The 56,825-nt window shown below is 69.6% G+C and carries 46 protein-coding genes (1 of these 46 running past the window's edge); 22 read left to right on the top strand and 24 right to left on the bottom strand.

What is annotated here, in order from left to right; translation table 11 throughout:
• Positions 1-1,239, bottom strand: partial view of a DUF5682 family protein gene (locus HNP48_RS03160; RefSeq protein WP_311773797.1) — the 5' portion only. It extends 1,356 nt beyond the left edge of the window; 1,239 of the gene's 2,595 nt are visible here — the first part of the coding sequence; it begins with the start codon at positions 1,237-1,239; its stop codon lies beyond the left edge, outside the window.
• Positions 1,230-2,336, bottom strand: coding sequence for an AAA family ATPase (locus tag HNP48_RS03165; protein ID WP_184855380.1), 1,107 nt, complete (start codon positions 2,334-2,336; stop codon positions 1,230-1,232). The genes HNP48_RS03160 and HNP48_RS03165 overlap by 10 nt, the downstream gene beginning before the upstream one ends.
• A 201-nt stretch (positions 2,337-2,537) precedes the next feature.
• On the opposite strand from HNP48_RS03165, the gene HNP48_RS03170 reads away from it, so the two are divergent.
• The 3 genes from HNP48_RS03170 to HNP48_RS03180 are packed head-to-tail and all read left to right on the top strand — an operon-like array spanning position 2,538 to position 6,059.
• Positions 2,538-4,961 (top strand): TonB-dependent hemoglobin/transferrin/lactoferrin family receptor, encoded by a 2,424-nt coding sequence (locus HNP48_RS03170; RefSeq protein WP_184855381.1) that lies wholly within the window; start codon positions 2,538-2,540, stop codon positions 4,959-4,961.
• Positions 4,962-5,008: 47 nt separating this feature from the next.
• A complete protein-coding gene (locus tag HNP48_RS03175; RefSeq protein WP_260420061.1) occupies positions 5,009-5,533 on the top strand; it encodes an EF-hand domain-containing protein in 525 nt (174 codons plus the stop codon).
• Positions 5,523-6,059 (top strand): DUF2271 domain-containing protein, encoded by a 537-nt coding sequence (locus HNP48_RS03180; protein ID WP_184855383.1) that lies wholly within the window; start codon positions 5,523-5,525, stop codon positions 6,057-6,059. Before HNP48_RS03175 ends, HNP48_RS03180 begins: the two co-directional genes overlap by 11 nt.
• A gap of 106 nt (positions 6,060-6,165) precedes the next feature.
• Here the strand turns inward: HNP48_RS03180 and HNP48_RS03185 are convergent, their stop codons facing one another.
• From HNP48_RS03185 to HNP48_RS03220, 8 genes are all read right to left on the bottom strand, one after another.
• Positions 6,166-6,879, bottom strand: a complete 714-nt coding sequence (locus HNP48_RS03185; protein WP_184855384.1) for a Bax inhibitor-1 family protein — start codon at positions 6,877-6,879, stop codon at positions 6,166-6,168.
• A gap of 86 nt (positions 6,880-6,965) precedes the next feature.
• A complete protein-coding gene (locus HNP48_RS03190; RefSeq protein ID WP_184855385.1) occupies positions 6,966-7,529 on the bottom strand; it encodes a hypothetical protein in 564 nt (187 codons plus the stop codon).
• A 232-nt stretch (positions 7,530-7,761) separates the two neighbouring features.
• Entirely contained in the window at positions 7,762-11,577 is a 3,816-nt protein-coding gene (locus HNP48_RS03195; RefSeq protein ID WP_184855386.1) for a DUF4132 domain-containing protein, read from the bottom strand.
• A 134-nt stretch (positions 11,578-11,711) separates the two neighbouring features.
• A complete protein-coding gene (locus HNP48_RS03200) occupies positions 11,712-13,802 on the bottom strand; it encodes an SWIM zinc finger family protein (protein WP_184855387.1) in 2,091 nt (696 codons plus the stop codon).
• A 194-nt stretch (positions 13,803-13,996) separates the two neighbouring features.
• Positions 13,997-15,151, bottom strand: a complete 1,155-nt coding sequence (locus tag HNP48_RS03205; protein WP_184855388.1) for a VWA domain-containing protein — start codon at positions 15,149-15,151, stop codon at positions 13,997-13,999.
• 225 nt (positions 15,152-15,376) lie between these two features.
• The gene (gene ssb / locus HNP48_RS03210) at positions 15,377-15,934 is read right to left on the bottom strand and encodes a single-stranded DNA-binding protein (protein ID WP_184855389.1); all 558 of its coding nucleotides are present in this window, start codon (positions 15,932-15,934) and stop codon (positions 15,377-15,379) included.
• A gap of 113 nt (positions 15,935-16,047) precedes the next feature.
• Positions 16,048-17,229, bottom strand: coding sequence for an MFS transporter (locus tag HNP48_RS03215; RefSeq protein ID WP_184855670.1), 1,182 nt, complete (start codon positions 17,227-17,229; stop codon positions 16,048-16,050).
• A gap of 179 nt (positions 17,230-17,408) precedes the next feature.
• Positions 17,409-20,105, bottom strand: a complete 2,697-nt coding sequence (locus HNP48_RS03220) for a sulfite reductase flavoprotein subunit alpha (RefSeq protein ID WP_184855390.1) — start codon at positions 20,103-20,105, stop codon at positions 17,409-17,411.
• A 237-nt stretch (positions 20,106-20,342) separates the two neighbouring features.
• Between HNP48_RS03220 and uvrA the strand changes: the two genes are divergently transcribed.
• The 4 genes from uvrA (at position 20,343) to HNP48_RS03240 (ending at position 27,770) form a co-directional block, all read left to right on the top strand.
• Positions 20,343-23,396, top strand: a complete 3,054-nt coding sequence (gene uvrA, locus HNP48_RS03225; RefSeq protein ID WP_311773798.1) for an excinuclease ABC subunit UvrA — start codon at positions 20,343-20,345, stop codon at positions 23,394-23,396.
• A 113-nt stretch (positions 23,397-23,509) separates the two neighbouring features.
• On the top strand, positions 23,510-24,055 hold the full coding sequence (locus tag HNP48_RS03230; RefSeq protein WP_184855391.1) for a sigma-70 family RNA polymerase sigma factor: 546 nt from the start codon (positions 23,510-23,512) through the stop codon (positions 24,053-24,055).
• On the top strand, positions 24,052-25,047 hold the full coding sequence (locus HNP48_RS03235; RefSeq protein WP_311773799.1) for a FecR domain-containing protein: 996 nt from the start codon (positions 24,052-24,054) through the stop codon (positions 25,045-25,047). The genes HNP48_RS03230 and HNP48_RS03235 overlap by 4 nt, the downstream gene beginning before the upstream one ends.
• A 194-nt stretch (positions 25,048-25,241) precedes the next feature.
• Positions 25,242-27,770 carry a TonB-dependent receptor gene (locus HNP48_RS03240; RefSeq protein ID WP_184855392.1) on the top strand — a complete coding sequence of 843 codons (2,529 nt, stop codon included), beginning with the start codon at positions 25,242-25,244 and terminating at the stop codon, positions 27,768-27,770.
• 249 nt (positions 27,771-28,019) lie between these two features.
• Here HNP48_RS03240 and HNP48_RS03245 read toward each other — a convergent pair whose 3' ends face one another.
• Both HNP48_RS03245 and HNP48_RS03250 read right to left on the bottom strand, forming a co-directional pair.
• The gene (locus HNP48_RS03245; protein WP_260420062.1) at positions 28,020-28,988 is read right to left on the bottom strand and encodes an alpha/beta hydrolase; all 969 of its coding nucleotides are present in this window, start codon (positions 28,986-28,988) and stop codon (positions 28,020-28,022) included.
• Positions 28,989-29,020: 32 nt separating this feature from the next.
• Positions 29,021-29,353, bottom strand: a complete 333-nt coding sequence (locus HNP48_RS03250) for a hypothetical protein (protein ID WP_221480052.1) — start codon at positions 29,351-29,353, stop codon at positions 29,021-29,023.
• A 163-nt stretch (positions 29,354-29,516) separates the two neighbouring features.
• On the opposite strand from HNP48_RS03250, the gene ompR reads away from it, so the two are divergent.
• Positions 29,517-30,266, top strand: coding sequence for a two-component system response regulator OmpR (ompR, locus tag HNP48_RS03255; protein WP_184855393.1), 750 nt, complete (start codon positions 29,517-29,519; stop codon positions 30,264-30,266).
• Entirely contained in the window at positions 30,263-31,594 is a 1,332-nt protein-coding gene (locus HNP48_RS03260) for an ATP-binding protein (protein WP_184855394.1), read from the top strand. The genes ompR and HNP48_RS03260 overlap by 4 nt, the downstream gene beginning before the upstream one ends.
• A gap of 8 nt (positions 31,595-31,602) precedes the next feature.
• Here HNP48_RS03260 and HNP48_RS03265 read toward each other — a convergent pair whose 3' ends face one another.
• The gene (locus HNP48_RS03265; RefSeq protein WP_184855395.1) at positions 31,603-33,567 is read right to left on the bottom strand and encodes a methyl-accepting chemotaxis protein; all 1,965 of its coding nucleotides are present in this window, start codon (positions 33,565-33,567) and stop codon (positions 31,603-31,605) included.
• Between the two features lie 222 nt (positions 33,568-33,789).
• On the opposite strand from HNP48_RS03265, the gene HNP48_RS03270 reads away from it, so the two are divergent.
• A complete protein-coding gene (locus HNP48_RS03270) occupies positions 33,790-34,245 on the top strand; it encodes an acyl-CoA thioesterase (RefSeq protein ID WP_184855396.1) in 456 nt (151 codons plus the stop codon).
• A gap of 4 nt (positions 34,246-34,249) precedes the next feature.
• On the opposite strand, the gene HNP48_RS03275 is transcribed toward HNP48_RS03270, so the two are convergent.
• A complete protein-coding gene (locus HNP48_RS03275) occupies positions 34,250-36,325 on the bottom strand; it encodes a TPR end-of-group domain-containing protein (RefSeq protein ID WP_184855397.1) in 2,076 nt (691 codons plus the stop codon).
• Between the two features lie 141 nt (positions 36,326-36,466).
• Here HNP48_RS03275 and HNP48_RS03280 point away from each other — a divergent pair, with 141 nt between their 5' ends.
• Positions 36,467-37,297: an AraC family transcriptional regulator gene (locus HNP48_RS03280; protein ID WP_221480053.1), complete on the top strand. Its 831-nt coding sequence runs from the start codon at positions 36,467-36,469 to the stop codon at positions 37,295-37,297.
• Here HNP48_RS03280 and HNP48_RS03285 read toward each other — a convergent pair.
• The 3 genes from HNP48_RS03285 to HNP48_RS03295 all read right to left on the bottom strand — a co-directional run bounded on the left by HNP48_RS03285 (position 37,267) and on the right by HNP48_RS03295 (position 40,989).
• Positions 37,267-37,593, bottom strand: coding sequence for a DUF2834 domain-containing protein (locus tag HNP48_RS03285; RefSeq protein WP_184855398.1), 327 nt, complete (start codon positions 37,591-37,593; stop codon positions 37,267-37,269). The genes HNP48_RS03280 and HNP48_RS03285 overlap by 31 nt on opposite strands.
• 126 nt (positions 37,594-37,719) lie before the next feature.
• Positions 37,720-38,058 (bottom strand): DUF4124 domain-containing protein, encoded by a 339-nt coding sequence (locus HNP48_RS03290; protein WP_184855399.1) that lies wholly within the window; start codon positions 38,056-38,058, stop codon positions 37,720-37,722.
• Positions 38,059-38,064: 6 nt separating this feature from the next.
• On the bottom strand, positions 38,065-40,989 hold the full coding sequence (locus HNP48_RS03295; RefSeq protein WP_184855400.1) for a DNA topoisomerase III: 2,925 nt from the start codon (positions 40,987-40,989) through the stop codon (positions 38,065-38,067).
• Positions 40,990-41,108: 119 nt separating this feature from the next.
• On the opposite strand from HNP48_RS03295, the gene HNP48_RS03300 reads away from it, so the two are divergent.
• From HNP48_RS03300 to HNP48_RS03315, 4 genes are all read left to right on the top strand, one after another.
• A complete protein-coding gene (locus HNP48_RS03300; RefSeq protein WP_184855401.1) occupies positions 41,109-41,705 on the top strand; it encodes an SET domain-containing protein in 597 nt (198 codons plus the stop codon).
• The gene (locus HNP48_RS03305; RefSeq protein WP_184855402.1) at positions 41,702-42,541 is read left to right on the top strand and encodes a biotin--[acetyl-CoA-carboxylase] ligase; all 840 of its coding nucleotides are present in this window, start codon (positions 41,702-41,704) and stop codon (positions 42,539-42,541) included. The genes HNP48_RS03300 and HNP48_RS03305 overlap by 4 nt, the downstream gene beginning before the upstream one ends.
• Before the next feature lie 13 nt (positions 42,542-42,554).
• Complete coding sequence (locus HNP48_RS03310) at positions 42,555-43,244, top strand: SPOR domain-containing protein (protein ID WP_184855403.1); 690 nt, start codon at positions 42,555-42,557, stop codon at positions 43,242-43,244.
• Positions 43,245-43,316: 72 nt separating this feature from the next.
• The gene (locus tag HNP48_RS03315; RefSeq protein WP_184855404.1) at positions 43,317-44,060 is read left to right on the top strand and encodes a DUF6882 domain-containing protein; all 744 of its coding nucleotides are present in this window, start codon (positions 43,317-43,319) and stop codon (positions 44,058-44,060) included.
• A 24-nt stretch (positions 44,061-44,084) separates the two neighbouring features.
• Here HNP48_RS03315 and HNP48_RS03320 read toward each other — a convergent pair whose 3' ends face one another.
• From HNP48_RS03320 to HNP48_RS03340, 5 genes are all read right to left on the bottom strand, one after another.
• Entirely contained in the window at positions 44,085-45,098 is a 1,014-nt protein-coding gene (locus HNP48_RS03320; RefSeq protein WP_184855405.1) for an MBL fold metallo-hydrolase, read from the bottom strand.
• A 78-nt stretch (positions 45,099-45,176) separates the two neighbouring features.
• On the bottom strand, positions 45,177-46,625 hold the full coding sequence (locus HNP48_RS03325) for a sensor histidine kinase (protein ID WP_184855406.1): 1,449 nt from the start codon (positions 46,623-46,625) through the stop codon (positions 45,177-45,179).
• Between the two features lie 3 nt (positions 46,626-46,628).
• On the bottom strand, positions 46,629-47,303 hold the full coding sequence (locus tag HNP48_RS03330; protein WP_184855407.1) for a response regulator transcription factor: 675 nt from the start codon (positions 47,301-47,303) through the stop codon (positions 46,629-46,631).
• A gap of 118 nt (positions 47,304-47,421) precedes the next feature.
• A complete protein-coding gene (locus HNP48_RS03335; protein ID WP_184855408.1) occupies positions 47,422-48,381 on the bottom strand; it encodes an N-formylglutamate amidohydrolase in 960 nt (319 codons plus the stop codon).
• Between the two features lie 116 nt (positions 48,382-48,497).
• On the bottom strand, positions 48,498-49,463 hold the full coding sequence (locus HNP48_RS03340; protein ID WP_184855409.1) for a tripartite tricarboxylate transporter substrate binding protein BugE: 966 nt from the start codon (positions 49,461-49,463) through the stop codon (positions 48,498-48,500).
• A 108-nt stretch (positions 49,464-49,571) separates the two neighbouring features.
• Between HNP48_RS03340 and HNP48_RS03345 the strand changes: the two genes are divergently transcribed.
• The 3 genes from HNP48_RS03345 to HNP48_RS03355 are packed head-to-tail and all read left to right on the top strand — an operon-like array spanning position 49,572 to position 51,295.
• Positions 49,572-50,495, top strand: a complete 924-nt coding sequence (locus tag HNP48_RS03345) for a LysR substrate-binding domain-containing protein (protein ID WP_184855410.1) — start codon at positions 49,572-49,574, stop codon at positions 50,493-50,495.
• 57 nt (positions 50,496-50,552) lie between these two features.
• Positions 50,553-50,765 carry a helix-turn-helix domain-containing protein gene (locus HNP48_RS03350; RefSeq protein WP_184855411.1) on the top strand — a complete coding sequence of 71 codons (213 nt, stop codon included), beginning with the start codon at positions 50,553-50,555 and terminating at the stop codon, positions 50,763-50,765.
• A 20-nt stretch (positions 50,766-50,785) separates the two neighbouring features.
• Positions 50,786-51,295, top strand: coding sequence for a Clp protease N-terminal domain-containing protein (locus HNP48_RS03355; protein WP_184855412.1), 510 nt, complete (start codon positions 50,786-50,788; stop codon positions 51,293-51,295).
• Between the two features lie 7 nt (positions 51,296-51,302).
• Here the strand turns inward: HNP48_RS03355 and HNP48_RS03360 are convergent, their stop codons facing one another.
• The gene (locus HNP48_RS03360) at positions 51,303-51,824 is read right to left on the bottom strand and encodes a MarR family winged helix-turn-helix transcriptional regulator (RefSeq protein WP_184855413.1); all 522 of its coding nucleotides are present in this window, start codon (positions 51,822-51,824) and stop codon (positions 51,303-51,305) included.
• Positions 51,825-51,965: 141 nt separating this feature from the next.
• On the opposite strand from HNP48_RS03360, the gene recA reads away from it, so the two are divergent.
• Entirely contained in the window at positions 51,966-53,039 is a 1,074-nt protein-coding gene (gene recA / locus HNP48_RS03365) for a recombinase RecA (RefSeq protein ID WP_184855414.1), read from the top strand.
• Between the two features lie 116 nt (positions 53,040-53,155).
• Entirely contained in the window at positions 53,156-53,614 is a 459-nt protein-coding gene (gene recX / locus HNP48_RS03370; protein WP_184855415.1) for a recombination regulator RecX, read from the top strand.
• On the opposite strand, the gene argC is transcribed toward recX, so the two are convergent.
• Positions 53,611-54,543, bottom strand: coding sequence for an N-acetyl-gamma-glutamyl-phosphate reductase (gene argC, locus HNP48_RS03375; RefSeq protein WP_184855416.1), 933 nt, complete (start codon positions 54,541-54,543; stop codon positions 53,611-53,613). The genes recX and argC overlap by 4 nt on opposite strands.
• A gap of 192 nt (positions 54,544-54,735) precedes the next feature.
• On the opposite strand from argC, the gene sucC reads away from it, so the two are divergent.
• Positions 54,736-55,896: an ADP-forming succinate--CoA ligase subunit beta gene (sucC, locus tag HNP48_RS03380; protein WP_184855417.1), complete on the top strand. Its 1,161-nt coding sequence runs from the start codon at positions 54,736-54,738 to the stop codon at positions 55,894-55,896.
• A gap of 15 nt (positions 55,897-55,911) precedes the next feature.
• On the top strand, positions 55,912-56,808 hold the full coding sequence (gene sucD / locus HNP48_RS03385) for a succinate--CoA ligase subunit alpha (RefSeq protein WP_184855418.1): 897 nt from the start codon (positions 55,912-55,914) through the stop codon (positions 56,806-56,808).
• The last annotated feature ends 17 nt before the right edge of the window (positions 56,809-56,825 follow it).

Below are 56,825 nucleotides of genomic sequence, written 5' to 3' on the forward strand. Positions count from 1 at the left end.
CAGCAGGTCCTGGCGGCCCGGCCCGGCATTGCCGCGCAGTTCGGCCAGGCGCACGGCCTGCAGCGCGGCGGCCTGCACCAGCGCGGTGGAAACGGCGTCGGTCTGGTCCTGCGCCCGGGTCTGCTGGGCAAAGCGGGCCAGGGTGTCCAGGGCCACGGCGGTGAGGGGGTGAACCCCTGGGGCCGTGGCCTGCGCGGCGCCGGCCTCCAGCGCCTCCCAGGCCTGCTGGTAGTAGCCCGGTGAGGGCATGCCCGCGCCGTAGCCGTTGAGCGCGTCGAGCTGCTCGAAGCTGTAGCGGATCAGCCAGGCCTCGGGCTCCGTGGCCTGGGGGTTCTTCTTCGCGGGGGCCTTGGGGGCCAGGGGCTTGGCGCCCTTCCAGCTGCGCAGCAGCTCGGGCGTGTGGAAGCCCCCGGTCACGACCACGATGGGGCCTTGCACCGCATTGCGCCAGCGGCGGATGTGCGCCGCCATGTGGCGCTCGCGCGGCAGGCTGAGTTCGGCCTCCAGCACCTCGGGCTCGTAGTCCTGCCGGGCCATGGCGCACCAGCTGAACACATCGGCGAACAGGCTGCGCCAGTCGGCCAGGGCCGCGGGCGTGCGCAGCTCGAACAGGCGGTCCCACAGGTCATGGTGGTCCACACAGCCCAGTTGGCGCGCCATGGCATTCAGGTAGCGGCTGTGGGCGAAATGGCGCTCTTCCATCTGGCTGCGGGCGGCGTCGGGGGCTGTTTCCCCATCGTCGTCCCCGCTGCCGTAGCGGCGCTCCCAGGCCTTGTGGCGCCAGGGCAGGTCGATCAATGCCACCTGGGCGCCCAGGGCTGCGCCCTCGCGCGCGGCGATCCATTCGGGGCTGTAGTCGCACAGCGGGTAGAAGGAGCTGCTGGTCACGGTGCGCGGGCTTGCGGACTCCGGCGCGGCACCCTCTTCTTCGCCGGGTTCGGGCGCTTCGGCCTTGGCTTCGCGCGTGGCTTGGCACAGCCAGGCCACGGGGGCGCGGGTCTTGGGGTCGCTCAGCAGGGGCAGCAGGCTGTCCAGGTCGTCCGGTCCCTCGATCAGCACGGCGGCCGGGCGCACCTCGCGCAGCAGGTGGCGCAGCGCCCAGGCGCAAGCCGGGCTGTGGTGGCGCACGGGCACGAAGTAGATGCCGTCCCCGCCGCCATCCATCAGCTGCGGCAGCAGGGCCGCGACCTCCGGCGGCAGGCCCGCAGGCGACGGTAGCGCGCCCACGGCTACTGCCACAGCGCGCGGGCGGCGTCGTGAAAACTCTTCCACTGCGCGTCGCGCCGTGCGCGCTCGCGCACCACGGTGTCGAAGTAGTGGCGCACGCGCTTGGCGTCGTCGGCACTGTCCTTGAGCACCACGCCCTGCAACTGGCCCGCGATCTCGCGCGGGGTCAGCTCGCCGCCGTTGAAATGGCGCGCCTGCAGCGCTGCGGCGTAGGCCACGTTCACGGCCTCGGCCGTGGACATCACGGCATCGAGCCCCTTGATGGCCGTGCCCTCTTGCGTCTGGCCGGCGCGCAGCTCCTGGAAGGTGGTGACCAGCAGCGACACCACGTCGCGCGGCACGTTCACCGGGGCCTCGCTGCCCGCGAGCTCGCGCGCGAGCTGGGCCATCACCAGGTCCACCTCGAACTGGTGGTCGCGGATGGGGCGCACGGTCTCGAAGTTGAAGCGGCGCTTCAAGGCCGAAGACATCTCGTGCACGCCGCGGTCGCGCAGGTTGGCCGTGGCGATGATGTTGAAGCCGCGCTGTGCGAACAGGCGCGCGTCGTCGCCGAGTTCGGGGACCATGAGCTGCTTGTCGCTCATGAGCGAGATCAGCACGTCCTGGATCTCGGGCGGGCAGCGTGTGATTTCCTCGAAGCGCACGAGCTTGCCCGCGCGCATGGCCTGGTACAGCGGCGAGGGCACCAGCGCGCGCTGGCTCGGCCCTTCGGCCAGCAGCAGGGCGTAGTTCCAGCTGTACTTGATGTGGTCCTCGGTGGTACCAGCCGTGCCCTGCACCGTGAGGCCCGAGTCGCCGCTGATCGCGGCTGCCAGCAGCTCGGACAGCAGCGACTTGGCCGTGCCCGGCTCGCCCACCAGCATCAGGCCCTGGTGGCCCATGAGCGTGACGATGGCGCGGTCCACCAGCGGGTCGTCGCCAAAGAACTTCTGCGTGACCTGCAGCTTGGCATCGCCCAGGATGAACTGGCGCACCGCGCGCGGCGAGAGCTTCCAGCCCGGCGGCCGGGCGTGCGTGTCGGCGGCGGCCAGGCGGTCCAGTTCGTCGGCCCAGCGCTGCTCGGGGGCCAGGCGCACGGATTGGTTCGCGGAAGGAGGGGTGGTGCTCATGAATGGCTGGGGGAGTGGATGGCGGGGCGGGACCCGCCTTTCGCAGCTATTTTGGACCAGCTTTACACAGCACCCGTAGCAGGCGTGCAACTGATTTATAAATGCGTATCAATCGCATTGATACAATTGCCGCCTCACAGCCAGATGTTTCTTTGAGTTCAAAGGGGTCCAGCAAGCAACCCCTTGAATCCGAGGAAACCCATGACCCCATTTGGCCACCAGGCCCCGGCCAGGCAGGTGCCTGGCGATACCGCCCATGCGCTCGCATCCTCCCCTGCCGCTGCCTTCTTCGCTGCACCGCCATGGCGCGCCAGTTTGATCGCGCTGGCCGTCCAGGCCCTGCTGTGGCCCGCAGCCGCCATGGCGCAAGCCCCTGCCGATGCGACCTTGCTGGCCCAGGCGCGCGAGCGCGAGTCCCTGCCCGAGGTCAAGGTGAGCGCCGAGGCCCTGCGCCGCGAGGCCGGTGCCAAGGTGGTGGTCACGCAGGAGGAGGTCGAGAAGACCGGCGCCACGGGCATCGCCGATGTGATCCGCTACCAGCCGCTGGTGGAGGCCCCCGGCACGGTGAGCGGCGCCACGCGCGGCGCCAGCCGCTATGACCGCAGCGGCACCACGGGCTACAACATCCGCGGCATCGAAGGCAACCGCGTGGGCCTGGACGTGGACGGCATCGAGATGCCCGACGCCGTGAGCCGCGCCCCGCTGACCAACCGCGCGCAGGACGGTACCTTCGGCATGGGCCGCGACTTCATCGACCCCGACATCTATTCGGCAGTGGAGATCCAGTCGGGCACCACCAATGCGCAGCGCACGGCCGGCGGCATCGGCGGCGCGGTGAGTTTTCGCAGCAAGTCGCCCGAGGACTATGTGAGCCCGAGCAAGCCCCTGTACCTGGGCGCCAAGCTCGGCTACAGCGGGGCCAACAGCGCCTGGACCAAGGGCATGACGGCGGCGGGCCTGTCGGGCGACTTTGGCGCGCTGGTGAGCTACGTGCGCCGCGATGGCAAGGAGACCCAGAACAACAGCCTGGGCGTGCCGAGCTACCCGGACGACTGGCATTCCGACGCCTTGCTGCTCAAGGGCAGCCTGCGCCTGAACCCCGAGCACAAGCTGGAGCTGGGGGCCGATCTGTACCGCCGAGAAAGCGACTCCCGTTTCGAGGCCTGGAACACGGCGGCCACGGCCGTCACCGGCAACTCGCACCAGATCGCCAAGACCGAGCGCAGCACGCTGCATGCCGCACACACCTGGGCGCCCCTGGGCGGCGGCCTGGTGGACCAGCTGAACACGCGCATCTACTGGCAGGACACGGAGATGAACGACGTCACCGACACGGTGACCCTGGCCACGCGCGCCAGCGAGCGCGACATCTCGAAGAACACCACGCGGCAGTTGGGCTTCTCCAGCGTGGCCGACAAGCGCGTGGGCAAGCATGCGCTCAAGTTTGGCGTGAACTACTCCACGGCGGACAACGCGCACCCCTTCAGCTCCACCGACCCGCTCGCGGGGCGCCAGCCCTTCCCCGACACCAACACGGTGCGCATGGGCCTGTTCGCCGAAGACACCATCGAGTGGGAGGTGGGCGGCAGGCGCCTGGCCCTGGTGCCCGGCCTGCGCGTGGACCGGGTGCGGCCGCGCATCGAGAACGCCGCCAGCTTTGCCAACGAGCGCATCACGGCAGCCGAGCTCGAACGCATGTACGGCAGCACGGCGGCCACCACCATCGTGAGCCCGAGCCTGGCCGTGCTCTACGACGTGGCGCCCGCGCTGACGGCCTACGCCCAGTGGAAGCGCAGCGGCCGCGCGCCCACCAACAGCGAGGTCTTCGGCTACTGGAACGGTGGCGGCGGCACCTATGCGTTGGTGGGCAACAAAGACCTGGGCAAGGAGACCAGCAACGCCTTTGACATCGGCCTCAAGGGCTCGCCCACGGACGGCGTGGTGTTCAACGGCTCGGTGTTCCACACCCGCTACAAAGACTTCATCTCCTACACCCGCTACACGCGGACCAACAACCCCGAGCTGTTCACCCACATCCAGCAGAGCCTGAGCATCCTGTACCAGGCCAGCAACCGCGACGAGGCGCACATCTCGGGCGCTGAGTTCAGCGCCCGTCTGGAGCACGGCACCTGGACGCCGGCCGCGAAGGGCCTGTACAGCACCTGGGCCTTCGGCTACAGCCAGGGCAGCTCCCAATCCAACTTCAAGGGCGACCGCAAGGTGGACCTGGACTCGGTGCAACCGGGCAAGGCCATCATCGGCCTGGGCTTCGACGCACCGCAGAAGGCCTGGGGCCTGAACCTCACCGGCACCTTCGTGAAGGGAAAACAGGCCGTCTCCACCAACCGCCTGGCCTTCAGCAACGATCCGGGCGCCACGCTCACGGACTCCACCACCGAACTGTTCCGCGTGCCCGGCTTCGCGCGCTTCGACCTGGCCGGCTACTACCGCGTCAGCCAGAACGTGCGCCTGACCGCCGGCATCTTCAACATCACCGACAAGAAGTACTGGGCCTACAGCAGTACCCGCAATCTGCAGCCGCAGTCCGCGCAGGACCGGCGCCAGATCCAGCTGTCCACGGCACCGGGCCGCACCTACGCGCTCAGCCTGAACGTGGACTTCTGACGAGCATGACCCTCCCCCTCCTACCCGATAGAAAGAAGGCAATGACCATGACCACCCGCCACCTCCCCCTGCTGACCGCCCTGGCTGCGGCTGCGCTGCTGAGTGCCTGTGCAGCGAACGCCCCTGCGACCCCTGCCGCCGCCCCCGGCACTGCGGCGCGCCCCGCCGGCGGCCACGGCCTGCAGGCCTTTCTGGGCAGCTACGACACGAACCGCGACGGCCAGGTCACGCGCGCCGAGTTCGACGCCGTGCGCCTGCAGCGCTTTCGCGCCGCCGACACCAATGGCGACGGCGTGCTGAGCGAAGCCGAGTACGTGGCCGAGTTCGAGGGCCGCCTCAAGCGCCAGTATTTCGATGACGGCAAGCAGCCCGACAAGGCCTACGAGAACAGCATCAAGCAGGCCCATGTGCGCTTTGCCATCGTGAACCGCGCGCGCGACGGCAAGTTCACCGCTGCGGAGGATGCTGCCATCGCGGACAAGACCTTCAAGAACCTCGATACCAATGGCGATGGCATCGTCTCCAAGGACGACCCGCAGCGCCCGCCCCAGGCCCGTGCCAATGACGACTGAGGCCAACGTGGCGGCATCGCGCAGCTGCCTGGCAGCCGCGCTGGCGCTGGCCGCGGGGCCGGCGGCTGCGGCGTCGCTGACGCTGCAGATCACGCTGCCCGAGATCAAGACGGCCTCCTACTACCGGCCCTACCTGGCGGCCTGGGTGGAAAAGGCCGACGAAAAGGCCGTGGTGGGCACGGTCGCAGTCTGGTACGACACGCGCCTCAAGGACGGTCTGGGCAAAGGCTGGCTGCGCAACCTGCGCACCTGGTGGCGCACGGGCGGTGAGCAACTGGCCTTGCCGGTGGATGGCGTCACAGGTGCCACGCGCCCCGTGGGCACCCATGCGCTGCAATTTGCCGGGGGCAAGGGGCCGCTGGCCCAGTTGCCGCCGGGGCGCTACCAGATGGTGGTGGAGGCCGTGCGTGAGCAGGGCGAGCGCGAGCTGGTGCGCGTGCCCTTCGAGTGGGGCCGTGCGGCCAACACCGCGCGTGTGCAAGGCAGCAAGGAGCTCGGCTTGGTCGCGGTGGACGTGGCCGACTGAGCCGCGCGGCGATTTCCCCTCCCTCCAAAGCAAAACACCGGGCAGTGCCCGGTGTTTTGCCTGGTCGGTGCGGGGCCTCGTGCGAGGCGCCCGCAAAGGCCTTGGATCAATCGTCGCTGGAGGCCAGGCTGATCAGGATGCGCAGCACATACCAGAGCATAAGCGCGATCGACGCGAACAGGTGCAGCGCAGCACCGGCGGGGCGGTCGGTGGGGTAGTCGTGGATGATGCGCGAGGTGTCGTACAGCACGCAGGCACCGGCGAACAGCACCATGATGCCCGAGAACCAGATGCCCAGCTTGAAGCCGAAGATGGCACCGGCCACGATGGTGCCCAGGGCCACCAGGCCGCCCACCTTGAGGATGCCGCCCAGGAACGAGAAGTCCGACTTGCTGGTGAAGGCCGTCCAGGTCAGCGCCGCCACCATCAGCAGCGTGATGAAGCCCGCCGCGCCGATGGCGCCGGGCGCCACGATCTGGGCGATGCCGAACAGGGGCGCGAAGATCAGGCCTTCGGCCAGCACGTAGATCCCCAGGCCCATGAGCTGGGTCTGCGGCTTCTCGGCATTGTCGGCCAGGTACGAGGCCAGCCAGCCCACGAGCATGAAGGCGCCCATCACGCCCAGCCAGATGAACTTGTTGCCACTGGCCATGAGCATCTTGGCCGTGGTGTTGGAAAAGCCGCTCACCATCAGCACCGTCGACAGCACGACGAAGGCCAGGATGGCCGCGCCCAGGTGCTTGTAGGTGGAGACGATGAACTCGCGCCGCTCCATGGGGGAGCCGGACGGGTCTTCAGGGGTCAGGACATTGGTATTCACAAGGATGCTCCTCGGTGGTGGTTGCTACTTCTCACGCAAGGAGCGGCCTTGTGGGCCGCTCCTTGCCTCTCTCTCTGTCTGTTGGTTCAGGCGGCCGCCAGCTCGTCAGCGCGGCGCAGCTTGCGGTTGGACCAGACGCCAGCGGCACCCAGCAGGGTCAGGATGACGGCCAGGATCCAGATGCCGGCGCCGCTGAAGGACTTGGCCGTGGAAGCGGCTTCGGCCTGCATGCGCTTGCGCGTGTCTTCGTAGCTGATCACGGCCTTGCCGCCGGTCACCACCTCGTAGACGATGTCGTTGTCGCTGCTGTCGTAGAGCGCCGTGATCTTCTCGTCGATGATGCCGCCCACGATGTCCTTGGGCGTGCTGAAGGCGATGCGCAGCTTGCGGGCTTCGCCGCCGGCATCGGGGGCCACGGTGATTTCGTAGTAATGCTGGGTGGAGCGGCGCTTGCGCTTGACGGTCACCTCGCTGGCACCGGTGACCTTGCCAGCCACCGTCTGCAGCTGGTCACGTGCCGTGTAGGCGTGGTCGCCATCGGCCTTCCAGCCGCTCCAGATGGCCATGCCGGCCAGGCCCGGGCCTGCCAGCAGGACGAGCCATGCATAGCCCGTGATGAAAATCAGAATCTTTCGAACAAAACCCGGCATGAGAATACCTCCCTCAATCATTCACATTCATAAAGATGCCGCCAGCTCATGGGCTGTTTTGCGGTGCGAGGGCTGGATCATCGCGGGACTTGCCCCGGGAAGATGTCGCAAATTGTGAGAATGGAGAGACCTCACCAAAAAAACGTGAATTCCTTCCGCTTTTCGTCGCCAGATTCAAACAGTTACGCCTTGAATTCCCGCTGCAATGCCCCCTTGGAGGCCCTGCACGCGGTTACCAGGGCATCTTTTTCTCCCACTCGGGGTCGAAACCGGTGCAGGCCTGGGCCACGGCCAGGTAGTCGGCATAGGCCTCGGCCAGCAGCACGGGGGGCACGCTGGCCAGGGGCAGCGTGCTGTCGCTGCTCCAGCTGCGCGAGCGGCTGTTCTCGAAGCTCAGGGTCTTGAGCGCGGCCGCCACGTTCTCCTCGGGCAGGGTGTTGCCCGAGAACTCGATGGAAACGCGCACGCCCACGCTCGCGAAGTCCTTGGTGTACTCGTAGAAGAAGCCTCCGTCCTCGGCCTGGGCGCGCTGGTAGCCCAGCTTGGTGAAGGCGCCGCGCAGCGTGAAGCTGTCGCTCACCCAGCCCTGGCGGTCCTTGATCTCACTCACAGCCAGGCCCTTGTCGTCGGTGAAGGACAGCGCAGGCGACTGGCGCGACATCTGCGGGAACAGGGGCGCAGTCTTGTAGTCCTTGAAGTGCTTCGTCCACGCGCTGGCCGTGGCCGCATCGACCAGCGAGGCATGGGCCAGGCGCACCAGGGCGCCATCGGCCAGCGCCACCTCGTCGTCCTCGGTGTTGATGAGGCTGCCGTCCTCGGTGGGGCGAAAGCTCTGCAGCGCCGTGCCCTCGGCGTCCACCTCCAGCCACACCAGGCGCTGTACCAGCCGGCCCGCCACGGGGTGGCGGTGCAGGTACTCGCGCCATTCGGCCACGGGCCACTGGCGGCCCGTGCACATGGCCTCGAACAGGCGGGCCGTCTGCAGGTCGATCACCTGCTTGAGCTCCTTCTTGCTCGTGCTGAGCAAGGCCTTGGTTTCCTTGATCTGCGCCGGGTCGTCATTCTGGCGCGGCTCGGGCAGGGCCTTGATGGCCTTGCCTTCGGGGTTGCGCAGCTCGGGTTTCATGGCGGCGTCGAGCACCATGGTGAAGATGCGCTCGCCATAGGGCAGCGCCAGCGTGCCCGTGTCGTCCAGGCCGGCCGTGGGGATGGTGCGGTCGGCCAGCTGGTCCTGGGTCCAGCCGTTGCGGTCGGCGATTTCCTGCACCAGGGTGCGCGCCTTGGTCTGCACCGAGGCCGTGCGGTAGCGGCGCGACAGGCCCAGCATCAGCTGGATCACCACCGGATCGTTGCCCGGTGCCACGCCTTCGAGCATGGCCTCGATCTGCGAGCGGCGCTGGTAGTGGTCGCGCATGTACTGCTGCAACAGGCTCACGATCTCATGGCCCGGGGCAAAGGCCGCGAGCGCCAGGACGCCCTTCTCTCCAATGGCGCTGCCCAGGTACTCGGACATCTTCTCGCGCTTGCATTCCTCGAACACCTGCTCTTCCGACTTGGCGTAGTCGGCCTCGTAGTACTGGCGGTACTCGGGCTTGGCGTTCTGCCAGCCTTTCTGGTAGCTTTGGTAGCGCTGTGGTGCATGGGCCTTGGCGTAGGCAATGCCCTCCTCCAGCGGCGGGTGGCGTGTGTCGTGCGCGATGAACTGGCGCAGCACCGTGCTGCCCAGGGCCTGGCGGCTGGCCGCATCGAGCAGGCCCATGTAGCGCGTGAGCAGCGCATTGCCCCCGGGCTCCTTGAGCTTGCAGGCCAGCACCACCCACCAGCGCAGGATCTCGGGCTCCACGGCCGTGCCGTCGGCCCAGTGCGCTGCGGGCAGCGCATCGAGTGCGAACCAGGCCAGCCCCGCCGGCGGCTTGGCCTTCAGGCCCTTCTTCGCCTCGGCCAGCAGGATGGCGGGGGCCAGGCGCGGCGAGATGTCCTCGCCCAGGCCCTCCAGTGCCGTGAGGAAGGCGGCGCGCACGGTCTCGCGGCTTTCCTTCTCCAGCGCCTTGGTGAGGGCGGGCAGGGCCTCGGCGTACTGCAGCTCGGCCAGCCAGTTGGCCGCCTCGATGCGCACCTCGCTCTTGGTGTGGGTGAGCGACTCCACCACCTGGCGGCCGATGTTCGGCAGCGTGGACAAGGCCTTCTGCGCCATGGGGCGGTGGGTCTTGCCCTCGCCCAGGGCCAGCTCCATCACGCGGGGCAGCCAGCGTGCGGGGATGGTCGGAAAGGTCGCCAGCGTGCGCAGGGCGGGGCCGAGCTCCAGCGTGCTCGCATAGCGGTCGCCGTTGTTCTGCTGCGCTGCCAGGCCCAGGGCCTGGTCCAGGAACTCGGGGTGCTCGGCGAAGAACGGCCACACGCGCTCGGGCGGCAGCAGGTCGGTGGCGCTGGGCGTGTTCCAGTAGTCGAACAGGGCCGTGCGCGCCACCTCGATCAGCGGCGTGCCCGAGCGCTTGAGCAGGTCGGCCAGGGCGCGCAGGTCGACGCTGCCGTGCGGCTGGCCGCCCAGCCATTTGTGGAAGCCGTCGTCGAACCAGAAGCTGCGGCTGTAGCGCGACACGCCCAGCCAGCGGACCAGGTGCGAGGGCCCGAAGGACGGCAGTGCAAACAGGCGGTTGCCATGCGTCACGGCCTGGGCCACCTCGCTGTTGCGCAGCTTCTCCATCTGCTTCTTGTCGAGCTGGCCATTGAGCAGGGCCAGCGCCTGGCGCATGTCGTCCTCGGTCAGTTTGGACAGGCTGGCGTAGCTCTTCTGGCGCCAGTTGTACTTGTGCTTCTGGGTCTTGTTCTCCTCGGCCTCTTCCTCGGCGGCGCGGCGTGCGCGCTCGATCACCTCGGTGCGGTTGGCCAGCAGCAGGGCCAGCGCATCCTCGCCCAGCGGGCTGTCGGCGAACGGCGTCCAGGGCGGGGGCTCGGGCAGGTCCTGTTCCTGGGCGCCGCCCGCGGCATCGATGCGGTTGAGCGCCGCGCGGATCGCCTGCTGCACGGGTTTGCTGGACTCGCTGGCCAGTGCCGCCTCGAGCAGGCCGCGCGTGGCCTCGGCGGGCAGGCGCGCGAGCAGTTCGGCCGCCTGGCTGCGCTGGCTGGTGTCGCCCTCGGTGAGCAAGGCCGCCAGCAGGTGCAGGCGATCGGCTTCGGCAATGCCCTCGATATGGGGCACGGCCTCGGCGCGCACCGTCTTGCTGCCATCGACGGCCAGGGCCACCAGCAGTGGTGCAAAAGCCGCACGCAGTTCCTTGTCGGTGCCGATGCGCGCGGCCAGCACCACCCGGCCCGCAGCGGAAAGCTGCTGCAGCAAGGCCTTCACCGCGTCAGGATGTGCCTGCATGTACGTAGCGAGCGCGGGCGACTTGACCAGCGCGCCCAGGCGGTCGTGGTAGTAGCTGTCCAGGCCCTTGCGCTCGAACACCAGCTGCAGGGCCAGGGTCGCGTCCAGCCCCTCCTCGGCGAGCAGACTGGCCACGAGATCGACCGTCCAGGCCGCGCGCTCCTTGCCCAGCTCCTGCTTGTTGCTGTTGCCGTCCTTGAAGCTGGCATGGACCGCATCGTTGACCAGGTACTGCAGCCAGTCGGGCACCGGCGCGCCCGGGTGCTCCAGCGACTTGCCCGCATCGGCCGCGGCCAGCAGCTTGCCCAGGCGCACCAGCAGGGCCAGGGGGGGCTGGTCGGGCGCGATGCTGGCGTAGAAGGCCGAGCGGCCTGCCAGGCTCTTCTTGCCCGCGGCCTCCAGTGGCTTGTCGTTGTACAGATAGAAGCCCCAGCGCAGCCGGCCAGGCGCGCCGAGCAGCTGGCCCGGCTCCACGGCATGGGGGGCTGCCAGCTCCAGCAGCACGGACTCGTGGGTGCCCTCGGCCACAAAGGCCAGGGCCTTGTCGGCGAGGCCTGGCGCTGCCTTGTCCAACGGCTCCATGGCCTGGCGCAGCAGGTTGTGCTGTGCGCTGCTCAGCCCATGCGCGTCGTTGCCCGATCGGCCCGTCACCGCGCCCACGATCTTGTCCAGCAGTCCCATGCGTCATCCCCTGTGGTCTGAATAGAGCGTCGTATTCTGTCAGCCAGCCATGGCGCTGCCGTGGGGCACGGTGAAGCCAGCGTGCAATTTGCCCGCTTTCAAGGTAATGGCTTGTAACGCGCGCAGCGCGGTGCTCACGCGGAGATGGCGGGCAGGCCGTCGAGCTCCACCGTGCGCTGGCACAGCTGCTGCAGGCGCAGCGCGCCAGATGGCTGGGGCGACTGCAGGTGGGCCTGCAGGGCCGATGCCACGGTGTGCAGGCCCACCGAGGCGATGCCGGGCAGCGCGGCCTGCAGCTGTTCGGCCTGCGCTGCAGTGAGCGGCATGCGGCCCGTGGCGGCCTGGGTCTCCAGCACGCCGAGCACGGGGCTGAGCAGGCGCTGGGCCAGCGTGGGCTGGCTGGCCGCAGGGGCGGCGGCCTGCTCCTTGCGCCACTGCACCATGCGCAGGATGCGCTGGGCCAGCGAGGTGGGGCGCGCGGCCTCGTTCGCATAGTCCAGGGAGACGGCCTGGACCTGGCCCCGGGCGTCGCTGCTGAGCAGCGCCAGCGGCACCAGCAGCGTGGTGGTGGAAGTGCGTTCCACGCGCACCAGCACCGCATGCACGGGCGCGCCGCGCGCGGCCAGCCGGTCCAGGTTGTCCACGCGCTGCATGCTGGCGTCGCCCACGGGCACGGTCAGGTGCAGCCACTGCCCCTGGTCATCCTGCACGGGCCAGAGCAGTTGCTGGTGGGCTTCGTCGAGCACCGGGGCGCGCGTGGCCCGGGGCCGCAGCAGCACCAGTTCGGCCGCGTCGCCCGAGAGGCCGGACGCCTCGCTCAGCTGCGCCGTGAGATCGGCCCAGCGGCCGCTGCCGATGGCGTGCAGGCGTGCATCGCCCGTCTGCCAGGGGGGCAATGCCTGCGCGCGCGCGGTGCCCGCCAGCGCCAGCCGGTCATCGTCGGCCAGGCGCGGGTTCTCCAGCCGCAGCGGCGCCTGGCACAGCGACTGCGCGGGGCCCGCACCGGGCCAGACGGCGTGGATGTTCCAGGCGCTGTGGCGGTTGAAGGCCGTGTCGCTGCCATCGGGGCGCGCCAGCACGGCCTGCAGCAGGCGCTGGCCCGCCAGGTCCCAGAAGGCCAGCGTGAGACCGCGTGCGCCGCCCAGGGTCTGCCACCAGTGGCCGCCCAGGGGCAGCAGTTCCAGTGCCGTGGTCTCGTCGAAGGCGCGGCGCAGCCGGCCGCGCAGGGCCGTGGTGCGCCCGGCCGCGTCGGCGCCCTCACCGGCCGGCGCGCGCAGGGCATCGCACAGCGCCTGGATGCTGGACATCAGCGCCAGGGCGTCGCGCTCCTGCATGCGGTGGTCGCGCCGCACCAGGCCGTCGACCATGCCGCCCAGGTTGCGCAGCAGTGCGGCCAGGCGCGGCAGGCCCTCGCCGCGCGCCGACATGTTGAGCGCCAGCAGCCGCGCCGAAGCCTGCTCGCTCACGTGCGACAGGCCGCCCGTGAGCAGCTCGTGCAGCATGGCTTCCACCTGCGCGAGGAAGGCGCGTTCGCGCTCGCTGAGCGCGGCCGTGACCGGCTCTGCCGTGGCGGCCGGTGCCATGCCTTCGGGCCAGGGCAGCGGCTCGCCCAGCGCCTCGCGCAGGGCCGCCAGTGCGATCAGGTGCACGGCCTTGCGCTCGCGCGCCGGCACCTCGGACACCATGCCCTCGTAGCCTGCACCGGCCACATAGCGGCAAGTGGCGTTCAGCGCGGGCAGCTCCATCACCAGGGTGCCGCCCTGCACGCGCCATTCGATGCCGCAGGGCAATGCCTGCACCGCGCGGCGCACGGCGGCCACGCCGGCCTGCTTGAACAGGGCCGGGGCCTGCAGGGCCTTCACTTCAGCCAGCGGGTCGGCCGTGGTTGCCGGGCCTGGTTCCGCAGGGGCCTCGGTTGCTTGCGTTGCCGCCGGCGCAGTGGTACCGGCAACGGGCTCCAGCGCGCGCAGCCACAGCGCCGCCCCCAGGATGTGCTTGCAGATGCCCGGCGCCGGGCAATCGCACTGCGCCTTCTGCGGGCCCCGGGCGTCGAGCTGCACGCGCTGGCCATCGGCCTCGACCACGCCGCCGTCGGTGCCCTGCTCTGTCCATTGCACCTTGCCGGCTTCCACGTCCTTGGCAGCGCGGCGCAGCAGGCCGGCATTGGCCAGAGCCGTCAGGGTGTCGTCGTCATAGGCGCGGTAGCTCTCAGTCCAGGCAGGCATCTCGTTTTTCCAATGCGCTGTGCGCTGCTCGCAGTCTTTGCAACTGGCACGGCTGAGGCCAGTGCCCCCGCGCAAGGGCCGCCCCGCCGCGAAGGCGGCGTATCCAGCGACTGCGCTGGGGGCGTCCCCCTCCCAGGTTGCGAAGCAAACTGAGAGAGGGGGAAGGCGCGAAGCGACTCAGGGGGTGCTTCATTTCACTCCATGACCTCGGCCAGCCACTGGGCGAAATGCGTGGGCGTGAGCGCTGCCACGTGCATGCCCTTGTTGGCCAGGCGCTGGGCCATCTGCCGGTCGTACACCGGGTTGGCGCCCTCGTCGAGTGCGGCCAGGCCCAAGAGCTTCACGCGCGCCTCGGCCATGCGCGCCACGGCGGACAGCAGCGGGCCGGGGGCCGCGCCCTCCTCGAAATCGCTGATCAGCGTGAACACGGTGCGCTGCGGGTTGGCTATCAGCGACTCGCAGTAGTGCACGGCGCGGCCGATGTCGGTGCCGCCACCCAGCTGCACCGTGAGCAGCACTTCCACCGGGTCGTGCGCCAGGTGGGTGAGGTCGACCACGCTGGTGTCGAACACCACGAGCTTCACGCGCACGGCCGGCAGCGAACTCATGATGCCGGCGATCACGGCGCTGTAGATCACCGAGTCCATCATCGAGCCGCTCTGGTCCACGCAGAGCACCACGTCCCAGGGCAGGTTGCGCTTGACGCGGGCGTTGAACAGCGGCCGCTCGATCACAAGTTGGCGCCGCTCGGCGCTGTAGTGCTTGAGGTTGGCCGCGATGGTGGCGCGCGCATCGAAGTTCTGCGCGTTCTTGAGCAGCGAGCGGCGCTGGCGGTTGCGCCGGCCTACCAGGGCGTTGACGAAGTCGTTCTTGAGCCGCCGGGTGATCTCGTCCACCGTCTTCTGGATCACCTCGCGCACGGCGTCGCGCATGCCGACCGACAGGCGCCCGCGCATGCCCAGCAAGGCCTTGGCCAGGCCGGGCGTGGGGTCCATGGAGCGCAGCACCGCCGGGTCCTTGAGCAGGTCGGTGAGCTGGTAGCGGTCGATCGCCTGGGTCTGCATGCGCTCGAAGACATCCTGAGGAAACAGTTCGCGCGAGCGGTTGAGCCAGTCGATGGCGCGCAACTGGCTCGGGTCGAGCGAGCCGGCCCCGCCGCCCGCAGGGCGCGCCAGGCCCCGGCCGTCGTACTCGCGGCCGTAGAGGTATTCGAGCGCCTGGTCGAGCTTCCAGTCGCCGGCATCGAACTGCGCATGCGACAGCGGCTGCGCCGCATAGCGGCCCAGGATCAGGCGCCAGCGGCGCAGGGCCTCGTCGGGGCGGGTGTCGTCGAACTCGGGGCTTGGCATGGGCCGCGAAAGCTTACCACCCGTGCCGGCACGGATCTCGGCGCGAACCGGGCGGCCCTGCCCTACCGGCTCCGCTGGAGCCTGCCGCCCGTGGGCTTCTTCACCGCCGAGTAACGGGAGACCGCCCGGCGCATGAAGCAGCCCGCAGCCTGGGCCCGCGCCATGAAAAAGGCCCGCGCCCCTGGGGGGCGCGGGCCTGTGTGGCCGGAAGGTCTGGCCTGGAGGTCAGAACGGGATGTCGTCGTCCATGTCGTCGAAGCCCGAGGCCGCGCGCGGTGCGGGCGCCGGGGCCTGGCGCGGGGCTGGTGCGGGCGCGGGGCGCTGCTGCTGGGGCGGTGCCGCACGGCGCTGGGGCGGTGCATCGTAGCCGCCCTGGTCGCCATAGCCATCGTCGTAGCCGCCGCCCTGCTGGCCGCCACCACCGCCCTGGCCGCCGCCGCCCATGCCCTGGCGGCTGCCCAGCATCTGCATCTGGTCGGCACGGATCTCGGTGCTGTACTTTTCCACGCCGCTCTGGTCGGTCCACTTGCGCGTGCGCAGGCTGCCTTCCACATAGACCTGTGAGCCCTTGCGCAGGTACTGGCCTGCGATCTCGGCCAGGCGGCCGTTGAAGACCACGCGGTGCCACTCGGTGGCTTCCTTCATTTCGCCGGTCTGTTTGTCCTTCCACTTGTCGGTGGTGGCCACCGTGACGTTGGCCACCTGGTCGCCGCTGGGGAAGGTGCGCATTTCCGGGTCGCGGCCCAGGTTGCCGACGATGATGACTTTGTTCACGGATGCCATGTGCTGCTCTACCTACTGCTGGATGTTGGGGGGCGCCGGTGCACCCTCCAGCCGGTGGAGGGTCTGCGCGCCAAACATGGCATTGTGCCGCAAGCCGGCCGGCCGGTGCGGTCTCAGTGTTCCTGGCCGCGCCCAACCGGGCGCAGGGGCCAGGTCAGCACCAGCCACAGGGCCGTGAGCACCGCCGTGGTGGCGAACAGGCCGGGCGCACCCGCCCATTTGACCAGCGCGCCGCCCAGGGCGCCGCCCGCGAACAGCCCCAGCGACTGCAGGGTGTTGTAGCTGCCCAGGGCCGCACCGCGCAGCGTGGCCGGCGCCATGCGCGAGACCAGGCTGGGCTGGGTGGCCTCGAGCGCGTTGAAGCCGCAGAAGAACAGGAACAAGAGCGGCCCCAGCACCCACAGCGTGGGCGCAGCGCCGCTGGCCGCCAGGGCACCCAGGCCCAACTGCACCAGCAGCACCAGGGCGATGGCGCCCAGCAGGGCCGCACGCAGGCGGCCGGCGCGCTCCAGCGCGAACAACCCGCCCATGGCGGCAAAGGACAGCACCACCGCCGGCAGGTAGGCCTGCCAGTGGTGGTCCTTGGGCAGGCCGGCCTGCACCAACAGGGCGGGCACGGCCACCCACATGGACAGTTGCACGGTGTGCAGCACGAACACGCCCAGGTTCAGGCGCAGCAGGTCGGGGTGGGCCCAGACATCGGCCAGGCGGCCACGCGGCGTGTCCTTGTGCGCTGCCGGCTCGGGCGGTACGGCCCAGAGCACCACGGCCACGCCGGCCAGCGCCAGCGCGCAGGTCAGCCCGAACAGGCCCGACAGGCCGATGTGGGCCGTGAGCACGGGGGCAGCCACCAGGGCCACGGCGAACATCAGGCCGATGCTGCCGCCCACCAGGGCCATGGCCTTGGTGCGCACCGCATCGCGCGTCTGGTCGGCCAGCAGGGCCGTGACGGCGGCCGACACGGCGCCCGCGCCCTGCAGCGCCCGGCCCAGCAGCAGCCCGGTGAGCGAATCGGCCAGCGCCGCGAGCAGGCTGCCACCCGCAAAGACCAAGAGGCCCAGCACGATCACGCGCTTGCGCCCGAAGCGGTCCGAGGCCATGCCCAGGGGCAGCTGCAGCACGGCCTGGGTCAGGCCATAGATGCCCATGGCCAGGCCCACCAGCGCCGGGTCGTCACCGCCCGGGTACTTGCGCGCCTCCAGTGCGAACACCGGCAGCACCAGGAACAGCCCGAGCATGCGCAGCGCAAAGATCAGCGCCAGGCTCACGCTGGCGCGCCGCTCCAGCGGCGTCATGGCGTGCGCGGCCTGCGCAGAAGGGGGGACAGAAGAGGTGGAGGCCACTTTCGGGGCCTGGGACGGCATGTACAAGGAATCGGGCTCGGTAGACGGCGGGCGCAAACAAACCCTCCGATTCTCGCGCATTGGCCCGCCCATTGACTTTGATCAAGAACAAACCGCCCTTGCGGCCCGGTTCAATACACGTCCCTGCGGTAGCGTCCATCCGCGATCAGGGCATCGAGCACCTCGGCGCCCAGCACCTCGGCCAACACCGCATCCACCCCCGAGCCCATGCCTTGCGCACTGCCGCAGACGTACAGGATGGCGCCATCGGCCACGCAGGCGCGCAATTCGCCCGCGGCGGCGCGCAGGCGGTCCTGCACGTAGCGGTGCTCGCCGCCATCGCGCGAGAACACGCGGTCCAGCCGCGGCAGGAAGCCATTCGCCTGCCAGCCGGCGATCTCGGTGGCGCACAGCGTGTCGTGGGCGCTGTGGCGCTCGCCGAACAGCAGCCAGTTGCGCCGGTGGCCGGCCTGCACCCGCGCGCGCAAGTGCGCGCGCAGGCCCGCCAGGCCCGAGCCATTGCCGATGAACAGACAGGGCACGTCGCCCGTGGCCGCGTCGAAGCGCGGGTTGGCCACCAGGCGCATGGGCACCAGGGTGCCCAGCGGCGCATGTGCGGTCAGCCAGCCCGAAGCCAGGCCCAGGCCGCCGGCATGCCGTTCCTGGCGCACCAGCAGTTGCAGCGCGCCGTCCTGCGGCAGCGAGGCCACCGAGTAGGTGCGCGGCGCCAGCGGCACCAGGGCATCGGCACAGGCCTGGGCATCGGCGAAATGCAGCGGCGGCACCGGCAGCACGCTCTGCGCCAGGGCCTCGGCCAGGGTGCAGGGCTGGCCCGCCAGGTGCACGGCATCAGTGCCCGCCAGTCCTGCAGCTGCCAGCCAGGCATCCACCGCCTCGGCGGCGTGCTGGGCTTGAACCTCGACCAGTGCACCGGGATGCCAGGTGGCGGGTGCGTCCGTGGTCAGCGCCAGCTCGAACAACGGCCCGCCCTCGCTGCCCGGGTTCAGGCATTCGCGGTGGGTCAGGCGCCAGGGCGTGCAGGGCTGCCCGGGTCCGGTGTCTGCCAGGGGCGTGTCCAGCGCCAGGTGCTCGGCGCCCTCCAGCGTGGCCAGAGTCTGCATCCAGCGCGCCAGGGCGGCCGCGTCGCCGTTGTCCACCTCGATCAGCGGGAACAGCGGTGCGGCGCCTGCGTGTCGCAGGCCTTCGTCCAGCGCGTGGCCATAGCCGCAAAAGCGCGCGTAGTTGCGGTCGCCCAGGGCCAGCAGGCCATAGTGCAGGCCGGCCAGGGTGCCGGCGCCCTGTTGCTCCAACAGGCGCGTGAAGCGCCGGGCGCTGTCAGGGGGCTCGCCTTCGCCAAAGCTGCTGGCCACCAGCAGCACGCGGCGGTGGGCGCGCAGCGCCGCGGGCGTGAGCTGGGCCAGCGACTGCACGGCCACGCGCAGCCCGGCCTGCTGCAGGGCCGCGGCGCTTTGCAGGGCAATGCGCTCGGCCTGCCCGGCCTGGCTGGCATAGGCCACCAGCAGGGTCTCGGCGGCGGTGCCGGCCACCGCGGTGGGCACGCCCTGCCCGTGCGCGGCGCGCGCAGCTTCGGTGGCGCGGCGCTGGCGCCGGCGGTCCAGGTAGAGCATCCAGCCCGTGACGGCGAACAGCGGCAGGCCCAGGCTGGCCAGCATCATCGCCACACGCCCCGGCAGGCCGAAATAGGTGCCCATGTGCACCGGGTAGATGGTGCTCAGCGCGCGGGCGCCCAGGCTGCGGTCGGCATAGCGGTCCACGGCGCTGAGCTTGCCGGTCGCAGGGTCGATGGACATGCGGCTGCGGGCACGTTCGTGCGGCGCCTTGGCATCGAGCCAGGTGACCTGCACCGGCTGCCCCGCCTTGGCCGGCATGCGCAGGCTGGCTTCGGCCCAGTCGCCGGCCTGCTGCTGGAACACGGCCCAGGTGCGGGCCAGGTCGGGCGGCGCGGGCTCGGGGGCCTTGGGCTCGGCGTTGGCGGACGCCGGTGGCTTGGCAGGGGCTGCCACGCGTGGCGGGCGTTTCTGCCCCGCCCAGCCATCCACCGTGTCGCGCACCACGTCGAAGCACCAGTAGATGCCCGTGGCCGTGAGCGCCACATACATCACCAGCGCCCAGGTGCCCAGCACCGAATGCAGGCCCCAGAGGAAGGAGCGGCCCTTGAGCGCCGGGTCGAAGGTCAGCCAGGTGCGCCAGCGCAGCGGATTGCGCGGCCAGCGCAGGTACAGGCCCGAGAGCGACAGCCCCAGCAGGCAGATCGCCAGCACGCCCAGCACCACGCGGCCGGGTTCGCGCGGCAGCAGCAGCCAGCGGTGCAGCGACTCGATCCATTCGAAGAAGCCATGTCCCTGTAGTTCGCCCAGCACCTGGCCGCTGTAGGGGTGCACATACACCACGTCGCCGCGCCGCTCGCCGGGGCGCGGCACAAAGGTCACGCGCGCCGACGTGCCCGGCTCGGCCTGCACGGCCACGCTGCTGATGCGCTCGCTGCGTCCTGCGCGCAGCACGGCTTCCACGGTCTGCTGGGGCGTGAGCATGGGCCCTGCCGCAGGCGCCACATGGCGCACGCCAGGGTTCATCACGTCCAGGATCTCTTCATGGAAGGCCAGCAGCGCCCCGGTGAGGCCAATGACCACCAACACCGTGCCGGCCGTGATGCCGATGAACCAGTGCACCTGGAACCAGGCCTGGCGCAGCGTGGGCAGGGCCGGCGGGCGCCAGCGGCGGCCGCCGGACGGTGCAGCGGGGTCGGACACCGGAATGGCCGTCTCGGTGGTGGTGGATGCGGTGGAGAGGGTGCGTTCGCTGGCCATGCTGTGTGGCAAAAGGGCGGCCATCCATCGCCCGGGCACGGCGCATGCCAGGGAATGAAGTGCTCAAATGAGAATGATTGTCATTTTATGGGATTCGGCCAACCCAGGGGGCCAGGTCGGCCTCTGCCGTGACGTGCGGTGACACCGGCAACCGCCTGTGCCTTGGCAGCAGCGTGGCAGGTGCGGGATATTCCGGTGGCCTATCATGGTGGGTTGTCCTGCCCTGAGCCCGCCCCCGTGAATTACGACCCCGCCGCCGACGCCGACCGATCCTCCGACGGTACCTACCTGGCCCGCGCGCTGCGGGAGCAGCGCATCAGTATCCGCGGGGCGCGCACGCACAACCTCAAGAACATCGACCTCGACATCCCGCGCAACCAGCTGGTGGTGATCACGGGGCTGTCCGGCTCGGGCAAGTCCAGCCTGGCCTTCGATACCCTGTATGCCGAGGGCCAGCGCCGCTATGTGGAAAGCCTGTCGGCCTATGCACGCCAGTTCCTGGGCCGGCTGGACAAGCCCGATGTCGACCTGATCGAGGGCCTGTCTCCCGCCATCAGCATCGAGCAGAAGGCCACCAGCCACAACCCGCGCTCCACCGTGGGCACGGTGACCGAGATCCACGACTACCTGCGCCTCTTGTACGCACGCGCCGGCACGCCGTTCTGCCCCGACCACGGCCTGCCGCTGGCCGCGCAGACCGTGAGCCAGATGGTGGACGCCGTGCTCGCCCTGCCCGAGGACACGCGCCTCATGCTGCTGGCCCCCGTGGCGCGCGAGAAGAAGGGTGAGTTCACCGAGGTCTTCGCGCAGATGCAGGCGCTGGGCTACATCCGCTTCCGCGTGGACGGCACGATCTACGAATACGAGAACCTGCCGGCGCTCAAGAAGACCGAGAAGCACAGCATCGACGTGGTGATCGACCGCCTCAAGGTGCGCCCCGAGATGCAGCAGCGCCTGGCCGAAAGCATCGAGGCCGTGCTGCGCGTGGGCGGCAACGAGGGCAACGGCCGGGTGCTGGCGCTGGAGATGGATTCGGGCCAGGAGCACCTGTTTTCCTCCAAGTTCTCGTGCCCGGTGTGCAGCTACTCGCTGGCCGAGCTGGAGCCGCGGCTGTTCTCGTTCAACTCGCCCATGGGCGCCTGCCCGGCCTGCGACGGCATCGGCCAGCGCGAGGTGTTCGACCCGCTGCGCGTGGTGGCCTTCCCCACGCTGAGCCTGGCCAGCGGCGCCATCAAGGGCTGGGACCGGCGCAACGGCTATTACTTCGCCATGCTCGAAAGCCTGGGCCGGCACTACGGCTTCGACGTGGAGGCGCCCTTCGAGTCGCTGCCCGCCAAGGTGCAGGAGGCCGTGCTGCACGGCTCCGGCGAGGAAGAGATCGCCTTCACCTACATCATGGACAGCGGGCCCTCCAAGGGCAAGGTGATGACGCGCAAGCACGCCTTCGAAGGCATCCTGCCCAACATGGCGCGGCGCTACCGCGAGACCGACTCGGTGGTGGTGCGCGAAGACTTGGCGCGCTACCGCAGCACCCAACCCTGCCCCGAATGCCATGGCACGCGGCTGCGCCGCGAGGCGCGCCACGTGAAGGTGGGCGAGGGCGAGCAGGCGCGCGCCATCTTCGAGGTGAGCCACGCCACGCTGAGCGACGCGCACGGCTGGTTCCGCGCGCTCACGCTCACGGGCTCCAAGGCCGAGATCGCCGACAAGGTGGTGCGCGAGATCACCACGCGGCTGCAGTTCCTCAACGACGTGGGCCTGAACTACCTGAGCCTGGACCGCAGCGCCGAGACGCTGTCGGGCGGCGAGGCCCAGCGCATCCGCCTGGCCAGCCAGATCGGCTCGGGCCTCACGGGTGTGATGTACGTGCTCGACGAGCCCAGCATCGGCCTGCACCAGCGCGACAACGACCGGCTCATCGCCACCTTGCAGCACCTGCGCGACATCGGCAACAGCGTGATCGTGGTCGAGCACGACGAGGACATGATGCGCGCGGCCGACCACGTGATCGACATGGGCCCCGGTGCCGGCGTGCACGGCGGCCGCGTGATGGCCCAGGGCAGCTACGACACGGTGCGCAGCCACCCCGAATCGCTGACCGGCAAGTACCTCTCGGGCACCCTGTCCATCGCCGTGCCCAAGCGCCGCACGCCCTGGCTGCCCGTGGTGGAGGCACCTGCCCCGCCAACCGCGCCGGCCAAGGGCAAGTCGCGCTTTCCCGAAACCGAGGCCAGCAAGCGCCGCGCCGAGCGCATGGCCGCCCACCATGCGCGCCAGGGCGCCGTGCAGGCGCTGCGCGTGGCCGGTGCCACGGGCAACAACCTCAAGAACGTGACGGTGGACTTTCCCGTGGGCCTGCTGACCTGCGTGACCGGGGTCTCGGGCTCGGGCAAGAGCACGCTGGTCAACGACACGCTGTACGCCGCCGTGGCGCGCCAGATCTACCGCGCGCACGAGGAGCCGGCCGAGCACGACGAGATCGTGGGCATCGAGTACTTCGACAAGGTCATCAACGTCGACCAGTCGCCCATCGGCCGCACGCCGCGCAGCAACCCGGCCACCTACACCGGCCTGTTCACGCCCATCCGCGAACTCATGGCCGAGGTCAACACCGCCAAAGAGCGTGGCTATGGCCCGGGGCGCTTCTCCTTCAACGTGGCCGGCGGCCGCTGCGAGGCCTGCCAGGGCGACGGCGTGGTGAAGGTGGAGATGCACTTCCTGCCCGACGTCTACGTGCCCTGCGACATCTGCCACGGCCAGCGCTACAACCGCGAGACGCTGGAGGTGCTGTGGAAGGGGCGCAACATCGCGCAGATCCTGGAGCTCACGGTGGAGGACGCCTTCGCCTTCTTCAAGGACGTGCCGGCGCTGGCGCGCAAGCTGCAGACCCTGCTGGACGTGGGCCTGTCCTACATCCGCCTGGGCCAGGCGGCGACCACGCTCTCGGGCGGCGAGGCGCAGCGCGTGAAGCTGGCGCAGGAACTCTCCAAGCGCGACACCGGCCGCACGCTCTACATCCTGGACGAGCCCACGACCGGGCTGCACTTCGCCGACATCGACCTCTTGCTCAAGGTGTTGCACCAGCTGCGCGACGCGGGCAACACCATCGTCATCATCGAGCACAACCTGGACGTCATCAAGACGGCCGACTGGCTCATCGACATGGGCCCCGAAGGCGGTGCCGGCGGCGGCACCGTGGTGGGGGTGGGCACGCCCGAGGAGCTGGCGGCCAATCCGGCGAGCCACACGGGGCGTTACCTGGCGCCCTACCTGCGGCTGAAATCGCCCTGACGGTCGGGGCGGGCGCCTGGGGCATGCGGCGCAGGTGCGCCCTGTTAGAATGAGATTAATTCTCATTCTCTGAATTCGCCCGCACCTGCACGGGCCCACCACAGGAGTGCGCCGTGCCGGCCACCGAGCTTGCTGCCCCGTCACCGGACGTCCACACGCTCTACCGCGACCACCATGGCTGGTTGCAGGGCTGGCTGCGCCACCGCCTGGGCAATGCCTGCGATGCGGCCGATCTGGCGCACGACACCTTTGTGCGCCTGCTGATCCGGCCTGCCAGCCGGGGGCTCAACAGCTTTGCCGAGGCGCGGGCCTATTTGCGCACGGCCGCCAACGGGCTCTGCGTGGACCTGTGGCGCCGCCGCGAAGTGGAGCAGGCCTGGCTGCAGACCCTGGCGGCTTTGCCCGACCCGCTGGCGCCCTCGGCGGAGCACCAGGCCATCGTGGTCGAAACCCTGCTGGAGATCGGTGCCCTGCTCAGCCGCCTGCCGCACAAGGCGGCGCGGGCCTTTGTGCTGGCGCAGGTGGATGGCATGCCCTACCGCGACATCGCCGCCGAACTGGGCGTCTCCGAGCGCATGGTCAAGAAGTACATCGCACAGGCCATGCTGCAGTGTGCGCTGATCGAGGCGGGCCTGTCCTGCCGTCCTGTTGCGCCGTGAACTCCCCCGCGACTGCGTTGCGCGCCAGTGTTGCCAGCCTGGAACAGGCCGCGCAGTGGTACGCCACCCTGCGCGACGACCGCGTGACCGAGTCCGACCAGCGTGCCTGGAAGGCCTGGCTGGCCCAGTCGCCAGACCACGAGACCGCGTGGGCGCACATCGACGCGGTGAGCCGCAAGTTCGATCCACTGCGGGGCTTCGGGACGCCGGGAACGGCTGCTGCCATGGTCGGGCTGGACACGGCGCGTGCCAAGGCGAGGGGGCGCCGGCGTGCACTCAATGCCCTGGGCGCCGGTGCGGGGCTGGGGCTGGCAGCTTGGCTGGGCTGGCGCTACACGCCGCTGCCCGGGCTGGCGATGGCATTGCGGTCCGACCTCCACACCGGCGTCGGCGAGCGGCGTGAACTGGCACTGGCCGACGGCTCTCGCGTATGGCTCAACACCCGCACCGCGCTGCAGGTGCATTGGGGTCCGCAGGAGCGCCGCCTCGTCCTGCTGGCTGGCGAGATCCTGGTCCGCACGGCGCCCGATGCGCCGCAACGCCCGTTTTGCGTGGACACCGGCCATGGCCGCCTCCAGGCCCTGGGCACGCGCTTCACGGTGCACGGCTCCGGGCGCAGCACCCGGCTCGATGTGTTCGAGGGCCTGGTGGACATCCGTACGCGCGGTGGCCAGGCCCTGAGGGTGCCGGCCGGCCAGGCCGTCGAGTTCGACGCCCAGGCGATCTCTGCGCTGCGCGCGGCCGAACGCATGCGCGAAGCCTGGAGCCGGGGCAGCCTGCTGGCCGACAACCTGCCCCTGGGCCAGTTGCTCGACGAGCTGGGCCGCTACCGGCACGGCCACATCAGCGTGGCACCCGAAGTGGCCGGCCTGCAGGTCATGGGTGTGTTCCCGGCCAGCGACCCTGAGCAGGCGCTGGCCATGCTGGAGCAGGCCCTGCCCATCCGGGTGCGGCGCAGCCTCCCGTGGTGGACCACAGTCGAGGCCCGGTAGCCAGCCTTCCCTACGGGCCCGGGTGCTGCGGCCTGTTCCCCCATTTTTTTGCCGATCCGGTTCCCTTTTCCCGATCTCGTTCGATTCACTGGATGAGAGACGGAAATCCGGGCCGGCATGCACTTGCGCGGCAGATCCTGCGTGCCCGCGGCCGTCCCCACATCGTTCCAAGAACCCGCCGAGGAGAAGCATCCATGTCCCGCAGCCACCCTTGCACCCGCCCTGCCGGGCGCGCCCGCCCGCCCACCGCCCAGCGCCTTCCCCGTTCCACCCTGCGCCCCGTGGTGCTGGCAGTGCACCTGGCCACCGCCAGTGCCGTGTTCGCAGCCGCCGTCTGGGCACCCGGCGCCCAGGCGCAGGCCGCAGCCGAGCAGGCGCGGCGTTTGCACATTGCCGCGGGCAGCCTCACCTCGGTGCTGAACCAGTTTGCGCAAGAGGCGGGTGTCTTCCTGGCGGCCCCGGCCGAACTCACGCAGGGCAAGAGCAGCCCGGGCCTGTCGGGCAGCTTCACGGTCGAGCAGGGCTTTCTGGAGCTGGTGCGAGGGCAGGGCCTGCAGGTGGTGCGCCAGGCCAATGGCAGCTATGCCCTGCGTCCCGCACCCGTGCCGGCACCGGCACCGGCACCGGCACCGGCACCGGCACCGGCACCAGTGGGCGCCGCCGCGGGCGAGGCCACGTTGTCATCGGTGACGGTGAAGGCGGCCATGGAATCCGACGTCACCCGCAACCTCGGCACCGCCGTGCGTGCCGGCGCACTGGGCGATGTCGCGCAAAAGGACACCCCGTTCTCCAGCGCGGTGGTGAGCAGCCAGCAGATCCAGGAGCAGGCCCCGCAGAAGCTGGGCGATCTGTTCATCCAGGACGCCTCGGTTTCGGACAACAGCGGTGCCTACACGGCCTGGAGCACCTACCTCACGGTGCGTGGCATGGACCTGGATTGGCAGAACTCCTACCGCATCGACGGCAAGCCCTTTCTGGGCTACACGGTGACCCTGCCCTACGACCACATGGAGCAGGTCGAACTGCTCAAGGGGGCCACGGGCTTCCTCTATGGCTTTGGCGCGCCGGGGGGCATGCTCAACTACGTGACCAAAAAACCGGGGGAGGTGCCCACGCGCAGTGCCAGCCTGGGCCATGGCAGCGGCAGCATCGTGCGCGCGAATGCCGACCTGGGGGGGCGGCTGGGCGACGGCGGCGCCCTGGGCTACCGCCTGGACGTTGCGCGCGAAGCCGGCCGCACGGCCAACGACGGCTCGCTCGCGCGCAGCTCGTTCCTGCTGGCCCTGGATGCCAGGCTGACCGATCGCCTGAGCTGGGACCTCCAGACCATGTACCAGGACCGCCTGACCGAAGACACCGAGCCGGGCATCATGACGCGTGCGCTGGGCAGCCACCGGCTGCCCGCTCCGATCCGCAACGACAAGACGCTGGTGGGCCCGGGCAACTATGTGGACAACCAGTTCGGCTTTGTCGCCACGGGCCTGCAGTACCGCCTGAATGGCGATTGGAAGGTCCGGACCAGCTTCAGCCAGAGCTACTCGAAGACGCGCCGCAACGAATCCATCCTGGGCCTGCAGAATGTGGCGGGTGACTACATCGATGCCCGCGCGGACTATGGCGAGCGTTACCAGTACAGCTACTGGGACGCCATGCTGCAGGGCCGCCTGCAGGCCGCCGGCATGACCCACCAGGTCGTGGCCGGGGCCTCCTGGCAGAAGCAGCGCAACGACGATTCGCGCAACGCGGTCTACATCCCCGATGTGGGCACCGGCAACCTGGGCCGGCAGAACACGGTGCGCTACGACAGCATCGGCTCCTTCGACAGCCTGGGCCTGTACCGCCTGACCGAAGTGGCGCAGAGATCCGTCTTCGCCAGCGACCGGGTCGAGATCAACGACCGCTGGTCGGTGCTGGCGGGCCTGCGCTGGATCCAGTACGAGAAGCTCAACTGGAACGCCAGCGGGGCCGCCACGGACGCCTACCGCGAAAACGGCATCGTGACGCCGACCCTGGCGGTGATGGCCAAGCTCCCGGGCGACGCCATGGCTTATGCGAGCTATGTGCAGTCGCTGCAGCAAGGCGCCACGGTATCCAAGCTGCCCACCTACACCAATGCCGGCGAGATGCTGAACCCGCTCATGAGCAGGCAGTGGGAGCTGGGCATCAAGAAGGATGGCAGCGACTGGTCGGCCACGGCGGCACTGTTCCGCGTGAGCAAGACCACGGAGTACGACCGCAGTTGCGGTACTGATTGCCTGACCAAGGTCCAGGACGGAGCGTCGGTGTTCCAGGGGCTGGAATTGGGCGCCACCGCCCGGATGGACAAGGGCTTGAGCCTGGGCGGCAACCTGATGCTGCTCGATGCCGAATACGCGTCGGGCGAGGCAGCGATGCTGGGCCACCGCGTCGCAGGCGCGCCGCGTTTCGTGGCCACGGCCCAGCTGGCCTACCGCGTCCCGCAGGTCCAGGGTCTGCAGTTGCAGTTCGGCGCCAAGTACACGGGCAAGACGCCGCTGCGGGCCGACAACTCGATCCATGTCGATGGCTATGCCCTGGCGAGCCTGGGTGCCTCCTATGAAGCACGGGTGGGCGGGCAGGACACGGTCTGGCGGGCCCATATCCACAACCTGTTCAACCGGAAGTACTGGATGTACCAGTACAGCAACTACATCAAGGCCGGCGAGGCCCGCACATTGCACCTGAGCGCCAGCGTGCACTTCTGAGCGCCACTGGTAGCAGGTGCAGGTCGCCCTGCGTGTGCTGGGCACGGCAGGCGTCGCCACCTCGGCGGCGCTGTGCTGTCTGGCCAACCGGCTCTCGATGGAGGTGTTGGGGTGGCTGATGCTGCTCTCGGGCTTGGTGCTCCTGGTCGGGCTGGTGCCCGCGTGGCGGCCGCGGTGGCTGCGCCTGTGGTGGCCGTGGCGGGACTGGCGCAGCCCTGTGCCGCAGCGCAGCGCTGCGCTGCGCCAGCATCAACGCCCGAGCAGGCGAGCCACCAGCGGGTCCAGCGAGGCCATGAAGCCTTCCACCGAGTGTGTGTAGCCGCTCTCCAGACCCAGGCTGGCATTGATCTCGCCATGGGTCAGGTCCTGCGGCAGCACCTCGGCGCGGCCGCCCAGGGCCTGTACATGGGCGGCCATGCCCTGGGCCTGCAGGCAGGGGCGGTCGGGCCGGCTGGTGGAGCACACGAACTGGTAGGGCGGCTGGGCCCCGGTCACGGCCTGGTAGGGCGAGATCGCGAGCCAGAACGCCGGGTCGCTGCCCAGCACCTCGTCGTACAGCGGGTAGTGCGGCAGCGACATCACCACGGGGGCGTTGAGCAGCGCGCTGTCCAGCGACACCGTGCCCAGCCAGGGCGTGACGCCGAGCTGGCGCAAGAGCGGTGCATGCGCATTGACGAAGGACACCAGGTGGGCTCCGGCCGAGTGGCCCATGAGGATGAACTTGGTGGGATCAGCGCCCCATTGCGCAGCCTGCTTCTGCGCGGTATCGAGCGCCACGGCCACGTCGATGGCCTCCTGCAGCACGTTCACAGCCGGGTGCAGCCGGTAGTTGACGGAGATGAAGACGAAGCCGCGCGGCACCCAGCGCGCGGCCTTTTCCTGCACGACGCGGGACATGGCCTTGTCGCCCGTGCGCCAGCCGCCGCCGTGCACCATGAATATGACCGGGGCCGGGCCATCCGCGCTGCTGCGCGGCGCGGTGGGCAGGTACACATCCATGCGCTGCAGCGGGTCGGCGCCATAGGGCACGTCGGCAATGCGCTGCACACCGGCCGGCAAGGTGGTGATGGTGCCGCCACCATCGTCCAGGAAGATGCCGGAGTCTGTCGGCTGGGCGTGGGCCGGTGCCACGGCGGTGAGCGACGCCAGGGCGAAGCCCAGGGGCAGTGCGGCCCGGCGGGCCCAGGAACGAAGGCGGGAGGTGATGGGCATGGTCATGGTGCTTCTCCGGTGATGTGAGTGAAAGACGGTCATTGCTGCTGCTGCAGGCCCCGGCGGCCGGCGAGCCGGGCCACGATGGCGGCCGTGATCTCGGCCTCGGTCACGTAGCCCTTGCGGGTGGTGTCGATCTGGTCGAAGGCGTTGTGCACGCGCGGCATGCCGGCCTGGGCCTCGGCGCGCGTGAGCTGGCCGTTGCCGTCCTTGTCGGCGGCCGCGAAGCGCTGGTGCAGCTGCGCACGCGCCTGCTGCATTGGCTGTGCATGCTGGGCCGAGGGCGCGGTCTGGGCGCAGGCGCCGGCCATGAGGCCGAGGGCGAGCCCGCTGGCGACGGCCAGTGCGCGGGTGGAGGAGGAAGAGGTCATGGAGGGAGCTCCTGGGTTGGCATGCCCCGACTGTGGCGCCCAGGTGTGAGCCATGTGTGGCGTGCGCGGGCCGATGTATGACAAAGCATGACGAAAGGGCCTGCAGCAGGGCATTGCGCCCTACCATTGACCCATCCCCGTTTGTTTGCCTGCAACCCTGCCCATGACCGACGCCCTGGCCCGTATCCTGGTGGCCGATGACGAGCCCGACCTGCGCGCCCTGCTGCAGCGCTACCTGAGCGACCAGGGCTATGCCGTGCGCACGGTGGAGGGTGCGGGCCCGCTCGATGCGCTGCTGGCGCGCGAGCGCTTCGACGTGCTGGTGCTCGACGTGATGATGCCGGGCGAGGACGGCCTGTCCATCTGCCGGCGCCTGCGCGCCCAGGGCGAGACCATCCCCATCCTCATGCTCACCGCGCGCGGCGATCCGGTAGATCGCATCATCGGCCTGGAGATGGGGGCCGACGACTACCTGCCCAAGCCCTTCAACCCGCGCGAACTGCTGGCGCGCGTGCAGGCCATGGTGCGGCGCCAAAGGATGCTGGGCGCACACACCGGCCCGCTACCGGCCGCAGGGCCGGGTGCCAGCGTGCGCTTCGGTGCCTTCGAGCTCTTCCTGCAGGAGCGCCGGCTCACCCGCGACGGGCAGGAGGTGGCGCTCACCAGCGGCGAATTCGCGCTCCTGCAGGCCCTGGCGCAGCAGCCGCGCCGCCCGCTGGGCCGCGACCGGCTCATGGCCCTGGCCTACGGGCCCGAGCACGAAGCCACCGACCGCAGCATCGACGTGCAGATCATGCGCCTGCGCAAGCTCATCGAGGCCGACCCGGCGCAGCCGCGCCACATCCGCACCGTCTGGGGCGTGGGCTATGTCTTCATGCCCGATGGTGCGGCCCCTGCCGGAGGCACGGCATGAGCGCGTGGCCGCGCAGCCTGCTCGGGCGCAACCTGCTGCTGATCGCCGCGCTGGTGGTGGCGAGCCAGCTGTGCGCGGTGGTGCTGGTGCGCCAGATGGTGCTGCAGCCGCGCGTGGCCCAGGTGGCCGATGGCGTGGCGCGCAATGTGGCGGCCCTGCGTGCGGGGCTCGATGTGCTGCCGCCGGGCCAGCGCGCCGCCTTCGTCCAGGCCTTCAACCGCCAGGCGGCCGAGGCGGAACGCGACGCCGACGAGCCCCTGTCCCTGCGCCGGCGCGCCCTGCTCTCCCCGCTGGAGCGGCGCTTCGTGCAGGCCGTCGCGCGCCGTCTGGACCAGGCCGAGGCCGGCGGCACCGGCCAGGCGCGCTGGCGCCGCGATGGCGCAGGCCTGCTGGCGCTGCGCGTGGCGCATGGCGGCACGGACTACTGGCTCACCCTGCCCAGCGTTTTCCCCACGCGCGAATTCACCGGGGCCTGGCTCATGGCCACGGTGGCGGGCGGGCTGCTCGCGCTGCTCGGTGCCTGGTGGCTGCAGCGCCACCTGAACCGGCCGCTGGCGCAGGTGGTCGCAGCGGCCAGACAGCTGTCCAGCGGCCGGCAGCCCGAGCCCCTGCCCGAGGGGGGGCCAGAGGAGATCGCCACCGTGGCGCGCAGCTTCAACCAGATGGCGCGCAGCCTGGCCGAGGCCGAGCGCGAACGTGCGCTGATGCTGGCCGGCGTATCGCACGACCTGCGCACGCCGCTGACCAAGCTGCGCCTGGGCGTGGAGATCGCCCAGGCCCATGTGGACGCCCCCCTGGCCGCCAGCATGGCGCGCAGCATCGAGGAGATGGACGCCATCGTCGGCCAGTTCCTCGACTTTGCACGGCTGGGCGATGGCGAGGCGGCGCTGCCGGCCTCGCTCGACGATCTGGCCCGGGCCGCGGCCGAAGCGCAGGCCGACCATGGCCGCACGGTGGCCTTGGAACTGGGCTCCGCGCCCGCCGTGCCGGTGCATGCCCAGGCCCTGCGGCGGGCGCTGGACAACCTGGTGGAGAACGCCTGGCGACATGGCGCTGCGCCCGTGCTGCTGCGCACCGGCGCCGACAGGGCCCATGCCTGGATCGAGGTCGCTGACCATGGCGCGGGCGTGGCCGCCGACGAACTTGAACGCCTGCGCCAGCCCTTTGCCCGCGGGGGCGGCGTGGCGCGCTCCGGCACCCCGGGGGCGGGGCTCGGGCTGGCCATTGCCGAGCGGGTGGCGCGGGCCCATGGCGGCGCACTGGAGCTGCACAGCACGCCGGGCACCGGGCTGCGCGCGCGGCTGGTGCTGCCGCGCGTTGGCAGCTAGTTTGCCAGCTAACGCAGCCGCAAGGTGGATGGCGTGGGTGCCGCCAGCCCATCCACGCGGAACACCGAGACCACCTGCACCAGCTCCTCGGCCTGGCCTTGCAGGCTGGCGGCGGCAGCGGCCATCTCCTCGACCAGTGCAGCGTTCTGCTGGGTGGCCTGGTCCATCTGCGTGACGGCTTCGCCGACCTGGGCCACGCCCAGCGACTGTTCGTGGCTGGCGGCGCTGATCTCGCCCATGAGGTCGTTCACCCGGCCGATGGCCGCCACCACCTCGTGCATGGTGCTGCCGGCGCGCTCCACCAGCAGATTGCCCTGCTCCACGCGCTCCGTGCTGGCGTGGATGAGCTGCTTGATCTCGCGCGCGGCTTCGGCACTGCGCCCGGCCAGGGCGCGCACCTCGCTGGCCACCACGGCGAAGCCCCGGCCCTGCTCGCCCGCGCGCGCGGCCTCCACCGCCGCGTTGAGCGCGAGGATGTTGGTCTGGAAGGCGATGGCGTCGATCACGCCGATGATGTCGGCAATCTTCTGCGATGCCGCGCTGATGCCCTGCATGGTCTGCACCACCTGGGTGACGACCTCACCGCTTTGCACCGCAATGGTGCGGGCCTCGCCGGCCAATGCACTGGCCTGGCGCGCGCTGTCCGCATTCTGGCGCACGGTGGAGCCCAGTTCCTCCATCGAGGCGGCGGTTTCCTCCAGGGCGCTGGCCTGGCTTTCGGTGCGCGCCGAGAGGTCGCTGTTGCCCTGCGCGATCTGCGCGCTCGCCGTGGCCACCCCCTCGGAGCCGCCGCGCACCTGGTTCACCACCTCGGTGAGCTGGCGGCGCATCTGCACCAGGGCGGCCATGAGCTGACCCACCTCGTCCGTGCCCTGGACCCCGGCGCTGCCGCGCAGGTCGCCCTGGGCCACGGCGTTGGACAGCTGCACCGCCTGGGCCAGCGGCACGGTGATGGAACGCATGAAGGTGCGCGCCAGCACCACCGCCAGCGCGAGCGCCACCCCCAGCAGGCCAAGCTGCCAGGCCAGCTGCCGCTGCAGGCCTGCGACGCGTTCCTGCAGGGCGCCGTTGAGCAGGTCCATGGCTTGGGCATTGAGGGCATAGAGCGCGTCGATGGTGCGTGTGAACTCGTCAAAGTAGTCCGACGCCGGTGCCGACAGTTCGCTGGCCTCAAGGATGTCCTTGCCGGCGCGTTGCAGCGCCTGCTGGACCCGGGTGTCCACCGAGCGGACTGCGCTGTCCAGGGCCTTGCGAAAGGCCGGGGTGTGGCCCATGGCGCGCTCCAGGCCGCGCAGCGTGTCACCCTGCAATTCCACCACGCGCTGCTGCAGCGCCAGCAGCCCGCCTTTGCCCTCGGGCGCCAGCGCCTTGGCGCTCAGAGCGGCCGAGCCCTGGGCGCGCATCACGCCGAGCTTTTCGCCGAGCATGGGGACATGCACCAGCGAGGCCTGGATCAGGGCGTTCGTGTCCTGGCCGGGGTCGAGCGCCAGGCCGTAGTGGTGGAGCAAGGCCTCGCTCAGGCGCATCACCGCAGCGATGAGCTGGGTGTGCTGCGCCGTGCTCTGGGCCGGCTGCAGGCTGCGCGCGGCGACGGCCTGCTCCAGGGTCTGCCAGGTCTGGCGCAACTGCTTCCAGGTGGCTTCGTCGGTGGCCGCCACGCCCGCCTCGGCGAAACGGGTGCCGGCCTCGGCCATGGCCTTGTCCACCGCCTCGCGTGCGGCGGGCCGGCGCGCAGCCAGGGCTTCGTTGCCGCCCAGCATGCTGGCCGAAAGTCCCCGGTGCACCTGCATGCCCTGCACCACCTTGTTGAGCGCCAGCAAGGGCGGCGCACCCCGTGCCTCCAGGCGCGCGGCAGCCATGTCGTGCAGGGCATCGCGCACGTACATGGCCGTGGGCAGGGCCGTCATTGCCAGCGCGATCAGCCCGAGGATCAGGAACTTCTGGAGCAGGTTCAGGCGGTTCAGGGAGGCCATGGCGTAAGCGGCAGCCGGTGCATGCCCGAGGTTGCGGCCCCGGCGCAGTGCCGGGTCGGGAACAGGGAGGGTCCCCCGCCTTTCAGCAAGCGACATGCCAGATGCGCCGCGCTGCACCGCAGGTCGCCCCAATACCGCCGTTCGGTGGGTGGCGGCGCGTTCCTACAGAGCTCTGGGCGCCTAATCGGATATACCGGCAGCAGCTTCCGAGGAGACCACCGCATGCATTCCATTACCCTGCGTTTCCTGGCCTCGCACACCGCCCCGTCGGCGTCCGGCCGCATCTACGGTGGCACGGTGCTGCGCTGGATGGATGAGGCGGGCTTTGCCTGCGCCAGCGCCTGGGCCGGGGACAACTGCGTGACGGCCTTCATGGGCAACGCCAGCTTCGACCGGCCCATCCATCCGGGGGACCTGGTGGAGGTGCAGGCCAGCCTGGCCCATACCGGCGAGACCAGCATGAACATGCTGATCGAGGTGCGCAGCGGCGGCATCCAGGAAAAGGAGCTGCGCGAGGTCACCCATTGCGTTGCCGTCTACGCGGCGCTGGATGGCGAGGGGGCACCGCGCGCCGTGGACAAGTTCACGCCCGAAACCCCGGGCGACATGGCCCTGGCCGAGCGCGTGAACGCCCAGGTGGAGGCCGCCCGTCTGCCTCCTGCCATGTCGGCCCACTGAGCCCCTAGGAGGCGGCGTTGACCACCTGCAGGAACTCGGCGTCCTGCTTGTACCGGTCGAAGTCCGTGTCCTGCAGGAACTGCGCGGGCGGCTTGCCCAGACTGCGTGCACGGGCGGCTGCCTGCAGCATGCGCGCCCTGTCGCCCTTGAGCGCGTAGTAGCAGGCCAGGTTGTACATCAGCGTTCCGTTGGTCTGCACCGCGGGGTCGAAGCCGGAGCCGATCAGGGTCGCCATCACCGCTTCGACCAGATCGGGCTCGTTGGTGTGCACGGCAAAGGCCAGGGTCTGGCTGGCGATCACCCCGACGTTGTAGGCCTCCTTGTCGTCGCGGCGGTACTTGCTCACGTGCGGGTAGACCTGGGCCAGGTAGTGGCGCACCAGGCGCGAGGACGGGGCGAAGTCCCGCCGTTCATTGAAGTGGTTGATCAACTGCGCATAGGCATGGGTGATGTCCGCAGACGCGTCCTGTGCGCGCTGCAGGTCTTGCGCCAGGTCCTGGGCCGCCTGCAGGAAGGCCGGCAGCGCACCGGGCGAGCGCTGGGCGGCGGCGTTCGCTTCCCGGAGCGCCCGGAGCGCTGCTGCGCGGGCGGACGCCGAGCGCGGCGGCTGGCCCAGGTAGGCGATGCGGGCGCCTGGCAGGGCCTGCTGCAGGCTGCCGCTGCGCAGCAGCACCGACATGCCCGACACCGGGCCTTCCAGGTCGGGCACCTGCACCACCAGCTCCACAGGGGCATTGCTGCCAGCGATCCGTTCGAAGGCCGAACGGGTTTGCGCCGCGGGCAACTCGATGCGCAGCTGGATCTCGGCTTCGTCGGACGACGCGGTCCACTGCAGGTTCAGTGCCAAAGGGGGCTCGCGCAATGCCGGCCACAGCGCCTCCACCGGGATCTGCGGGCCCAGTCCGTCCAGGCGCCGACGTGCCTCGGGCGGGCGCAGCCAGGTGTGCACGGCAGGCGCGGCTGCGAATTCCATGCTGCCGCTCACCGCGTACGAGTGGGTCGTGGGCCCGCTGAACACCGGGCGCCAGGTGCCGGCCTCGCGGCCCGTGGCAGGCGCCGGTACGGCCCCGCGGGGGCGCACCACGTACAGGCCGATGTCCTTCTCGTAGTGGCGCAGCAGGGCCTCCTCGCCCGGGTGGTGCAGGTAGCTGCGCGGGTGCACCGTGAACCAGGGGTTCGCGCCCGGCAGCGCGGGCGACAGGTCCCACCAGGCCATGTTCGGAAAGCGGTACTGGCCATCCTCCCGCGGGATGAAGGCCTTGAACCGGAGCACTTCTCCGCCCACGCGCAGCTCGGTGGAGGCGTCGCCGAACCAGTAGCGGCTGGGCAGCTTGCCGGGCACGCCCAGGGCCTTGAGGGCCACCCCCACGGTGGCGCCGAGCAACTGCCCGCTGAGACCCTCCTCCAGGTACAGGCGGCGCCGCTCGAAGTCCACCACCCGCACGCGCTGGGCGTCTTCGGGCGAGGTACCGTAGAAGTCACGGGGCTCGATCTCGGTCCAGCCCCTGCGGGCGGGGCGGTAGCCATCGAGGCAGGTGGCGTTCCAGTTCAGCTTCTCGTCGGAATGGGTGCGCGGGCGGCAGTGGGTGTCCACCTTGTCGCGCCAGCGGGTGATGTCCAGGACCCAGGCCTTGCCGCCCGACAGCAGGTAGGCCCAGGCGCTGGTTTCGTTGCGGCCGAATTCCACGTGCTCGGCGCGGTCCAGCTCGGCGAACAGCTCCGCCTGCGACAGCCGGTTGCCGTCCGCAGCAGGGGCATAGGCTTTGCGCTGCCGCTCGCCGCTGTACACCCAATCGGTGTAGTAGTGCGGCGTGAAGACGATGCCCGAGGTGTGGATCCCGCTGGGCACGCGCAGGCTGTCCAGCAACTCCCCCTGCGGACCGAACTTCCACAGGTAGCCGCCGGCCACGGCCACCAGCTGGCGCGTGCGCGGCAGCGCGAACAGGCCCTCCACCGGGCCATGCAGCAGCTTGCGCACCTCCAGGTTCTGCGATGCCGCAGTGTTCTCGGACAGGCGCGGGTACGCGGGCGGCGGTGCCGGCGGCCTGGCGCCGGCGGCCAGGGGCAGCATGGCAGACATGGTCAGGAGCGCGAGGGCGCGAAGCAGGGGGCGGTTCATGCAAAGGGGCGGCGAGGGAGCCGCCATTCTGGCCCAGGCCCCACGCCTGCCACCCCCCGCCGATGCGGCCGAAGTTGTGCCAAATTGTGCAGAATCGGGCGCATGCAGCGCTTTGTCCCTCCCCCGTGCGACCTGCAGCCCTGGCTGGAGGGGGCGGTGGCTGTGGACAGCCCGGCCGAACTGCAGGGCTCGCAGTTCCCCGCCATGGTGGGCAGCATGCTGGTCGTCCGCCTTGACGGCGAGGTGCTGCGCGGCGGCGCGCTGCTGCCCGCGGCGGCCTGGATCAGTGCCAGCACGGTGGCCACGGCCTATGCGCATCGGGGGCGTGTGCGTGCCGTGGGGCTCATGCTGCGGCCCGAGGCCGTGCCCTCGCTGCTGGCCGCCGGGCGGGGCCTCGTGAACGCGGTGCGGCCGATGGCGGCCATGGCCGTCCCGTCCTGGGCCCGGGCCGAGCAGGCCATCCGTGCGGCGCCCGATGACGAGGCCCGCCTTGGCGCGCTGTGGCAGTTCGTGCGTGGCGAATGCGCGTCACAAGCGCAGTGCGCAGAGCGCCTGGTGCAGGCCAGGCGCCTGCTGGACCGCGCATGCGCGGGTGCAGAGGGCGTGGCTGCCCATCCGGGGTTGGGGCCGCGCCAGTTCGAGCGGCGCTTTGTCGCCGAGTGGGGCATGACGCCCAAGCAGTTCCAGGTCATCGCGCGCTTCAGCACCACGCTGCAGCACGCGATGGCCGGGCCGCCAGAGCCCGGCGCGCAGCTCGCGGCCGACCAGGGCTACTACGACCAGTCGCACATGGCGCGCGACATGCGCAGGCTGGCCGGCCAGCCCCTGCTGGGGCTGGTGCAGGAGGCGGCCCAGCGTTCCCCCAGCGCGCACTGGCCCCTGCAGGTGGGTGCCGAGGTGGCTCAGGCGGCGGAGTCCTTGCGCAGGCGCTGAGCCAGGTACAGGGGCAGCGCAAACGCCAGGCCAATGCCGAAGCAGGCCGCCACATAGGCCCAGCGCCACACGCCCAGGCGGCGGTCACTGGCCACCCAGGCCGAGAACGCGACGGCCGCGAGGTACACGTCCACCGTGATGCCGGTGGTCAGCGCGTTGGCGCCGGCATCGCGCCAGTACACATCGGGGGCAACGCTGCCCCCGGCTTGGAAGTACACCAGATTGAAGTACCAGGGGATGGCCATGCCGGCGATGGCCAGGAGGTAGAGAAACGCGCGCAGGTAATGGGCTTGCATGGGTCGGGGGCCCGCGGCGTGGCGGGCCTGGGGTGGATCAAGGAGCCCCGAGCCTAGGTGCGCAAGCCCTCTGGCGATAGGAAAAATACGACATGGCCGGCACGGCGCTGCGTGCCGGCCCCGCGCTCATGGCGTGCGCGGGAACGAGGTGACCGAACCTTCCACCTTCTGTTCCTGGCTGCCGGGCGGGCAGGCTGCGTCGGTGTAGACCGTGCGGCCGTCCTGGATGCACTTGCGCAATTGGGGCGCTGGGGCCGATGCCGCCCCGCGCGCGCCCGTGGCCACACCCTGCGCATTCTTTTTCTCGGGCGGCAGCGAATCTGCCCCGGGGCGGGAGAGCTTGCTCCAGGTCTTGTCGAGCCAGGGCCGGGCGTGGGGCAGCCATTGGTCGGCCGTCCACCAGGCCGCTCCAGCGGCCACCAGCACGGTCAGTACCAGGAGCGTGGGACGCCAGGGGTTGCGCATGGGTCCTCAGCCCAGGTGCTGGCCCAGGATGCCGGCCAGCTCGAACATGCCCGCCGTGTCCTTGCCGAACACGGCGCGCAGCTTGTCGTCGGCGACGATGGTGCGCTTGTCCTTGGGGTCCTGCAGGTTGTTCGCCTTGATGTACTCCCAGAGCTTCTTCACGGCCTCGGGCCGTGCTACCGGCTCGTTGCCGATCACGGCGGCCAGCGCCGCGCTGGGGGCTGCCCCCGCGGCGGCCTTGCGCGGTGCCTTGGCGGCCGCGGTCTTGGTGGCGGCCGCCTTCTTGGCCGGGGCCTTCTTCGCGGCAGCCGCCTTGGCCGGTGCCTTGGCGGCGGCGCCCGCCGTCTTGCCGGCAAAGCCGCCGCCTGCGGTCTTGCGTGGCGGGAACTTGCTCGGCGCGAACTCGAAGTTCACCTTGCCGGCCTCCTTGTCCCAGGCCAGGAAGGCCTTGAACGCGCGGCGCGTGCGCATGGAGACGAACTTGTCCAGGAGGTCGGTCTTGCCGGTCTCCAAGAGCTTGTGCATCTGCTCGCGCTCCACGGGCTGCTGCAGGATGATCTTGCCGCTCTTGAAGGTGCAGCTCGGCGTGGGCTGGGCGGCCGTGGGCACGGCCTTGCTGCAGACGTAGTTGGCGCCGTGCTCGTGCACCCCGGCGCCGCAGATCGGGCAGGGGCCCAGGGACGCGTCGGTGAACTCCACGATCTCGCCCGACTCCTCGGCGTTCTTGTCGTCGCCGAAGTCGAATTCGAGCTTGTAGTTGTGCGCCTCGTCGTCGTACTTGATGACGATCTCGGAAGTGAATGGCCAGCCTGCCTTGGAGCGGAAGCCCTCCAGCGGGCCGATCTTCTTGTCGCGCAGCAGGGTTTCGGCCTCGGCGGTCTCGAAGGTGCGGCCCGCAGGCGACTTGCCGAAGCTGAAGCCGCAGGGCTCGGCACCGGGCTTGCCCACGCAGGCGTAGCGGCGGTAGTTCTCCTTGACCACGCCGCCGCAGTTGGGGCACGGTGCTTCCAGCGTGGCGTAGTCGCCGGGGATGGTGTCGCGGTCGTATTCCTTGGCCTTCTTGACCATGCGCTCGGTCATGGCGGCGATGTCGGCCATGAAGGACTCGCGGCTCAGCTGCCCCTTTTCCATCTGCGAGAGCTTGAACTCCCACTCGCCGGTCAGGTCGGCGCGGCACAGCTCCTCCACCTCCAGCCCGCGCAGCAGCGTCATGAGCTGGAAGGCCTTGGCCGTGGGGATGATCTCGCGCCCTTCGCGCAGCATGTACTTCTCGGTCAGCAGGCCTTCGATGATGGCCGCGCGCGTGGCGGGCGTGCCCAGGCCCTTTTCCTGCATGGCCTCGCGCAACTCGTCGTCGTCGATCTGCTTGCCCGCGCTTTCCATGGCGCCCAGCAGCGTGGCTTCGGAGTAGCGCGCCGGGGGCTTGGTCTTGAGACCCTTGGGGTCCGCCTGCTCGGTGCGCACGGTCTCGCCGGGCTTCACGGGCACCAGGTTCTGGCCCTTGTCGCCGTCCTTGCCGCCCTCGACCTCGTCGGCCGCTTCCTTGCCATAGATGGCCAGCCAGCCGGGCTTGACCAGCACCTTGCCCTCGGTCTTGAAACTGTGGCCCGCGGCCGTGCTGATGCGGGTCGTGACCGTGTACTCGGCGCTCGGGAAGAACACGGCCATGAAGCGGCGCACCACCAGGTCGTAGAGCTTTTGCTCGGCCTCGGACAGGCCGCTCGGTGCCTGCAGTGTGGGGATGATGGCAAAGTGATCACTCACCTTGCTGTTGTCGAAGATGCGCTTGGAGGGGCGCACGTAGTTGTTGGTCAGCGCCGTGCGTGCATGCGGCGCCAGGTGGCGCATGCTGCTGTCGGCCAGCATCTCGAAGGTCTGGCGCGCCACGGGCAGGTAGTCCTCGGGCAGGGCGCGCGAATCGGTACGCGGGTAGGTCAGCGCCTTGTGGCGTTCGTACAGGCTTTGCGCCAGAGCCAGCGTGGTCTTGGCCGAGTAGCCGAACTTGCCGTTGGCCTCGCGCTGCAGGCTGGTCAGGTCGAACAGCAGGGGCGAGGCCTGGGTGGTGGGCTTGCTTTCCTCGGTCACCGTGGCGGGTTTGCCGCGCACGGCGTCGGCGATGGCCTGTGCATCGCGCTGCGACCAGACGCGGTCGGCCTTGAGCTCGGGGTCCTCGCCCTTCTTCCACTTCGGGTCGAACCACTTGCCGGGGTAGGCGCCGGCCTCGGCGTCGAAGCTGGCGTGGATTTCCCAGTAGTCGCGGCTCACGAACTTGCGGATCTTCTCCTCGCGCTCCACCACCAGCGACAGCGTGGGCGTCTGCACCCGGCCCACAGTGGTCAAAAAGAACCCGCCGTCGCGCGAGTTGAAGGCCGTCATGGCGCGCGTGCCGTTGATGCCCACCAGCCAGTCGGCCTCGCTGCGGCTGCGCGCCGCGCTGGCCAGGCCGGCCATCTGCTGCTCGCTGCGCAGCGCATCGAAGCCATCGCGGATGGCCTGGGGCGTCATGGACTGCAGCCACAGACGCTTGACGGGCTTGCCCAGGGGCTTGGCGCCGCCGGCGTACTGCTCGATCAGGCGGAAGATCAGCTCCCCCTCGCGGCCCGCGTCACAGGCGTTCACGAGCGCGGTCACGTCCTTGCGCTTGGCCTGCTTGACCACCGCGTTCAGGCGCGTCTTGGTCTTGTCCACGGGCTTGAGGTCGAAGTACGGCGGGATCACGGGCAGGTGGGCAAAGCTCCACTTGCCGCGCTTCACGTCGAACTCTTCGGGCGCCTGGATCTCCACCAGGTGGCCCACGGCGCTGGTGACCACGTAGCGGTCGTTCTCGAAATGCTCGTCGTGCTTGTCGAACTTGCCCGCCACCGGGGTCAGTGCGCGCACGATGTCCTGCGCCACCGAGGGTTTTTCTGCAATTACCAGGGTCTTGGTCATTTTTTGGGTTCTCGCCAGTCTGGCTGTCCGGCATCCGGCCGGTCGCTTCTACAATTCGTTGCCTCACGCGTACACGCGCACGCGCATGTGTGCATATTCAAGTTAACAGAGTTTTTGCCATGCCCCGCACCGCATCGTCTGCCGCCCCTTCCGTTCCATCGGGTCGCCGCATCCAGACCCGGCGCTCGGGCGTGCATGGCAATGGCGTGTTTGCCGTGCAGGATATTGCAGAGGGCGAAGTCCTTGTCGAGTACACGGGCGAAGTCATCGGCTGGCAGGAGGCGCAGGACCGCCACCCCCACGATCCCCTGCAGCCCAACCATACCTTCTATTTCCATGTGGATGAAGACCGCGTGATCGACGCCAAGTTCGGCGGCAACTCCTCGCGCTGGATCAACCACAGCTGCAACCCCAACTGCTACGCCGACGAGCAGGATGGCCGCATCTTCATCACCGCGCTGCGCAACATCGCCGCCGGTGAGGAGCTCAACTACGACTACGGCCTGATCATCGACGAACCCTACACCAAGAAGCTCAAGGCGGAATACCCCTGCTGGTGCGGCAGTGACAACTGCCGGGGCACGCTGCTGGCACCCAAGCGCGGCTGGCGTCCGCCCATGCCGGCCGAGCCCGCATCGGCCCCGGTGCGTAAAAAGGGTAACAAAAAGAGCGATGCCGGCGCCGGGGACCAGGCCAAGCAGGGCACAAGGCCATGACGGCGCTTTCCCTGTGCTGGCCTGCCGAAGCCCTCTGGCAGGCCGTGGAGCCCCGGTTGCCGGGCTTCTCCGTGGAGGTGCTGCCCAGCATCGACTCCACCAACACCGAGCTCATGCGCCGTGCGCGCGCCGGCCTGTGCGACCCCACCCTGCTCGTGGCCGAGCAGCAGACGGCCGGCCGCGGGCGCCTCGGGCGCGTGTGGCAGAGCGATGTGGGCGCCTCGCTCATGATGAGCCTGGGCCTGCCGCTGGCTCCGGCCGACTGGTCGGGCCTGTCGCTGGCGGTGGGCGTGAGCGTGGCCGAAAGCCTGCAGCCGGCGCTGCCGGCCGAGGGCGCTGCCCAGCGCGTCGGCCTCAAATGGCCCAATGACCTGTGGGTCAGCGGTGACCGCAAGCTTGGCGGCATCCTGGTCGAGACCGCGAGCTTCGTGGCGCCCCAGGGCGCCCCGGCGGAACGCGCGCCCGCTACCCGCTATGTGGTCGTGGGCATCGGCATCAATGTGCTGCCGCGCAGCGGCGAGGGCATGAGCATGCCGCCGGCCAGCCTGCAGGAGGTGGAGCCCGGCCTGGATGCTCCGGCGGCGCTGCTGCGCATCGTGCCGCCGCTGGTGGCCATGCTGCAGTCCTTCGAGGGCTATGGCTTCTCGCCCATGCAGGCGCGCTTTGCGCAGCGCGACATCCTGCAGGGCCGGGCCGTCACGCTGAGCGATGGCCAGGCGGGCACCGCCCACGGCGTGGGCGAAGACGGCGCACTGCTGGTACAGACCGCCAGTGGCATGCAGGCCGTCACGAGTTCGGAAATCAGCGTACGGCCCAGCCCGGCGCTGCCGTCATGACCCCGGGAGCTGCATGCTGCGCCTTCTCATCCTGATCCTGCTGCTGGCCAATGGCGGCTATTTCGCCTGGTCGCACGGGCACTTGCGCGAATGGGGCCTGGCGCCGGTGCAGGAAGGCGAGCCCCAGCGCATGGGCCAGCAGCTGCGGCCGGAGACCCTGCAGATCCTGCGTGTGCGGCCCGCCAGTCCGGCGCCGCAGCCGCCGGTGTCCGAGGCTGCGGCGCCGCCCGTGGTGGTAGCAACTGCGGCGGCGGCGGCCACCGAGTGCCTGCAGTCGGGCGTGCTCGACGAGCGCCAGGCCGACGCGGTGCGCACGGCTGCGGCCGGGCTGCCGCAGGGCAGCTGGGTGCTGGAATCCACACCCCTGCCGGCGCGCTGGATGGTCTACATGGGCCGCTTCGAAGACCAGGAGGTGCTGGACAAGAAGCGCGCCGAACTGCGCGCCCGCAAGGTCGATTTCGACCGCCCTGGCGGCACGCTGGAGCTGGGCTTGTCGCTGGGCCGTTTCGCGACCGAAGAGGCGGCCAAGCGCGAACTCGCGAACCTGGGCGAGAAGGGGGTGCGCACCGCCCGGGTGATCCAGGAGCGTGCCGAAACCCCGGGCTTCACCTTGCGCCTGGCGGCCGTGACCGAGGCCCTGCGTCCGCAGCTGGACGGCCTGCGCGGCCCCCTGGCCGGCAAGCCCCTGCGCACCTGCGGCTGAGCCGTGCAGCGCCCAGGTCCTGCACGGTGGTGACCGCGCCGCCCTTTCCACAGTTCCCGCAACCCTGACTCCATGACCGACGAAGCCACCTCCATCCAGTGCGGCACCCATGGCGAAGCCCTGCCCACCTACGTCTGCGGGCACCTGGGCCGCAACCCCGCGCAGCGCTGGTTCTGCGACGCCCCCGAGGCCGACTACCCGTATCCGGACGCCTGGTGCGCGGGCTGCAATGACGAGCTCCTGAAGGAGGGCGGCGAATGGAACGAGCGCAACGAAGGCTGTCTGGACCTCCAGATCCTGTGCCACCACTGCTACCAGGACGCCATGGCCCACAGCGTTGGCGCCATGGCCGAGCCGCAGCAGCACGCCTGGGAAGATGCCGTGGTCGACGCCCACCACGCCCTGGTCCACAAGCAGAAGGCGCTCGAATCGGAGCATGGCATCTCGCGCTTCGAGCGCTGGGACTACGACCAGGCGCAGGGCACGCTGACCTTTTCGCACGAGGGGGCTCCCAAGGTGGTGGCAGACATCGAGTTCATCGGCTCGGTCTCCAAGGCCAGCGGCACCTGGCTCTGGGCCTGGGCCAACTTCGGCAACCATGCCAAGGTGAGCACCCGCATCCCGGCCGTGCGCGAATGGGGTGAGGTGCAGGGCTTTCTGCCACTGACGGTGCCGCGCTGGGACGCGGACGTGACCGACGGCTGGGAGCTCTCGGGCGTGGCCGCGCAGGTGCTGGGTGCGCGCGGGGTGTACCGTGCGCCCACCGACAACGGCTACCTCTTCATGGCGTTGATGTCCTTGCGCGCCGTGGGGTAAGGGCCGTCCGCAGGTGACGGGTGGCTACAGCGCAATGGCCCGCGTCTCGCCATGGCGCATCAGCCACACGCGCTCGGCCGGCACACCGCGCTCGGCCAGCGCAGCGGCCAGGTCGCGCGGCGGGTGGTCGAAGGCCTCCTGGGTGAGTGCAAAGGTGCCCCAGTGCACGCCCATGGCCTGGCGCGCCTCGACATCCAGCATCAGCTGCACGGCATCGGCCGGGTTCACGTGCATGGGCTTCATGAAGTCGCGCGGCAGGTAGGCACCGATCGGCAGGGCCAGAAAGTCCACGGCACCCAGGCGCTGGCGGATGGCCTTGAAGTCATCGCTGTAGCCCGTGTCACCCGGGAACAGGAAGCGCCAGGGCCCCGCGGCATCGGGCCGGGTCCATTCGATCAGGTAGCCGCCCCAGAGCGAGGCATTGGTGTCGTTCAGGCTGCGCCGGCTCCAGTGCTGGGCGGGCGTGAAGTGCACGCGCACGCCGGGGGCCAGGTCCACCCCACCCCACCAGTCGAGTTCCACCGTGTCGGCCATGCCGCGTCGCACGAACCAGTCCCTGAGCCCCTGGGGCACGATGAAGCGCGGCCTCTGCCCCGCTGCGCGCAGGCGCTTCAAGGTGGCGCTGCACAGGTGGTCGTAGTGGTTGTGCGAGACCAGCACTGCGTCGATGCGCGGCAGTTGCTCGGGGGTGAGCGGCGGCGGTACGCGCCGCGGCGCCCCGAAACGGCCCAGCGGCCCGGCATGGCTGGCCAGCGTGGGGTCGATCAGCAGGTTCAGGCCTGCCACCTGCAGCAGCATGGAGACATGGCCCAGCCAGGTCACGACCGGTGCCTCGTGACGCTGTGCCAGCAGCGCGTGGTCCACGGGCTGGGTCCAGTCGCGCACAAAGCGCGCATAGCCCCCTGTGGGTGCGCTGCGCGGCTTGAAATCGCCGCGCAGCGAGCGCCAGGCCATTTCGTACCAGGGGAAGTCGCCGATCACGACCCGGTCATCGGTGTTGCGAAAACGGCGTGGCGGCGAAGCGGGAGAAGCAGGCATGAGGCATCCGGCAGAACGGGATTTCATGATGCCTCAAACCGGTCTTTCCGGCCGGCGCCTGCGGCCAAGGCCCCGGGCTCAGTCGGGTGCCTGCTCGCTGGCTGCAAAGCGCACGCTGAAGCGCGCTCCGGGGGGCTGCATGCCTGGGTGGGCGTCTTCGAGCTGCACCTCGGCCCCGTGCTTGCGCGCGATCTCCAGCACGATGGGCAGGCCCAGGCCCGAGCCGTCGGCATCGCTGCCCAGGGCCCGGTAGAAGGGCTGGAAGACCAGTTCGCGCTCGGATTCGGGCACGCCCGGCCCTGAGTCCTCCACCTGCAGCAGCAGCACGCGGCCGAAGGTGTCGGCCAGCACGCGTGTGGTGACCACGCCGGGCCGGTCCGGGGCCGAGGGGGTGTAGTTGAGGGCGTTGTCCACCAGGTTGCGCACCAGCTCCTTGAGCAGGGTCGGGTTGCCATCGACCCAGACGCCGGGTGAACCCGGCTCGGCACCGTCGTAGCCCAGGTCGATGTGCCTTTCGAGCGCGCGCGGTACCGAATCGCGCACCACCTCGATGGCCAGCCGTGCCAGGTCGCAGGGCTGGCGCGCCAGGACCACGCCACTGCCCTCGGCGCGGGCCAGGGCCAGCAACTGGTTGACGGTGTGCGTGGCGCGGATGCTGGAACGCCCGATCTGCTGCAGCGAGCGCTTGAGCTCTTCGGTGCTCGTGCCCTCGCGCTGCGCCAGGTCGGCCTGCATGCGCAGGCCCGCCAGCGGGGTCTTGAGCTGGTGTGCTGCGTCGGCCAGGAAGCGCTTTTGCGTGGCCAGCGAGTCGTGCAGGCGCGTGAGCAGGTCGTTCACCGAGGACACCAGCGGCGCCACCTCCAGCGGCACGGTGCGGTCGTCCAGCGGCGACAGGTCGTCGGGGTTGCGCGCGCGGATGCGCTGCTCGAGCTGATTGAGCGGCTGGATGCCGCGCGCCAGCGCCAGCCACACCAGCAGCACGGCCAGCGGCAGGATCACGAACTGCGGCAGCATCACGCCCTTGATGATCTCGGTGGCCAGCACGCTGCGCTTCTCGCGCGTTTCGGCCACCTGCACCAGGGCCAGCGGGCTGTCCTTGAGCGGCAGGCGCACCCAGATGTAGGCCACGCGGATGTCGATGCCGCGCAGCTCGGCATCGCGCAGCCGCACCTCGCCGGGCATGGGCACTTCGTCGGAAGGGGGGGCCGGCAGTTCGCGCTCGCCCGAGAGGAACTCGCCGCCCACGCCCTTGACCTGGTAGTACACCACGTCGGAGTCGTCAGCGCGCAGGATCTCGCTGGCCGGCTGGGGCAGGTTGAACTGCACCACGCCCTTTTGCACGCCCACGAGCTGGGCCAGGGCATGGGCGTTGTACTCCAGCGCGCGGTCGAAGGGTTTGTTGGCCAGGCCCTGGGCCACCAGCCAGGTGAGCGCCAGGCTCACGGGCCACAGCAGCAGCAGCGGGGTGAGCATCCAGTCCAGGATCTCGCCGAACAGGGAGCGCTGCTCGCGCTGGAAGATTTTCAAGGACTAGCCCGGTATCTTTTCAAGGCAATACCCGAGGCCGCGCACCGTGGCAATGCGGATCGGGCCGCGCTCGATCTTCTTGCGCAGGCGGTGGATGTAGACCTCGATGGCGTTGTTGCTCACCTCCTCGCCCCACTCGCACAGGCGCTCGACCAGCTGCTCCTTGCTCACCAGGCGGCCGGCGCGCTGCAGCAGCACCTCCAGCAGGCCGAGCTCGCGCGCCGACAGCTCGACCATCTTGCCGTCGATGGTGGCCACCCTGCCTGCCTGGTCGTAGACCAGCGGGCCGTGCCGGATGGCGCTGCTGGTGCCGCCCATGCCGCGGCGCGTCAGGGCGCGCACCCGGGCTTCGAGCTCCTGCAGGCTGAAGGGCTTGGCCATGTAGTCGTCGGCCCCGAAATCCAGGCCCTTGACGCGCTCTTCCACACTGTCGGCCGCGGTGAGGATCAGTACCGGCAGTGCCGAGCCGCGGCTGCGCAGCTTCTTGAGGACCTCCAGCCCGTGCATGCGCGGCAGGCCCAGGTCCAGGATCAGCAGGTCGAATTCGTTGTTGGTCATCAGCGCAGCGTCGGCCTCGCTGCCGCTGGCCACGTGGTCCACCACGGCGCCGGAGCTGCGCAGCGTGCGCAGCAGGCCATCGGCCAGCACCTGGTCGTCTTCGGCGATGAGGATGCGCATGCGGTGTGTCTCCTGGTGGGCGGCCCCAGTCTGGCGCTGGGCCTGCCCCGGATTCTAGGCGCCCACCGCCCGGGGCCGCCGCAGGCCGCTGCAGTACCTGCGGCCCGGTTGTGGTGGATCAGCCGCGCGGGTCGGTGGCCAGCAGCCTGTTCACCAGCGCCCGCAGGTCGGTGCGCAGCCGCGCCATGCCTTCGGAGTGCTGTTCCAGGGTGGTTTCGTCCATGTACAGCTTGCGGTTGATCTCGAGCTGGATGCTGTGGCGGTGCGCTGCCGGATCGCTGTAGCGGCGCACCAGCTCCACGCCCTTGTAGGGGTGGTTGTATTCCACGCTGTAGCCGCATGCGCGCAGGTGCTCGCAGACCAGGGCCGAGAGCGCGGGGTCGGCGGTCGTGCCGTCGCGGTCGCCGACCACGAAGTCGGCATGCACCAGGCCCGGGAAATCGGTGGCGTGGCTGGCGGCGACGGCGGGCATGGAATGGCAGTTGATGTGGATGCTGTAGCCGTGGCGTGCGTGCGCGGAGGCAATGGCCTGCTCCACGGCGCCATGGTAGGGGCGCCAGCAGCGCTCGATGCGCGCGCGCACCTCGGCCACCGTGAGCAGTCGGTTGTAGATGGGCTCGCCCTGGTCGGTGAACTTCCAGACCAGGCCCTTGCCCAGGCGCACCTTGGAGAGCACGCGGGGATCGGTGGAGATGGGGTCGGTCCACTCGCCGTCGAGCAGGCTGACGTCGAGTTCGGTGGTGTTGCGGTTGGCATCGAGGTAGATGCGGGGGAAGTGCGCTTCCACCCAGGCCACGCCCAGCGCGGGGGCGAAGTCGTAGAGCTTCTCGACATGGGTGTCTTCGGCGCGGCGCAGCGTGGGCAGGTCGCAGGCGGAGCCGAAATCGTCGGGGTAGCGGGTGCCGCTGTGCGGCGAGTCGAGCACCAGGGGCGTGGTGCCAGGCAGGTAGGTGAAGGCGGGAGGAGAGGACGAAGGGGAGGAGGAGGCCGCAGGCGACAGCGAGGTGCCGGGAGAACCGGTGGCACCGGGCTGGGCCTGCTGGAATCGTCGATGGATCAGTTTCAAGGCTGCATGCATAGGCAGAGTGTGCGCAAAGTGGGACGGCCGGCCTAGCCGTCCAGACCGGGTGGAGACCATGGTTATCCCTAGTCTCCCCCAGCGATGGCCGCCGGGTCTTGCGACCCGGTGTGTGTTCAGTCCAGGGCGATCTTGGCGTAGGCCGCGACGCGCTTCATCTTCTCGATCTCGCGTACCAGCTGTGCCGAGAACTCCTTGGGCGTGGTGCCCGAGGGGTACAGGCCCTGGCCCGCCAGGCGTTCGCGCACCGCAGGCTCCTGCAATGCCTGGGCCACGGCCTGCTGGATGCGGTCCACGGCGGCGGTGGGTGTGCCGGCCGGGGCCACCAGGCCGAACCAGGAGGGGTCGTTGTTGTTGGCGAAACCCAGTTGGGCGTAGGTGGGGACTTCGGGCAGCACGTCCAGCCGGCCGGGCCACGAGACTGCCAGTGCCTTGAGCTTGCCGGCCTTGATGTGCGGCAGCGAGGAGGCCACCTGGTCGAAATACACCGCCACCTGGCCGGCCAGCACGTCGTTGATGGCCGGGCCCGCACCACGGTAGGGGATGTGCACCATGGAGGTGCCCGTGCTGCTCTTGAACAGCTCGCCCCACATGTGGCCGATGGTGCCATTGCCGGGCGTTGCGAAGGACACGCGGCCGGGGTTGGCCTTGAGGTATTTCACGAGGTCGGCGAAGTCCTTGACCGGCAGTGCCGTGGGGTTCACCACGACCACGCCGGGCGCCTTGACGATCTCGGTCACGCCCACGAAGTCCTTGATCGGGTTGTAGGGCAGCTTGCTGTACACGGCGGGGTTCACGCCATGGGTGGACAGCGTGGCCACGCCCAGCGTCAGGCCATCGGCCGGGGCGCGTGCCACCTCGGCCATGCCGATGGAACCACCCGCGCCGGCGCGGTTGTCCAGCACCACGGGCTGCTTGAGGATGCGCACCAGCGATTCCTGCAGCGCACGCACGGTGATGTCGGTGGCACCGCCGGGCGGGAAGGGCACAACGATGCGCAGAGGCTTGGCATCCTGCGCAAAGGATATTCCAGGAGCGAAAGATGCAGCAGCCAGGGTGGTGAGCAGGTGACGGCGTTTCATGGGGTGTTTCCGTAGAAGAGGATGGGAGGTTAAGGGATTCGGTGCTGCTCTTCCAAGCAATGGATGTGCCTGATAACATTCCAATATGGAATGATTTGAGAACTTAGCATGTCCTCTCTGCGCCGCCTTTCCCCGCCCCTGCACCTGCTGCGTGCGTTCTCCACCGTGACCCGCTTCGGCGGGGTCTCGCGCGCGGCCGAGGCCTTGCACCTCACGCAGAGCGCGGTGAGCAAACAGGTCAAGGAGCTGGAGGGGTGGGTGGGCGTGCCGCTGTTCGAGCGCAGCCGCAAGCGCCTGGCGCTGACCCCGGCCGGCGAGCGCTACGAGAAGGCCGTGCGGGCTGTGCTGGCCCAGCTGGAGGCGGCCACGCTGGAGCTCATCACCAGCGACGACGGCGGCGGCGCGCTGCACCTGTCGAGCCTGCCGACCTTCGCGGCCAAGTGGCTGATCCCGCGGCTGCCGCAGTTCCAGCAGCAGCACCCGCAGGTCACGCTGCACTTCGTGCCCTATGTGCACAGCTACAACTTCGAGCGCCCCGAGCTCGACTGCGCCATCCTCTTCGGCGACGGCCATTGGCCCGGCGCCCATGCCCACTACCTCACGGGGCAGGACGTGGCGTTGATTGCGCCACGCGCCCGTGTGGCGGACTGGCGCATCGAGCATCCGCGCGATGTGGCGCGGCACAGCCTGCTGCGCCATGTCACGGTGCCCGAGGCCTGGCTGCGCTGGAGCGAAACGCACGGCGTGCAGGGGCTCAACCCGCTGGCCGGCCCGCAGTTCGACCAGTTCCAGTCCATGATCCGCGCCGTGATGGCCGGCATGGGCCTGGCACTGGTGCCGCGCTGCCTGGTGCAGGACGAAATCACCAGCGGCCTGGTGCGCGAACCCCTGCCCGGCTGCGGTTACCGGAGCGACATGGGTTACTGGTTTTGCTACCCCGAGGGGCGCAACCAGCTGCAGACCCTGCAGGTGTTCCGCGCCTGGCTGCTGGCCTGTGCCGAGCCGGCGCCCCACTCCCTGCCAGCGCCCTGAGGGTTTGGCCGTCAATAAAGGTTGACGATGGTGAAATCGTCAACTACAGTTGACGGCATGCAAGCCCCCCCGCCCCTTCCTTCGCCCGACGACCCCGAGGCGGCGCTCGCCGCCGTGGTGGCACTGCGCCTGCTGGCCGACCGGCTGGAGGCGAACGCCGTGGCGGCTGCGCTGGCGCAGGGCTGGTCCTGGGCCGATATTGCCCAGGCCCTGGGGGTCAGCAAGCAGGCCGCGCACAAGCGGCTGTCGCCCCATGTTCCCAAACTGTGAGTGAAAGAAGGAGTCCTGCCATGTTCCGCCAGCTGCAAGACCGTTTCCAGAGCATGCGCACCCTGAGCCGGCTGTGCGCGCAGGCCGAAGCCCATGCCCGTGCGGGGGGCCAGGAGGCCCCGGGTGCTGAGCACTTCCTGCTCGCGGCCATTGACCTGCCCGAGGGCTCGGCCCGTCGGGCCTTCGAGAGCATCGGTGCTGACCCGGCGGCGGTGCGCGGCGCCATCGAGCAGCAGTACCGCGCTGCCCTGCAGGGCCTGGGGTGGGGCGATGTGGGGTTGCCGTCGGCGCCGGCCCTGGCGCCCCCAGCCCCGGGGCCCTACCGGGCCCAGCCTTCGGGGCAGGAACTGGTGCAGGCGCTGGCGCGCACGCGCAAGGACCAGGGCGGCCCGCTGCTGGGCGCCCATGTGGTGCTAGCGGTGGCCGCCATGTCCCAGGGCGTGGCGGCGCGCACGCTGCGCGCCATGGGCGTCGATGCCGACCGGCTGGGGGCGGCAGCGCGGGCCCAGGTGCCAACCGCCGCCCACTGAACGGGGCTCAGCGCCACAGCGGGTCCTGGGTGTCCCCGCCCGCGTAGGCCTCAAGCCCGATCGCCACCACGGTGGCCACGTCCTTGCCCACCTCGTCGCGGAACTCCGCTTCGGCCTGCGCCACGGCATTGCGAAAGGCCTGAAGCCAGGCCAGGCCAGTGGGCGTGAAGCACACGCGCCGCGCGCGGGCATCGAGCGGGTCGGCCTCGCGCGTAACCAGGCCCCAGGCCTCGCACTGGTCGACCAGGGTGGCCATGGCCTGCTTGGTCATGCCGGCGCGCCGGGCCAGGTCGGTCAGGCGGTCGCCCTGCAGCGCCAGGTGGCGTGTGATGTGCACATGGGCGGCACTCACCTGGTCGCGTGCGGCCAGGTTGGACAGGGCCAGAGGCACCTCCACATCGTGCGCCATGAGCTGCAGCACGCGCGCGTCGAAGCGGCGCATGGCGTGGCCGAGCAGGCGCCCCAGGTGGGTCTGGCGCCAGCCGTCCTCGGCCGGTACGGGGGTGGAAAAGGGCGGTGATTCGACCATGCGATATTGTCAGGTAAACTGACCAAATACTCCATTGCTGCGCATCCATGGCTCGCATAAACTACTGTTCAAGCATCCAGCCTGTAGTTAATTGCAGAAGCCGATGCGCTAAACAACCCGTTGATTCACAAGGAGTTTTCCATGGACGTCGCAGTCAAAGGCAGCAATCCCGCCAACAGTGAAAAGGCTAAGGCCCTGGCGGCCGCGCTGGCCCAGATCGAGAAGCAGTTCGGCAAGGGCACCATCATGCGCCTGGGCGAAGGCGAGGCCATCGAGGACATCCAGGTGGTCTCCACCGGCTCGCTGGGCCTGGACATCGCGCTGGGCGTGGGCGGCCTGCCGCGCGGCCGCGTGGTCGAGATCTACGGCCCGGAATCTTCGGGCAAGACCACGCTGACCCTGCAGGTGATCGCCGAGATGCAGAAGCTGGGCGGCACCTGCGCCTTCGTGGACGCCGAGCACGCCCTGGATGTGCAATACGCCCAGAAGCTCGGCGTGCAGCTGTCCGACATGCTGATCAGCCAGCCCGACACGGGTGAGCAGGCCCTGGAAATCGTGGACAGCCTGGTGCGCTCGGGTGCGGTGGACCTGATCGTCGTCGACTCGGTGGCGGCCCTCACGCCCAAGGCCGAAATCGAAGGCGAGATGGGCGATGCCCTGCCCGGCCTGCAGGCCCGCCTGATGAGCCAGGCGCTGCGCAAGCTCACGGCCACGATCAAGAAGACCAACTGCACGGTCATCTTCATCAACCAGATCCGCATGAAGATCGGTGTGATGTTCGGCAGCCCTGAAACCACCACCGGCGGCAATGCGCTCAAGTTCTACGCCTCGGTGCGCCTGGACATCCGCCGCACCGGCACCATCAAGAAGGGCGACGACGCCATCGGCAACGAGACCAAGGTCAAGGTGGTCAAGAACAAGGTGAGCCCGCCCTTCAAGACGGCCGAGTTCGACATCCTGTTCGGCGAAGGCATCAGCCGCGAGGGCGAGATCATCGACATGGGCGTGGCGGCCAAGATCGTCGAGAAGTCGGGCGCCTGGTATGCCTACAACGGCGAGAAGATCGGCCAGGGCCGTGACAACGCGCGCGAGTTCCTGCGCGAGAACCCCGACCTCGCTCGCGAGATCGAGAACAAGGTGCGCGAAGGGCTGGGCATTGCGCTGCTGCCCGATGGCTTGCCGATGGGTGGGGCCGACGAAGAGTCGGACGAGTAAGCGGGTGGTGGCGCATTGGGCGCCGTCACCGCAGACCACCCTGGCGGCCATCGCGCATCCCTGCGGCGATGGCCGTCGCACTTTGTGGCCTTGCGGCCTGGCTGCCGAGCGAATCCATGGGTTTTGACACGCTTTCCCTGAAAGGCCGCGCGCTGCGGCTGCTGGCCCAGCGCGAGCATTCGCGTGCCGAGCTGCTGCGCAAGCTGCGCCCCCACGTGCAGGAGGGCGAGGACCTCGATGCCGTGCTGAACGAGCTCCAGGCCCGGGACTTCATCAACGAGGAGCGCGTGGTGGCTTCGGTGGTGCACCAGCGCGCCGGGCGCATGGGCGCGGCGCGCATCCGCCAGGAGCTGCAGGCCAAGGGCGTGGGCGGTGAGGCCGTGCAGCAGGCCCTGGCCCAGCTGCAGGACACGGAATTGGCCCGCGCCCGCGAGGTGTGGCGCCGCCGCTTCGGCGAGCCGGCCGGGGACCCGCAGGGCCGCGCGAAGCAGGTGCGCTTTCTGATGGCGCGCGGCTTTTCCAGCGAGGTGGTGCGCCGCGTGGTGCGCGGCGCAGAGGACGATTCGGGCGCTTAAATGCCCAGCATCAGCTTGAGGTTCTGCACCGCGGCGCCACTGGCGCCCTTGCCCAGGTTATCGAGGCGCGCCACCAGCACGGCGTGGCGGTAGGTCTCGTTGGCGAACACGCGCAGTTCGAGCTTGTTGGTGTTGTTGAGCGCCAGGGCGTCGAGCTTGCCGTCGGCCGTGGCGGGCAGTACGCTGACCCATTGCTCGGGCGTGTTGCTCTTGGCGTAGTGCGCGGCCAGGGCATCGTGCAGGTCGCTGGCCTTGGGGGCGCCGGGCAGCATATCCAGGTGCAGGGGCAGCTGCACCAGCATGCCCTGCTCGAAGTTGCCCACGGAGGGAACGAAGATGGGCCGGCGCGTCATGCCCGTGTAGCGCATGATTTCGGGCAGGTGCTTGTGCGACAGGCCCAGCGCATACAGCTCGAACAGCGGCGCTTCGCCCTTCTGGTAGGCCTCGATCATGGTGCGGCCGCCGCCGGAGTAGCCGCTGACCGAGGGCAGTGCGAGCGGGAAGTCCGCGGGAATGAGGCCGGCGTCGACCAGGGGGCGCAGCAGCGCGATGGCGCCGGTGGCGTAGCAGCCGGGGTTGGCCACGCGCGTGGCGGCGGCCACCACATCGGGCTGGCCCGGCGCCAGCTCGGGAAAGCCAAACACCCAGCCGGGGGCGGTGCGGTGTGCCGTGCTGGCATCGATGATCTTGATCTTGCGGCCGCCGGCCTGCTCGATGCCGTCCACCATGGCCACGGTCTCGCGTGCGGCGTCGTCGTGCAGGCACAGCACGACCAGGTCCACGCCCGCAATCAGCTCGCGCTTGGCGGCGGGATCCTTGCGCAATTCGGGCGCGATGCTGACCAGTTCGACCGCGGGCATGGCCTGCAGGCGCTCACGGATCTGCAGACCCGTGGTGCCGGCTTCGCCATCGATAAAGACTTTGGACATGGGGTGACTCCTGCTGCTCTGGCAGTGGCTACTGCCGGGTAAGAATGGATGGACTTCAACGCTGTACGTGTTAGGCACAAGGGATGGTGCGTCGCAGCATGATACAGTCGAAGGTTGCCATGTCCCAAGCCCGCGGCCAGACACCTGCTCATGGCAAACGGGTAACTACCACCCTTCCCTGAGAGAGACCTCATGAAGATTCACGAATACCAAGGCAAGGAAATCTTGCGCAATTTTGGTGTGCCCGTTCCGCGTGGCATTCCCGCTTTCACGGTGCAAGAAGCCGTTGAAGCAGCCCAGAAGCTGGGCGGCCCCGTGTGGGTCGTCAAGGCCCAGATCCATGCCGGCGGCCGCGGCAAGGGTGGTGGCGTGAAGGTTGCCAAGAGCATCGACGACGTCAAGCGCCTGGCTGGCGACATCCTGGGCATGCAGCTCAAGACGCACCAGACCGGCCCTGAAGGCCAGAAGGTCCGCCGCCTGTACATCGAAGACGGCGCCGACATCAAGAACGAACTGTACGTGTCGCTGGTGACCGACCGCGCCACGCAGAAGGTAGCCCTGATCGCTTCGAGCGAAGGCGGCATGGACATCGAGGAAGTGGCCCACTCCACGCCCGAGAAGATCATCACCGAGATGATCGACCCGCTGACCGGCATCACCGCCGAGCAAAGCAAGAAGGTCGCGGCCGCCATCGGCCTGACCGGTGCTTCCATCGACCAGGCTGTGGACATCTTCGCGAAGATCTACAAGTGCTACATGGAAACCGACGCGTCGCTGGTGGAAATCAACCCGCTGAACTGCGACTCCAAGGGCGACCTGATGGCCCTGGACGCGAAGTTCAACTTCGACGCCAACGCCCTGTTCCGCCACCCCGAGATCGTGGCCTACCGTGACCTGGACGAAGAAGATCCGGCCGAAGTGGAAGCTTCCAAGTTCGACCTGGCCTACATCAGCCTGGACGGCAACATCGGCTGCCTGGTGAACGGCGCCGGCCTGGCCATGGCCACCATGGACACCATCAAGCTGTTCGGCGGCGAGCCGGCCAACTTCCTGGACGTGGGCGGCGGTGCCACCCCCGAGAAGGTCACCGAAGCCTTCAAGATCATGCTCAAGAACCCCAAGGTCGAAGGCATTCTGGTCAACATCTTCGGTGGCATCATGAAGTGCGACACCATCGCCACCGGCGTGATCACCGCCTGCAAGGCCGTGAACCTGAACGTGCCGCTGGTCGTGCGCATGAAGGGCACCAACGAAGAGCTGGGCAAGAAGATGCTGGCCGAGTCCGGCCTGCCCATCATCGCCGCAGACACCATGGCCGAAGCCGCGACCAAGATCGTTGCTGCCGTCAAGTAAGCCCGGAGAACACACATGTCGATCTACATCAACAAAGACACCAAGGTCATCACCCAGGGCATCACGGGCAAGACTGGCCAGTTCCACACCGAGAAGTGCCAGGAATACGCGAACGGCAAGAACGCCTTCGTGGCAGGCGTGAACCCCAAGAAGGCCGGTGAGTCGATCTTCAACATCCCGATCTACGCCTCCGTCAAGGAAGCCGCGACGCAGACCGGCGCCACCGTGTCGGTGATCTACGTGCCGCCCGCAGGCGCTGCTGCCGCCATCTGGGAAGCCGTCGAAGCCGACCTGGACCTGGCCATCTGCATCACCGAAGGCATTCCTGTGCGCGACATGCTCGAAGTGCGCAACAAGATGAAGGCCAAGGAAGCCGCCGGCGGCAAGAAGACCCTGCTGCTGGGCCCCAACTGCCCTGGCCTGATCACGCCCGACGAAATCAAGATCGGCATCATGCCCGGCCACATCCACCGCAAGGGCCGCATCGGCGTGGTCAGCCGCTCCGGCACGCTGACGTACGAAGCCGTGGCCATGCTGACCGAAGTGGGCCTGGGCCAGTCGAGCGCCGTGGGCATCGGTGGCGACCCGATCAACGGTCTCAAGCACATCGACGTGATGAAGGCCTTCAACGACGATCCGGACACCGACGCCGTGATCATGATCGGTGAAATCGGTGGACCCGACGAAGCCGAAGCCGCCCAGTGGTGCAAGGCCAACATGAAGAAGCCCGTCGTGGGCTTCATCGCTGGCGTGACCGCTCCTCCCGGCAAGCGCATGGGCCACGCCGGCGCGCTGATCTCCGGCGGCGCCGACACGGCCGATGCCAAGCTGGCCATCATGGAAGAGTCCGGCTTCGTCATCACGCGCAACCCTTCGGAACTGGGCAAGCTGCTCAAGGCCCAGCTGAAGTAAGCTGACCGTCCAGGCGT

Source organism: Acidovorax soli (genome assembly GCF_014207955.1).
Taxonomy (GTDB): Bacteria; Pseudomonadota; Gammaproteobacteria; order Burkholderiales; family Burkholderiaceae_C; genus Acidovorax; species Acidovorax soli_A.

Coding starts and splice junctions, on each gene's coding strand:
- HNP48_RS03165 (WP_184855380.1), bottom strand. CDS start 2,336: ATGAGCACCACCCCTCCTTCCGCGAACCAATCCGTGCGCCTGGCCCCC.
- HNP48_RS03170 (WP_184855381.1), top strand. CDS start 2,538: ATGACCCCATTTGGCCACCAGGCCCCGGCCAGGCAGGTGCCTGGCGAT.
- HNP48_RS03175 (WP_260420061.1), top strand. CDS start 5,009: ATGACCACCCGCCACCTCCCCCTGCTGACCGCCCTGGCTGCGGCTGCG.
- HNP48_RS03180 (WP_184855383.1), top strand. CDS start 5,523: ATGACGACTGAGGCCAACGTGGCGGCATCGCGCAGCTGCCTGGCAGCC.
- HNP48_RS03190 (WP_184855385.1), bottom strand. CDS start 7,529: ATGCCGGGTTTTGTTCGAAAGATTCTGATTTTCATCACGGGCTATGCA.
- HNP48_RS03195 (WP_184855386.1), bottom strand. CDS start 11,577: ATGGGACTGCTGGACAAGATCGTGGGCGCGGTGACGGGCCGATCGGGC.
- HNP48_RS03200 (WP_184855387.1), bottom strand. CDS start 13,802: ATGCCTGCCTGGACTGAGAGCTACCGCGCCTATGACGACGACACCCTG.
- HNP48_RS03205 (WP_184855388.1), bottom strand. CDS start 15,151: ATGCCAAGCCCCGAGTTCGACGACACCCGCCCCGACGAGGCCCTGCGC.
- ssb (WP_184855389.1), bottom strand. CDS start 15,934: ATGGCATCCGTGAACAAAGTCATCATCGTCGGCAACCTGGGCCGCGAC.
- HNP48_RS03215 (WP_184855670.1), bottom strand. CDS start 17,229: ATGACGCCGCTGGAGCGGCGCGCCAGCGTGAGCCTGGCGCTGATCTTT.
- HNP48_RS03220 (WP_184855390.1), bottom strand. CDS start 20,105: ATGGCCAGCGAACGCACCCTCTCCACCGCATCCACCACCACCGAGACG.
- HNP48_RS03240 (WP_184855392.1), top strand. CDS start 25,242: ATGTCCCGCAGCCACCCTTGCACCCGCCCTGCCGGGCGCGCCCGCCCG.
- HNP48_RS03245 (WP_260420062.1), bottom strand. CDS start 28,988: ATGACCATGCCCATCACCTCCCGCCTTCGTTCCTGGGCCCGCCGGGCC.
- HNP48_RS03250 (WP_221480052.1), bottom strand. CDS start 29,353: ATGACCTCTTCCTCCTCCACCCGCGCACTGGCCGTCGCCAGCGGGCTC.
- ompR (WP_184855393.1), top strand. CDS start 29,517: ATGACCGACGCCCTGGCCCGTATCCTGGTGGCCGATGACGAGCCCGAC.
- HNP48_RS03260 (WP_184855394.1), top strand. CDS start 30,263: ATGAGCGCGTGGCCGCGCAGCCTGCTCGGGCGCAACCTGCTGCTGATC.
- HNP48_RS03265 (WP_184855395.1), bottom strand. CDS start 33,567: ATGGCCTCCCTGAACCGCCTGAACCTGCTCCAGAAGTTCCTGATCCTC.
- HNP48_RS03270 (WP_184855396.1), top strand. CDS start 33,790: ATGCATTCCATTACCCTGCGTTTCCTGGCCTCGCACACCGCCCCGTCG.
- HNP48_RS03275 (WP_184855397.1), bottom strand. CDS start 36,325: ATGTCTGCCATGCTGCCCCTGGCCGCCGGCGCCAGGCCGCCGGCACCG.
- HNP48_RS03280 (WP_221480053.1), top strand. CDS start 36,467: ATGCAGCGCTTTGTCCCTCCCCCGTGCGACCTGCAGCCCTGGCTGGAG.
- HNP48_RS03285 (WP_184855398.1), bottom strand. CDS start 37,593: ATGCAAGCCCATTACCTGCGCGCGTTTCTCTACCTCCTGGCCATCGCC.
- HNP48_RS03290 (WP_184855399.1), bottom strand. CDS start 38,058: ATGCGCAACCCCTGGCGTCCCACGCTCCTGGTACTGACCGTGCTGGTG.
- HNP48_RS03295 (WP_184855400.1), bottom strand. CDS start 40,989: ATGACCAAGACCCTGGTAATTGCAGAAAAACCCTCGGTGGCGCAGGAC.
- HNP48_RS03300 (WP_184855401.1), top strand. CDS start 41,109: ATGCCCCGCACCGCATCGTCTGCCGCCCCTTCCGTTCCATCGGGTCGC.
- HNP48_RS03305 (WP_184855402.1), top strand. CDS start 41,702: ATGACGGCGCTTTCCCTGTGCTGGCCTGCCGAAGCCCTCTGGCAGGCC.
- HNP48_RS03310 (WP_184855403.1), top strand. CDS start 42,555: ATGCTGCGCCTTCTCATCCTGATCCTGCTGCTGGCCAATGGCGGCTAT.
- HNP48_RS03315 (WP_184855404.1), top strand. CDS start 43,317: ATGACCGACGAAGCCACCTCCATCCAGTGCGGCACCCATGGCGAAGCC.
- HNP48_RS03320 (WP_184855405.1), bottom strand. CDS start 45,098: ATGCCTGCTTCTCCCGCTTCGCCGCCACGCCGTTTTCGCAACACCGAT.
- HNP48_RS03330 (WP_184855407.1), bottom strand. CDS start 47,303: ATGCGCATCCTCATCGCCGAAGACGACCAGGTGCTGGCCGATGGCCTG.
- HNP48_RS03335 (WP_184855408.1), bottom strand. CDS start 48,381: ATGCATGCAGCCTTGAAACTGATCCATCGACGATTCCAGCAGGCCCAG.
- HNP48_RS03340 (WP_184855409.1), bottom strand. CDS start 49,463: ATGAAACGCCGTCACCTGCTCACCACCCTGGCTGCTGCATCTTTCGCT.
- HNP48_RS03345 (WP_184855410.1), top strand. CDS start 49,572: ATGTCCTCTCTGCGCCGCCTTTCCCCGCCCCTGCACCTGCTGCGTGCG.
- HNP48_RS03350 (WP_184855411.1), top strand. CDS start 50,553: ATGCAAGCCCCCCCGCCCCTTCCTTCGCCCGACGACCCCGAGGCGGCG.
- HNP48_RS03355 (WP_184855412.1), top strand. CDS start 50,786: ATGTTCCGCCAGCTGCAAGACCGTTTCCAGAGCATGCGCACCCTGAGC.
- HNP48_RS03360 (WP_184855413.1), bottom strand. CDS start 51,824: ATGGTCGAATCACCGCCCTTTTCCACCCCCGTACCGGCCGAGGACGGC.
- recA (WP_184855414.1), top strand. CDS start 51,966: ATGGACGTCGCAGTCAAAGGCAGCAATCCCGCCAACAGTGAAAAGGCT.
- recX (WP_184855415.1), top strand. CDS start 53,156: ATGGGTTTTGACACGCTTTCCCTGAAAGGCCGCGCGCTGCGGCTGCTG.
- argC (WP_184855416.1), bottom strand. CDS start 54,543: ATGTCCAAAGTCTTTATCGATGGCGAAGCCGGCACCACGGGTCTGCAG.
- sucC (WP_184855417.1), top strand. CDS start 54,736: ATGAAGATTCACGAATACCAAGGCAAGGAAATCTTGCGCAATTTTGGT.
- sucD (WP_184855418.1), top strand. CDS start 55,912: ATGTCGATCTACATCAACAAAGACACCAAGGTCATCACCCAGGGCATC.